Source organism: Streptococcus parasanguinis (genome assembly GCF_019929185.1).
Lineage (GTDB): Bacteria > Bacillota > Bacilli > Lactobacillales > Streptococcaceae > Streptococcus > Streptococcus parasanguinis_O.
In genome coordinates this window covers 1-57,671 of the sequence record NZ_JAHZPC010000006.1, presented here as the reverse complement: position 1 = coordinate 57,671, position 57,671 = coordinate 1, and the positions used below count along the sequence as shown (strand labels likewise).

The window sequence follows — 57,671 nt, the reverse complement described above, 5'->3', positions numbered from 1 at the left end:
CAACTTATAGTCGCTCAGGCAAGCACAGAAGCAAGCCTCTCTCTCAGCACCCCTTCCGTCGTTTTTGGCGCCGATTCCATTTGACCAAGATTCTCCTGATCATTGGACTAGGCTTTAGTCTCTTGACAGGGGGCTATCTCTTCTATCTCGCAAAGACGACCAACGTCAAGGATTTGCAGAATGCACTCAAGGCCACGACCATTATCTATGATAAGAATGGGGACCAGGCTGGAAGTTTGACCGGACAAAAAGGAACCTACGTCGAACTCGATGCCATTAGTGAGAATCTGCAAAATGCCGTGGTCGCAACAGAGGACCGGAGCTTTTACAAGAATAGTGGGATCAACTATGGTCGCTTCTTCTTAGCCATTTTGACTTTGGGTCGCTCAGGTGGTGGATCGACCATCACCCAGCAGCTAGCTAAAAATGCTTATCTGTCCCAGGACCAGACGGTGGAGCGCAAGGCCAAGGAATTCTTCCTGGCACTTGAAATCAATAAGAAATACAGTAAAAAAGAGATCCTCACCATGTACCTCAACAATGCCTATTTTGGAAATGGGGTTTGGGGAATTGAGGATGCTTCCAAGAAGTATTTTGGGGTTTCAGCCAGTCAATTAAGCCTAGATCAGTCAGCGGTTCTCGCAGGCATGCTCAAGGGACCGGAGATCTATAACCCGCTCTATTCAGTAGAGAATGCGACCAACCGCCGCAATACGGTCCTTCAAAATATGGTAGCGGCCGGCTATATTGACCAGGCAACAGCCGATCAATCTGCTGCTGTTGATATCCATGGCCAGCTTGTCGATGCTTATGAAGGCAAGTCAGAGGACTACCGCTACCCATCTTATTTTGATGCGGTCATCAATGAAGCGGTCAACGAATACGGTCTCACCGAAGAAGATATTGTCAAAAATGGCTACCGGATCTACACTGAGCTGGATCAAAATTACCAAGCAAGCATGCAGGTGATCTATGACAATACAGCTCTCTTCCCAGTAGCGGAAGACGGCACGCGCGCGGAATCTGGTAGTGTAGCGCTTGATCCTAAGACCGGAGGGGTTCGGGCTCTCGTAGGGCGTGTCGGAAGCGATCAAAATCCAGGTTTCCGTACCTACAACTACGCTACCCAGGCTGCCCGTAGTCCAGGCTCAACCATCAAACCTTTGGTTGTCTATAGCCCAGCTGTTGCTGAAGGTTGGTCGACCAATAAGGAATTGGACAATAGTACCACCCAATATGGAAGCTATGAGGTTAATAACTATGCGGGAATCCAGTCGAGCCCAACGGTACCAATGTACCAGGCCTTAGCAGAATCCCTTAACCTTCCAGCCGTAGCGACCGCTAATGATTTGGGTCTCGATACGGTCTTTGAATACGGGAAAAAATTCGGACTCAACATGGACAAGGTGGACAAGTCGCTTGCCGTTGCCTTGGGAGCTGGTGTGACAACCAATCCGATGCAGATGGCTCAGGCCTATGGCACCTTTGCTAACGGCGGGGTCATGAATGATGCTCACCTCATTACCAAGATCGAAAATGCAAGTGGCCAAGTGGTCAAGAGCCATAGCCAGAAATCAACCCGAGTGCTCAGTGGTTCAACGACAGATAAGATGACCAATATGATGCTTGGTACCTTCAGTAATGGTACAGGGGTGAACGCTGCGCCTTATGGCTATACCATGGCAGGGAAAACCGGTACGACAGAGACCAGCTTTAACAAGGACCTCTCTGGAGACCAATGGGTGATCGGCTACACGCCAGATGTGGTCATCAGTCAATGGCTTGGTTTCCCAACGACCGATGAAAATCACTACCTGACGGACAGTAGTGCTGGGACGGCATCCGAGATCTTCCGCAATGTTGCCAACAGTGTCCTGCCTTATACAGACGGTACTCAGTTTGACTCGGTGAAGAACTCTTATGCTGAAAATGGCATTGCGCCAGTCGGAGAAGAAACGACAGAAACAGATAGCAAAGAAGACAAAGGTTTCTTTGAGGATGTCAAAGAAAAGGCGTCGAATATGGTCGATGATGCGAAAAAAGCAATCGACGAAGCCGATATCCCAGGAAAAGCGAAAAACGCTTGGGATACCTTCAAAGGCTGGCTTGGTTTCTAATCAAAAAAACGATTCAGAAGGATTTCTGAATCGTTTTTTGCAGATTGAAGACAAAGTCTTCTTAGAAACTTTCCTTAGGTGAGTACGGACGTCAGCGAACTTCGAAGAAGTTCCATGACTTAGTTTTGGACCTAAGGTTCCAAAACTCCCGAGTGCTAGAAACACTAGTGTTTCTAGCACTTTTCTCACGGCGGAAAGTTTCTGTTGAAATGATCCTAATAGTATTAATTATTTTAATTTTTCAACATCACTTAAGTTGTTTTATGTAAAATGCAATTTGTCTATATTCTAAAAGATCTATTCAGAAGGATTTCTGAATAGACCTTTGTTTAAAGTTCACTATCTGACAAGCTAAAGGTATCGCCGTGTTGGAGATCCCCGTACTGGTAGCCTCGTTTGAACCAGCGCATGCGTTGCTCTGAAGTTCCGTGGGTAAAGCTATCTGGTACCGAGTAGCCGTAGGCTTGCTCTTGGAGAGTGTCATCCCCGACTGCATGGGCTGCATTCATGGCTTCTTCGATATCGCCGATATCTAGAAGGTTTCGGTCTTGAATGGAGCGGGCCCAGACACCGGCTAGATAATCAGCTTGTAGCTCAATGCGGACACTGATGGCATTTCGTTCCTTTTCAGAAAGACCTTGTTGCATCCGATGGTATTTACCAAGGATTCCCAGCTCATTTTGCACGTGGTGGCCGACTTCGTGAGCGATCACGTAGGCCATGGCGAAGTCCCCGCTAGCCTTGTATTTGGTTGTTAATTCCTTGTAGAAGCTCATATCCAAATAAATCTTTTTGTCGGTTGGACAGTAGAAGGGACCAGCCGATGCTTGCCCAACTCCACAGCCTGTCTTTGTCCGTCCGGTATAGAAGACTAGTTTGGGCTCCTGGTAGGTCCGTCCTTCGGCTTGAAAGACCTTGTGCCAATGATCTTCTGTTGTGGCAAGGACCTTGCTGACGAACTCAGCATCTGCATCGTCGACATGGGTCTTGTTGGTGCGCGTGATCTGGCTAGACTGGTAAGAATGAGAAGTCTCGTTTCCAAAGAGTCCACCAAGACTAGCGCCACCACCTCCTAGAAGAACCAGAAGAAGGATGAGGACGATCTTACTCTTGAAGCTTCCGGGCGATAGTAAGATCTGTAAAATGCCCCCGCCAAGGTTACTGTTTCCTGAAGATTGGGAGTAGCTTTGCCCTCGACGGTCTTCGATATTTCTACTTTCTTTTAGGTTATCACTTTTCATATTCGTCTCCTTTTGTTTTATTTTACCAAAAATGAGGAAAAAACCAGAGTGATAACGCTTTAGATTTGCTTTTTTCTTGACAGGAGATTTTCTGTTCTTGTCAAAACGTGGAAAACTTGCTATAATGGGGTGAACGGAGGCGTTATGGCATTAAAAAAAGCAAGTCTAGCGTGTACGGTTTGTGGGTCACGCAATTACTCCATTAAGTTGAGTGGGACGCCAAAACCAACACGTCTAGAAGTCAATAAATTCTGCAAACATTGCAGCAAGTATACCATCCATAAAGAAACACGATAGGAGAGAGTTGTGAAATTCATTAAAGATATTTTCGTCTTACTAAAAGATACAACTTGGCCAAATCGCAAGGAAAGATGGAAAAACTTTATCTCAGTGATTGAGTACACCGCTTTCTTTGTTGCATTGATTTATTTGTTCGACAAAGTCATTGCACGTGGCCTATTGCACATGATCAATTTCTTTTAAGAAAAGAAGCCAGGAGGCTGGGCAACAACTGTCCAGCCTTTGATTTTTGATAGGAATAACTGCAAGACGCAGTGGTTGATTGGCATCTTTGTTCGCTTTTTAAGCTTCAAAGATTGCCTAATCAACTGTGCGGGGGTGGGAAAACGAACTCTTTTTAACCAGTCGGAGTTCTTTCCCACTCCCACTTTTTGTAGTCTTTTCTTAAAAATAAATCAGCAAACCTCTTTGCATTCCTGCAAAATGTGGTATAATGAAGCTAGGAAAAGGAAAGCCAAGAGGCTTTTTTTAGTATGTTCACAAAAGCTCGAGCAGGCTAAACAGAAAGAAAGGATACCCAAATGGACAGTTTTGATAAAGGCTGGTTTGTACTACAAACCTACTCAGGATATGAAAATAAGGTAAAAGAGAATCTTTTGCAACGTGCGCAAACTTACAATATGTTAGAAAACATCTTGCGCGTAGAGATTCCAACTCAAACCGTACAAGTTGAGAAAAACGGTAAAACCAAAGAAATCGAAGAAAATCGCTTCCCAGGTTATGTCTTGGTAGAAATGGTCATGACAGATGAAGCTTGGTTTGTCGTTCGGAATACACCGAACGTTACAGGTTTCGTCGGATCACACGGGAACCGTTCAAAACCAACTCCATTGTTGGAAGAAGAAATCCGCAGCATCTTGCTCTCTATGGGTCAAACCGTTCAAGAGTTTGATTTGGATGTCAAGGTGGGCGATACGGTTCGTATCATCGACGGTGCCTTCACAGACTATACTGGTAAGATCACTGAAATTGATAACAACAAGGTGAAAATGGTCATTTCTATGTTCGGTAACGATACGGTTGCAGAAGTGAATTTGAACCAAATTGCTGAATTGTAAGAAAAATAGAACCCTCCAAGAAAAACTTGGAGGGTTCTTTGTATGGATCGTTATTGATTTTTATCTAGGCCGGTGATCTTTTTTAACTGCTTGGTTTCTGCAGCAGATGTAACATTGAAGATCTTATTTCCTTGTGTAGAGAAGCTAGATTCATCTCCGTTGCTATCTTTATAGACATAGCTGGTCCCATTTTCTGAACGCATAATGGCATAGGGTTTTCCGAGACGTTCGAGGGCCGTTTTTGGTGTATCGGATTTGGAAATGCTGCCAGTAGACTGGTGGTTAGCATCGCCCCCTCTTAGTCGGAAGGTGATATCTGTTAACACATTATTGCGGAAGAAAGCCATGATATCGCCATTGTCTGTTGCCCAAACATTGACTCCATCACCAGGATTCGCACTGTCTGTGCTACTTACGGGTTGACCAAAGGCTGCAACTACGTCATCGTAACTGCTTCTTTCTTTTGGCCCACCAACCTCTTGTCCATCTTCAGTTCTTAATACAAAACCGGTGGTAGGGTGGAGGTTCTTGAGCTTTTCGATCTCAGGAATGGATGCAGCTCCTGGCACATATTGGAGAGATGCGCCATCATCTGGATCCAAGCTGAAGCGACCTGAAAAATCATCTGAGCTACTGCTGTCTGAAGAAGTGCTCGACGATTTACTAGATGATTTTTTTGTTGAGGATTGTTTGATCGGTTTTCTAGAACTAGAAGCTGTTTTTGCTGGTTGCGCAGAATTGGCAGGTGAGCAGGCTGCTAGTGTTACTAGTGAAAGAAGGCCGATCGTAAAGAAACGAATGTTTTTCATAATGACCCTTTCTAATGTGCTTCGCCGATCAGGCGAGATTTTATTATATCAATAATCAAGGAATGGAGCAAATGGAAACAAAAAATCCCCTATTGCTAGGGGAATTTTTAAAAGATAAAAGATGATAAAAAATTTTATTATCAAGGCGGTAGACGGATTTGAACCGACGATCAAGCTTTTGCAGAGCCGTGCCTTACCACTTGGCTATACCGCCGTAACATATAATATTGTAACCTAAAAAACAAGATAGGTCAAGAAAAACTTTTTCCTTCAAATCATTACAGATGAAGAATGCTGAAAAAATCTCTCAAATAGCTTGCGAATTCTAGGGATTTCTGCTATACTTATAGAGTTGTCTAAGACAGCAAATACTCATCTCGGATCCATTGTGGCACCGTTGCCCTTGTGGTCGTGCTGCAAGTTGACGTCTGAGAGAGGAGAAAAAAACAAAAAAGGAGAAACTACTCATGGCAGTAATTTCAATGAAACAACTTCTTGAGGCTGGTGTACACTTCGGTCACCAAACTCGTCGCTGGAACCCTAAGATGGCTAAGTACATCTTCACTGAACGTAACGGAATCCACGTGATCGACTTGCAACAAACTGTAAAATATGCAGACCAAGCATACGACTTCATGCGTGATGCAGCTGCAAACGATGCAGTGATCTTGTTCGTAGGTACTAAGAAACAAGCTGCTGATGCTGTTGCTGAAGAAGCGGTTCGTTCAGGTCAATACTTCATCAACCACCGTTGGTTAGGTGGAACTCTTACTAACTGGGGAACAATCCAAAAACGTATCGCTCGTTTGAAAGAAATCAAACGCATGGAAGAAGATGGAACTTTCGAAGTTCTTCCTAAGAAAGAAGTTGCATTGTTGAACAAACAACGCGCTCGTCTTGAAAAATTCTTGGGCGGTATCGAAGACATGCCTCGTATCCCAGACGTAATGTACGTTGTGGATCCACATAAAGAACAAATCGCTGTTAAAGAAGCTAAGAAATTGGGTATCCCAGTTGTAGCGATGGTCGACACAAACACTGACCCAGATGATATCGATGTTATCATCCCAGCGAACGATGACGCTATCCGCGCTGTTAAATTGATCACTGCGAAAATGGCTGACGCTGTTATCGAAGGACGTCAAGGTGAAGACAGTGTTGCTACAGTAGAAGCTGAATTGGCAGCTACTGAAGGTCAAGCTGATTCAATCGAAGAAATCGTTGAAGTTGTAGAAGGCGACAACGCTTAATTTCATTCAATAAGTAACGAACCTAAGAGGGCAGGGCTCAGCCCGACCCTCTTCTTTTATTAAAAAAATATAGGAGAACAAAAATGGCAGAAATTACAGCTAAGCTTGTAAAAGAATTGCGTGAAAAATCTGGTGCTGGTGTCATGGACGCTAAAAAAGCATTGGTTGAAGTGGAAGGCGATATCGAAAAAGCGATCGAATTGCTTCGCGAAAAAGGTATGGCTAAAGCAGCTAAGAAAGCTGACCGTGTTGCCGCTGAAGGTTTGACTGGTGTTTATGTAGACGGTAACGTTGCAGCAGTTGTTGAAGTGAACGCTGAAACTGACTTTGTTGCGAAAAACGCTCAATTCGTTGAATTGGTAAACGCAACAGCGAAAGTGATCGCTGAAGGTAAACCAGCTAGCAATGAAGAAGCTCTTGCTTTGACAATGCCTTCAGGTGAAACTCTTGAAGCTGCATATGTATCTGCAACAGCTACAATCGGTGAAAAGATTTCATTCCGTCGTTTTGCTTTGCTTGAAAAAACAGATGCACAACACTTCGGTGCTTACCAACACAACGGTGGACGTATCGGTGTTATCTCTGTGATCGAAGGTGGAGACGAAGCACTTGCTAAACAAATCTCAATGCACATCGCTGCAATGAAACCAACTGTTCTTTCATACAAAGAATTGGATGAGCAATTCGTGAAAGACGAATTAGCACAATTGAACCACGTCATCGACCAAGATAACGAAAGCCGTGCAATGGTTGGTAAACCAGCTCTTCCACACTTGAAGTATGGTTCTAAAGCTCAATTGACTGACGAAGTTGTCGCTCAAGCTGAAGAAGATATCAAAGCTGAATTGGCAGCTGAAGGTAAACCAGAAAAAATCTGGGACAAAATCATCCCTGGTAAAATGGATCGTTTCATGCTTGACAACACTAAAGTTGACCAAGCCTACACTCTTCTTGCACAAGTTTACATCATGGATGACAGCAAGACAGTGGAAGCTTACCTTGAATCAGTAAATGCTTCAGTAGTTGAGTTTGCTCGCTTTGAAGTTGGTGAAGGTATCGAAAAAGCAGCTAACGACTTTGAATCAGAAGTTGCAGCTACAATGGCAGCGGCTCTTAACAACTAAGAATACAAAAAAAGAGGTTTCGATGGGAACCTCTTTTTTTGTAAGATAAAGTCATCTAAATAACTTTCCTTAGGTGAGTACGGACGTCAGCGAACTTCAAAGAAGTTCCATGACTAATTAAGATACAAAGGGCGTCTGCGGATAAAGTCAAAATAGGAAGTTTAACGAAGAATCTTTAGATTCTAGGAAAACTTATCTTTTTGACACAATCCGCCGCCCGTGTTCAATTAGTTTTGGACCCATTCGCTTTTCAAATTTTAGGCTCATGCTAAAACAGTTCCCCGAACTGTTTTACTTCCAAAACTCCCGAGTGCTAGAAACATGATTGTTTCTAGCACTTTTCTCACAGCGGAAAGTTTTAGTAGATGACTGAGTAATTCTAATAAATAAATTTTTTTGTTTTATAGAATTTATTAGATTTGTAAAAAAACAGTTTGTCTATACTCTTAGAGGAACGGGAACCTCTTTTTTGTAAGTAAAAACTGAAGCCGATGCTTCAGTCTTTTGCTTAATGTGCGAAGGTATCGATTCCTAAGATCAGGGACAGGGTTCCCATGATGAGGCCGGCTAGGATCACTCCGAGGATGACTGCGAGGCTACTGCGTTTGAAGTCCCAGTCAAGGATAGAAGCTGCAAGGGCACCAGTCCAGGCACCAGTTCCCGGAAGAGGAATTCCCACAAAGAGCAATAAGGCCCAGAAGATTCCCTTGTCTCCTGCAGCTTTTTCTAATTTCTGTCCGCCTCTATGGCCCTTATTGAGACACCAGCTAAAAAAGCCTCCGATAATTGGTTTTTTTGCCCCCCAAGTAAGAATATGGCGGGCGAAAAAGAAGATCAGAGGGACAGGGAGAAGATTTCCGATCACTCCGATCAAGAGCGCTGTCCATAAGGGAATGCCATTTGCAATGGCAAAAGGGATGGCCCCGCGCAATTCAACAAGGGGAACCATGGAGATCAGGAAGGTAAAGATATATTTCATTGGTCAAGCCTTTCGATTAGTCTTCTTCATTCTATCGTATCTTTTCTCAATTGACAACTATGATATTTTTAAATCTTTTATCTTGACTTTCTGAATGAGGAAGCATATAATAAAGATATAGTTAATTAGAATCATTATAAAAAAGGAGAAACGATATGACAACTATGAAACATGAAGCAGCTACTGATGTAGCAACTTTTGCACCTTCTAATAAAGAAACTCTTCCAGAAACAAAAGCCCTCTTGAACCAAGTCGTAGCAGATCTCTACGTCGCTCACATTGCCCTTCACCAAGTACACTGGTACATGCGTGGACGTGGCTTTATGGTCTGGCATCCAAAAATGGACGAATACATGGACAGCTTGGATGCAACCTTGGATGAAGTGAGTGAACGCTTGATCACTCTTGGTGGTGCGCCATATTCTAGCATGACTGAATTTTTGGAACACAGCAATATTGAAGAACGCCGTGGAACATTTACGAAAAATGTAGAAGAAAGCTTGACACGTGTTCTTGAAATCTTCCATTACCTCGATGGCCTTTACCAAAAAGCTTTGGATGTTACAGATGCTGAAGGGGACGATGTAACCAACGATATCTTTGTTGGGGCTAAAGCAGAACTTGAAAAGAACATTTGGATGGTGGCTGCTGAACTTGGTCAAGAACCAGGATTATAAGATCAAAAAAAATAATAGAAGCCAACGGCTTCTATTTCAGACTGAAGACAAAGTCTTCTTAGAAACTTTCCTTAGGTGAGTACGGACGTCAGCGAACTTCTACGAAGTTCCATGACTAATTATTGAGCCTAAGGTCTCAATAATTCCGAGTGCCTGAAACTATTCAGTTTCAGGCACTTTTCTCACGGCGGAAAGTTTCAGTAGATGATTGAATAATTCTAACGAATAAATTTTTTTATATTATAGAATTTATTAGATTTGTAAAAAAGAACAGTTTGTCTATGCTCTCAATAGAAGCCATTGGCTTCTATTTTTTTGGTTCGTAGGAGATTTCCACTAATTAAAGGAATTCTTAATCTAACTATAGTTGGAGCGAAATCGAGGCCTATCGCTCCTATTTTTTTGGTATAGTTAATATGTGATTTTCTATAAGCGTTCGCAGGCATAAGAAAGCGCTTACAATTTTAATAGTTAATCCTAAGAGGAGGTTTTTATGGGAAAGTCTTTTTTTGAAAAGCGTCCTGTTTTTAGTATTCGTAAGCTCTCAGTTGGAGCTTGTTCTGTTGTGATTGGGATTTCTGCCTTGGGTCTTTCAAGGGTCCATGCGGAAGAAAAGCCAGCCCTCGAAAGTGAACCGACTTCGATTGAGACACCAAGTGTTGTGACGGAAAATTCAGAAGCGGAAGTTCCTGAAGCTGGTGCAAGGGTTTCAGAAGCTCCAGCTGTCATCACCCCTACCAGAGTTGAGGAAAAGCCAGCGCCTCAAGGCGAAGGCCAGCCCGTTTCAGCTTCATCTGAGCGTGCTACAGGAACGGAAGAAACAGCAGCTCCAGATCAAAATCGTGTAGCGGAGGATATTGTGCAAGATCGAGAACGTGATTTTAATAAAGATTGGTATTTTAAATTAAATGCGGCTCCTGGTGCAGAAGGGCGTCAAGTGGATGTCAAGGATTGGAAAAAATTAGATCTTCCTCATGACTGGTCTATTTTCTTTGATTTTGATCACAACTCTCCTGCTCAAAATGAAGGGGGGCAATTAAACGGTGGGGATGCTTGGTATCGTAAGACCTTCCGTTTGGACGACAAGGATCTAGATAAGAAGGTCCGCTTGGAATTTGGCGGGGTTTATATGGATTCCAAAGTCTATGTAAACGGACAATTCGTCGGTCATTATCCAAATGGCTACAATGCCTTTTCTTATGATATTACTCCTTATTTGAATGCGGATGGAAGTGAAAATACCATCGCCGTTCATGTGGTCAATCAACAACCAAGTAGCCGTTGGTATTCTGGAAGCGGGATTTACCGGGATGTTAAGCTGAGTGTGACGGACAAGGTTCATTTAGCGCAGTATGGGACTACGATTACGACCCCTCAGTTGGAAAAACAGCAAAATGGGGCAGTAGATACAGTGGTGAAGAGCCGCATTGTCAACCAGGATGATCAAGCCCATAGTATTTATGCGGAATATGAAATTGTCGATCAAAATGGCCAAGTGGTGAGCGAAAAAACGCGCAGTGAAGCACAAGCTGTTCTAGCAGGTCAAGCGATCAACCTTTCTCAAACCTTGCATGTTGAAAAACCAACCCTCTGGGATGTGAAAACGGATCATCCAGCTCTCTATACCTTGTATACGCGGGTTTATCGGGATTCGCAGTTGGTCGATGTGCAAAAGGAACGCTTTGGTTATCGCTATCTGAACTGGACGCCAGAAGGTGGCTTCTTCCTCAATGGGGTGGCGACGAAATTCCACGGGGTATCTCTTCACCATGACCACGGGGCTCTTGGAACTGAGGAAAATTACAAGGCTGAATACCGCCGTCTCAAACAGATGAAGGACATGGGAGTCAATGCGATTCGGACGACCCACAACCCAGCCAGTGAACAAACCTTAAACATTGCGGCTGAGTTGGGCTTGATGGTCCAAGAAGAAGCTTTTGATACCTGGTATGGTGGCAAGAAGCAATACGATTACGGTCGTTTCTTTGAAAAAGATGCCACTCACCCAGAAGCTCGTAAGGGGGATACTTGGTCCGATTACGATCTACGGACCATGGTAGAGCGGGACAAGAACAATCCAGCCATTGTCATGTGGTCAATCGGTAACGAAGTCGGTGAAGCAGATGGTTCAGACAAATCTGTCGCAACTGTTCGTCGGTTAGTCAAGACCATCAAGGACGTGGATGCAACCCGCTATGTCACCATGGGAGCTGATAAATTCCGCTTTGGTGATGGATCAGGAGGCCATGAAAAGGTAGCAGCAGAGCTTGATGCGGTTGGTTTCAACTATTCAGAGGCCAACTATGAAAGCTTATGGGCGAAACATCCAAACTGGCTCATTTATGGCTCAGAAACCTCTTCTGCAACGCGGACACGGGGCTCTTACTACCACCCTGAAAGAGAATGGGTCGGCAGCAACCAAGAAGACCGCCATTATGAACAATCAGACTACGGCAATGACCGGGTTGGTTGGGGTCGGACAGCGACTGCCTCTTGGACCTTTGACCGTGATCATGCCGGCTATGCAGGACAATTTATCTGGACAGGTACGGACTATATCGGTGAGCCAACACCATGGCACAACCAAAATGATACACCTGTGAAAAGTTCTTATTTCGGTATTGTCGATACGGCAGGTCTTCCAAAGAATGATTTTTACCTCTACCAAAGCCAATGGGTATCGGCTGAGAAACATCCGATGGTCCATCTCTTGCCGCATTGGAACTGGGACAATCCAGAATTAGCCAATCGTGTCATGGATGAAGAAGGACGGATTCCTGTTCGGACCTTCTCCAATGCCCACAGTGTGGAATTGATTGTCAATGGGGAATCACAAGGAGTGAAGACCTTTACCAAGAAGACCACAGCTGATGGCCGGACTTACCAAGAAGGGGCAAATCCGGATGAACTTTATCTAGAGTGGTTGGTCCCTTATGTACCAGGTAAAGTGGAAGCTATTGCGCGCAACGAAGCAGGAGAAGTGATCGCGAAAGATCAAGTCGAAACAGCCGGCAAGCCTGCGGGTGTCCGTTTGTTGAAAGAAGAACACGCGATCGCAGCGGACGGTAAGGATTTGACCTATATTACCTATGAAATCGTCGATGAAGCAGGTCGTGTGGTCCCAACTGCCAATAATTTGGTGCATTTCCATTTGCATGGACAAGGCCAAATTGTCGGTGTCGATAATGGGGAGCAAGCCAGCCGTGAACGCTACAAAGCGCAGGAAGATGGCACATGGCAACGCAGAGCCTTCAATGGCAAAGGGGTTGTCATTGTCAAATCAACGGAGCAAGCAGGTGCCTTTACTCTGTATGCAGACTCAGATCGCTTGCAATCAGACCAAGTCAGCCTCTTTACAGGTAAGAAGGACCAAGCAGAACGCACTGTATTAGGTGTGGAACCTGTTCGACAAAGTGCTTATCTAGGAGAAAAACCAACCTTACCAAGTAAGGTCAATGTGGTCTATAGTGATGGCAAGGCCCAAGAAGAAGCCGTTGAATGGGACGCGGCAGACTATAGTCGTGCTGGCCAAGTCCGTGTGACAGGTCATGTTCAAGGACGCACGGTCGAAGCTCTGGTCGATGTGATCGGCGTGGAACAAGTCCTTCCAGTCATCAAACAAATCCCACAGGGAGCAGATCTAGCAGCAGTGGATAAGGCTGTGCAATTAGTCTTCACCGATGGGACCACTGCCCACTATGAGGTCGATCAATGGACCTTGGAAGCTGGTCAAGAAAATCAGTTGTCCACACCAGGAGCACGCTTGAAAGCGACAGGACTCCTAGGCAATGGGGAAACCGTCCAAGCGACACTAGTGGTTGCAGGAGGAGATGTAGCCAAGGCTAAGAAACCAACGGTTCAGCTAGATGGAGTAGTTCTTCCAAAATTTGGTAGTGGCAACCATACCATTTTCCGTTCCCTCGCTTATGGTCAAGAGCCAGGTCAAGTCACAGCAAGTGCAGAAAATGCCCAAGTGACGGTCCTCCAAGCTAACCGTGAAAATGGTTTGAAAGCTCAAATCTTTGTAACTGCTCAGGATACGGGAGCTGTACAGACCTATGTGGTCCAATTCCAAGAAGAAAGTCCACAGATTGAGCGCCTAGAATTGCGTCTGCCAGAAGGACAGGAACTCAAGGAAGACCAAACGGTACCACTTGAAGTCATTGCCCATTACCAAGATGGTAGCCAGGCAAGTCTCAAAGCAGATCAAATCGATGTGAAGACAAGATCTGGTAGCCAAGGAAAAGCCGTCGCAACCAATAAAGGTTTGGAATTGCGGGAAGCAGGATTGGTTCATTTAGAAGCTAGCTTCCAAGGAAAAACAGGGGAATTAACCTTTACCATCACGCCAAATCCAGAAGAAAAAACGGTTGTGAAGGTGCGTCCTGTACGAATCAGCACCGATCGAAATGTTTTGCCAGCTCTTCCAGAGACCGTCTTGGTCGAGTATGACAAGGGATTCCCTAAAGAAAAACGCGTGACCTGGGATGCTGTGACCGCAGATCAAGTCAAGGATTACCATAGCTTTACAGTCACAGGTCATGTAGAGGGTGTGGAAAAAGAAGCCCAAGCTCAAGTGACGGTTGAAGGCATTATCGCTGTAGAAGAAGTCAGCACCACCACTCCAGTCGGAGAAAAACCAGCTCTTCCAGAAAGCGTGCGGACCTATCACTCTAATGGTAAGACCTATACAGCTAAGGTGGCCTGGGATGCGATCGATCCGCAACTCTTGGCCAAAGAAGGAGAAGTTGTCCTAGCCGGTCGTGTAGAAGGAACGGATCTTCCAACACGTCTTCATATTCGTGTTTCCGCAAACACAGTCAAGGGGGCCAATGTAGCAGAGCAATGGACAGGATCAGTCTTGCCACTCGCTTTTGCAAGTGACTCTAACGATGCGGATCCAGTTGCTAAGGTCAATGATAAGGTCATCTCCTTTACCGATGCTCCAGCTAACCGTTGGACCAACTGGGGCCGTGACAATGCGGAAGATTCTGTTGGTATCTTGTTTGGGGATTCTGGTATCTTGACCAAGCGAGCAGTGGACAACCTCCATGTTGGTTTCCATGAAGACCACGGCGTTGGGGCTCCAAGTGAGTATGTGATTGAGTACTATACAGGGGAACAAATCCCAACTGTTCCAAGCAATCCAAATCGCGTCAAAGACGAAACAGACCATCCATTTAACAATCCAGCCAACTGGAAAGAAGTCAGCAACCTAACCGTTGAAGAACCGGTAGCAGCTGGCAAGATGAATCATTTCAGTTTTGATAAAGTCGACACCTATGCTGTTCGTATTCGCATGAAGACACCAGAAGGCAAACGTGGAAGCTCTATTTCAGAGATTCAGGTATTTGCCAATAAGGTTGCGGCAGAAGAAAAGAGCCAGTTGACCATTCGCGTCAATGGCGATGTATTGCCAGGTGTCAACCCAAGTGTGACCGATTACTACATCGATGCGCGTGATCGAGCTTATCCACAGGTGGAAGCGACAGCTAGCCATCACGGTCTTGCAACGGTTGTGCCAAGCGTCCATGAAGGTGAGCCAATCCGTGTCATCCATAAAGCGGAAGATGGTACCATCTTACAAGAATACCATCTCCATCTCACAAGCGATGCAGAAAAACTGAAACAAGCTGTTCCAGTAGCAGTAGAAGCAGGCAGACGTTTTGTGAAAGCCGGTCAAGATCTAGTTCTACCATCTACAGTAGGTGTCTACTTTAAAGGGGACACAGGTTATGAACGCAAGGAACTGACGGTGGACTGGCAGGCTATCCCAGCTGATGCACTTTCTCATGAAGGCAGCTTCACGTTAGAAGGAAAAGTCCTCGGCTATGATCTGACAGCTCAGCTGACCGTTCGGGTGTCAGAAAAGACAGGAGAAATCCTCTCTGTGAACCGTGACTACAATGCAGAGGATAGCAGGGCATTTGCCAGTGAAACCAATGATCTCGATCCAAACCAAATCGACTATATCGATTACATCAACGATGGTGGCTACAACGAGTACTATCGCTGGACCAACTGGAAGAGAGAACCGGATCAAACTGAAGTATTTGCTGGTCTTATCTTCAAGAAAAATGGTCAAGTAACAGAGCGTTTGGTCAATAAAGTAGCGGTCGACTTCTTTGCAGATCAGGAAACAGGTCTGCCAACGAAAACTGTTCTTGAACGCTACATTGGTCCAGACTTTGATGTTCCGGATGATTATGGCAATCTGAAGAATCTTCCAGATCATCCATTTAACCAGGCCTCTAACTGGGAAGAAATTCCTTATAGCTTGGATTATGACTTTGAACCGGGCTATATCTCCAACCTTAGCTTCAATGAAACAAGAACCAAAGCGATCCGCTTAAGAATGGTTCGAAATGAGAATCTAAAAGGGATTGGAATTATTGAACTGAGTGCCTATGCACCAACGGAAGAAGCTCGGGCAACAACTGATGTCACCATCCAAGTGAATGGTAAAGACCTAGAAGGTTTTAAACCAGATGTGACAGATTATCATCTAGAGTATGAGGGAGACCGTCCAATCGTTTCCGCACAAGGCAAGAATGGAACAGCCGTTACGGTCGTGGATGCTAAAAGCGCCAATGCTCCTGTTCTTGTCAAGGTTGTCTCAGAAGATGGCAAGGTCGAAAAAGTATATCAACTTTCTCTCTCCGCAAAAGCACCTACAGGCTCAGCCATTCCTGAAGAAGGAGTTAAGAATCTGGTTCATACCAAGCCAGAGTTGGTGATTGAGCCAGAAGAGATGGACTTTGAACGCTTAGAACGTCCAAATGCGGATCTTCCAAAAGGTGAGAAACGTGTGGTTCAAGAAGGTCAAAAAGGCCGCAAATTGCGCTTGGTGGAAGTTTCTCAAGAAAATGGTGTGGAAAGCCGGAAGGAACTAGATGCCTTTGTAGAACTAGATCCAGTGGCAGAAATCACAGAGGTGGGCACGAAAGAAGTACTTCCAGATACTCCACAACCAGAGCCACAGCCGCAACCGCAACCAGAGCCACAACCACAACCACAACCACAACCAGAACCACAACCGCTTCCGAACCTAGAGCGCCCTCATGTTTCAGAAGGACCAGTAGCTATCGCAACTCCTCAAGCATCTCTTGAGGTCAAAGCGGTGCGCCAGGAAGGGATAGATGCAGCAGGGAAGGAAGTCGAGAAAGAAACTCAAACACCAGCAGTTTCAGCTGCTCCAGTTTCCGAAGGTAGATTACCAAATACAGGAACGGAAGAAAGCGTCGCAAGCCTCGTTGCTGGAATCCTAGCGGCAGGCCTTGCCAGTGCTGTGCTGGACGATCAGAAAAAAAGAGCCAATAAGGCCAAGTAAAACAGCTAGAGAAACTAGCAAAAAACGGTGAAAAGTTCACAGGTAAAAAGAAGGAGGATGGGGAAGCCCCACCCTCTTTACCTGGTGACATAAAGGAATGGAATATGGGAAAAAGATTAGTTGATCAGAGAAATCGATTTGGCATTCGTAAACTCTCGGTAGGCGTCTGCTCGGTAGTCGTAGCGACTTGTTTTTTAGGAGCTACTACCAGTTACGCAGAGGAACAAGCTGAGAATAGTGAACCGCGTGAAGAACGGGTTGAAACGAGCGATGCAGGAGATCAAGGAAAGGAGGAGAAAACTGTGAACGAGCACCAAGAAGAATCAGAACAGCCCTCAGCAGTTACTAGCGAGAAAGAAAATCGCACAGCCAGCCAAGGGACAGAAGCCACTCAACCAGCCACTTCTCTAGATGAGGAGACTGAGATTGCGGATTACGGACCACTTCCAAGCAAGGCTCAGATGCAATACCACCGCGAAGAACTAGCGGCTTTCATCCACTTTGGGATGAATACTTACTACGATCGTGAGTGGGGAGATGGGCAAGAAGATCCTTATTATTTCTATCCAGAGCATCTGGATACCGATCAGTGGATCAAAACCCTGAAGGATGCAGGCTTTAAACGGACGATCATGGTCGTCAAGCACCACGATGGCTTCCTCTTGTACCCATCCAAATACACTGACCATACCATTGCCAAAAGTGGTTGGAAAGATGGAAAAGGCGATGTTCTAGCCGAGGTTTCTGCTTCTGCCAGCAAGTATGACATGGACATGGGGGTCTATCTCTCACCTTGGGATGCTCACAGCCCTCTCTACCATATGGATACAGAGGACCAATACAATGAATACTACCTCAACCAGCTCAAAGAAATCCTTGAAGATCCTAAATATGGAAACAAAGGCAAGTTCGTAGAAGTCTGGATGGATGGTGCGCGTGGCGATGGGGCTCAAAAGGTCACCTATACCTTTGACAAGTGGTTTGAAGCCATTCGCAAGGCCCAAGGGGATATAGCTATCTTCTCAGCTGAGCCGACCAATGTTCGTTGGATTGGAAATGAAAAGGGGATTGCCGGAGATCCGGTTTGGCAAAAGGTTAATCCAGATAAGATCCGCAACAATCCATCTAATAGCTACCTCAATCACGGGGATCCGGAAGGGAAGCAATACTCAGTGGGAGAAGCCGATGTTTCTATTCGCTCAGGCTGGTTCTACCATGACAACCAAGAGCCTAAGTCCTTGCGCGAATTGATGGACATTTACTTCAAATCGGTCGGCCGTGGCACCCCGCTTCTGCTTAATATTCCACCCAATCAAGACGGAAAATTTGCGGAGGCCGATGTGGCCCGTTTGAAAGAATTCCGCCAGACCTTGGACCAACTCTACAGTGTGAACTATGCGGCAGGAGCTTTGGTAGAAGCTGACTCGACACGGCGCAATCCTCTCTACAAGGCCAGCCATTTGACAGATGGCGATGAAAAGACCAGTTGGGCACCTGCAGATGATGCCAAAACCGGCTCTTTTGTCCTTGATCTTGGAAAAGAGCAACACTTTGATGTGGTAGAGCTCAAAGAAACCATCGAGAAAGGCCAACGGATTTCTGGCTTCACCATTGATGTGGCAGTGAATGGGCAATGGGTTCCTTATGGAGCTGGCTCAACTGTGGGATACCGCCGATTAATCAAAGGGCAACCAGTTGATAGTCGCTATATTCGGGTGTCCATCACTGATGCCCAAGCCACTCCAATCTTGAACGGTGTCTCTGTCTATAAGACACCAGCCAGCATTGAAGAAACCGATGGCTATCCGCTTGGTTTGACTTATCATTCCGACCGGACAGCAGAGCGGTCCAATGGCCAGTGGAATGAAGAGGGAGAAGGCGTTCGAGGCACCTCTATGTGGACCAAAGAAAAGGGAGCTTCGGTGACCTATCAATTTGAAGGCACCAAGGCCTATGTCGTCGCAACTGTCGACCCTGGTCATGGGGAAATGGATGTCTATGTCGATGGCCAAAAGCTAGCGACCGTCAATACCCAAAGTCCAAGCCGCAAACGCAGCCAAAAGGTCTATGAAACATCGGATTTGGCAGCAGGATCTCACACCTTGACCTTGGTCAATAGCAAGGGAGATGCGATCGCAACGGAAGGGATTTATGCCCTCAATAACCAAGAAAAGGGTCTCTTTGAGTTTGCTCAGCCAACCCTAGCTGTTAAAAAAGGCGACCCAGCGCAAGTCGTCGTCAAGAGAAAAGGTGGCTCTAAAGGAAGTGCCAGTCTGAAATTGATCACAGAGCCGGGAACAGGGGTTCATGGTAAGGTCTACAAAGATACCAACGTCACCCTTGAGTTCGCAGATGGAGAGACGGAAAAAACAGTCCAAGTTCCAACCCTTGATTTTGCAGGGAAAGCGACCGATGTCTATGACTTTAAGGTCAAATTGTTGCATCCGGATCAAGGAAGCCTGGTCGGCTTTATTCCAGAACTGACAGTCCAAGTGATGAATGAAGACCAGTTGCCAGAAAATCGCAAAGAAGTGGATGACCAAGATCCAAAACTGCACTATAGCCAAGGCTGGCATCATGAGACAGACAACAAAGACTTCTCAAATGGCACAGAATCTTGGTCCAGCTTTAACCAAGTGACCGATGAGGAAGGCAAGAAACACATTGAAGTGACCATTACCTTTAAGGGCACAGGCGTGGAGGTCCGAGGAGTGGTTGATCCAAGTCATGGTCTCTACAGCGTCACTTTGGATGGGAAAGAAATGGCCTTCGAAGAAGGGCGTGGCCATGATTATGAGATCGACGGCGATCATTATTTCAGTGGCTACGGAGATCAACGCAAGCTCGACCAGAGTTTGGTCAATCTGCAAGGCCTAGCAAAAGGCTACCACCAGCTACGCTTGCATCTGGATCCAGCCCTCAATGACCCTCAGTCATCCAGAGCCATCCAGGTAGATCAATTTATCCTATCAGGGAAAGATAGCCAGTTGCTCAGTCAAGAAGAGCTGCAACAGATCATCAGAGAAGGAGTAGAAAAGATCAAGGCTACTTCTCTCGATCGCTTGAAAGCAGATCTCAAACCGACGGTTCAAGGACAATTGACGGACTTGACTCAGTTGTTGGATCAAGAGCGGCCAGATTTGGTTGCTGCAGCTAATCAAGTCGAAGCCCTTGAAACCATCTTAGAAGATGCTCACAATTATGAACCCCTGACGCAGACACGGCCAGAAGAAGGTATTCGGGATTTGATTCTTGAAAAGCCAGAACTTCTCATCGAAGCGGAGGAGATTCCATTTGAGAGTCAAACACGTGAGAACAAGGACTTGGCCAAGGGCGAAAGCCGGATCCTTCAAGCAGGAAAGGTCGGACGCCGGTTGAAATTGATCGAGGTTCGACAAGAAGAAGGCAAAGAAATTCGGACAGAAGTCGATGCCTTTGTCGAAGTGGAGGCCCAGGACCAGATCACAGAAGTCGGAACGAAGGAAGCGGAAAAAAGTCCGTTGATAGCTGATATGCCGACTCCAACCACTCCTGTCACCCCAAGTAAGGTGCAACCAGAAGTTATGACTCTTTCTCAAGCTGAAGACAAAAAAGAAAAAGGAAGACCTGTTCTCTTGCAACCGAAAACCCCAGAAGCAGTTTCTGTTTTGACTTCAGACCATCCGGAAAAAGAAGTGGTTGAAAGTCCTTCTCTACAATCGGAAGGAAAACTACCTCAAACCGGTACAAAAGAAGGTGGTTTCTTTGCTTGGTTAGGCCTTCTTGGTCTAGGTTTCTTGGGCGGAGGCGCCAAATTCGCTCGTCGCAAAGAGTAGCTCCTTCTTCGCATAAGAGGTTAGTTCTCACTAGCCTCTTTTTTTTGCCTTCTTAAGAGATTCCTATTTCCATAGAGTCTTTGCTTTATTTACAGCCGTAAAAATTGTATAATAGTCAAATAAGGTCAATGATGAGAAGGAACACTCCAAGGCCATTTTTTATGGGCCAAAGAGCAGAGCATCCATCTAGAAAAAAACAAGCCAGAAAGGAGCATCATGGCAAATAAGAACACATCTGATAGCATCGAAGCTTATATTAAGGCCTTGCTGGCTCAAGCTGGCATGGCAGAGCTCAAAAGAAGTGAGTTAGCCGATGTCTTTCAGGTCGTACCCAGTCAGATTAACTATGTCATTAAGACCCGTTTTACCGAGAGTCGAGGCTATATTGTAGAGAGCAAACGCGGTGGGGGTGGCTATATCCGCATTGGCAAGGTCCAGTTTTCAGATCACCATCAGATGCTCCAAGACTTGGCAGCCAATATTGGAGAAACCATCAGCCAGCAGGTCTTCAATGATATCCTCCAGATGCTCTATGAAGAAAAATTATTGACAAGACGTGAAACGCAGCTCTTGCTTGCGACGACCTCCGATGAGGTCCTAGGTCGAGATGTTCTCATCCTACGAGCAACGATGCTGAAAAAAATCATTCAACAAGTAGATAGAAAAGGAAATACCGACTAGATGAACTATTCAACAGCACTGTTAGAAAGTATAGAAGCGGCCCAAATACTAGCAGGCCACTATCAGGGACATACCTTAGATACTTGGCATCTCCTGACGGCTATGGCCAATAATCCCTATAGCGTGGCAGGTTCTGTACTTAACGATTATCCTATGCAGATCGATGAGTTTCAGGATGCGGCGGAGCATATTACAGGCCAAGCTTTTCAAAGCGACAATCGGTATGAAATCTTCCCATTTTCTTATCGGATGGAAGCCATTATGAAGCACGCAAGAGAGATTGCCCAGGTCCTTCATGCCAAGACCTTGGGAACAGAGCATGTGCTCCTCTCTCTTCTAGCAGACCGTGGGACCTTGGCGAGCCAAGTCATGGAGTTTGCCGGCTTTGCCTTTACAGAGCAAGACAAGGGAGTTCCTATTGCCTCCCTTCGCAAGAATTTAGAAGACAAGGCAGGCTGGGACAAGAATGATATCAAAGCCATCCGGAGCCTCTACCGGGCCCAAAACCCTAACCGCCAAACCATGGGAAATATGATGGGCATGCCCCCAAGCACCAGTGGAGGTCTTGAAGATTATACCCGTGATTTGACAGAAATGGCGCGTGCAGGCCAGCTTGAGCCTGTGATCGGCCGGGATGCAGAGATTTCACGCATGATCCAAATCCTCAGCCGCAAGACCAAGAACAATCCTGTATTGGTGGGAGAAGCAGGGGTCGGAAAAACCGCTCTTGCATTAGGTCTGGCTCAGCGTGTCGCTAGTGGCAATGTTCCAGCTGAAATCGCGCAAATGCGTGTTCTTGAATTGGATCTCATGAATGTCGTTGCAGGGACGCGCTTCCGTGGGGACTTCGAAGAACGGATGAACAATATCATCCAGGACATCGAAGAAGACGGTCACGTGATTCTCTTTATCGATGAACTGCATACCATTATGGGGTCAGGATCCGGTATTGATTCGACCTTAGACGCAGCCAATATTCTAAAACCAGCCCTGGCACGGGGAACCTTGCGTACAGTTGGGGCCACGACTCAAGATGAGTACCAAAAGCATATCGAAAAAGATGCAGCCCTTTCTCGGCGTTTTGCGAAAGTCACCATTGAAGAGCCAAGTGTTGCAGATAGCATCCAAATTCTCCAAGGCTTGAAAGAAACTTACCAGGACCACCATCATGTGACCATTACCGATGAAGCGATCGAAACAGCTGTCAAATATGCCCACCGCTATTTGACTAGCCGTCAATTGCCAGATTCAGCCATTGATCTCTTGGATGAAGCGGCAGCTACCGTACAAAACCGCGATTCCAACGGTCACGTAAAAGAAGAGTTGACCGCCTTGGATCGGGCCTTGATGGATGGCAAGTGGAAGAAAGCAGCCCAACTCCTAGAAGTAGAGGCCGCTCCCATTGTCTACAAAAAAGAAGTCACTGACCAAGATGTCTTGGTGACTTTGAGCCAATTATCTGGTATTCCAACTCAAAAACTGACTCAAACCGATGCCAAGAAGTACCTCAACTTAGAAACAGAATTGCACAAGCGCGTGATTGGTCAAGACCAAGCCGTTTCGAGTATCAGTCGGGCTATTCGACGCAATCAATCGGGGATCCGTAGCAATAAACGTCCGATCGGTTCTTTCATGTTCCTAGGACCTACCGGTGTCGGAAAAACAGAGCTAGCCAAAGCTTTGGCAGAAGTTCTGTTTGATGATGAATCGGCCCTCATCCGTTTTGATATGAGTGAGTACATGGAAAAATTCGCGGCCAGCCGCCTCAACGGTGCCCCTCCAGGCTATGTGGGCTACGAAGAAGGAGGCGAGTTGACCGAAAAGGTCCGCAACAAACCTTATTCCGTTCTCTTATTTGATGAGGTGGAAAAAGCCCACCCAGATATTTTCAATGTCCTTTTGCAGGTCTTGGATGACGGAGTCTTAACCGATAGCAAAGGCCGGAAGATTGATTTCTCCAATACCATTATCATCATGACCTCAAATCTGGGAGCAACAGCCCTTCGGGATGATAAGACAGTTGGCTTTGGTGCCAAAGATATTCGCTTTGACCAGGCCAATATGGAAAAACGCATGTTTGAAGAGTTGAAGAAGACCTATCGTCCAGAGTTTATCAACCGGATTGATGAAAAGGTGGTCTTCCATAGTCTCTCAAGCGAGGACATGCAGCAGGTGGTGAAAGTCATGGTCAAACCGCTCATCGCGACCTTGGCCGAACAAGGCATGACCCTCAAATTCCAGCCTTCAGCGCTCAAGTTGCTAGCAACCAAAGGCTACGATCCAGAAATGGGAGCTCGCCCACTGCGTCGTGTCTTGCAGACCGAAGTGGAAGATCAACTAGCAGAGCTATTGCTGAAAGGTCAAGCCCAAGAAGGGCAAACCATCAAGGTTGGAACGACAGCCGGAACGATCAAGTTCGAGATTGTCTAGGAGGACGTCATGACGCTTCAGCGATTAACCCGTATTTCGCTTTTGGCGGCCCTTTGTGTCGCTCTACGTCAGGCTTTTGCCCCTTTCCCAAATGTCCAACCTATTTCTGCTATCTTTTTTCTCTTGGTGATATTTGAAGGGTATAGCTTTGCTTTTCTTGTGATGATGATCACCATGTTTGTCTCTGCCTTTTTCCTGGGGATGAGCTTGATTGTGTTCTTTCAGATTGTCGCCTTTGGCTGTTTGATGCTCATTTGGCGCATCAGTTACAAGTGGTTGCCCTTTGTCCTTCAGATCCTTTTTGTGGGCCTACTGTCCTTTGCTTATGGGGTCTTGATCGATAGTGTTTATGCCTTGATATACCATATTCCTTGGTGGACCTATGCTTTGGTCAATGGTTTTAGTTTTAACCTTGCCCATGCTCTGTCGACGATCATTTTCTATCCCATTATTTATCAAATCTTTAGGAGATTTTATGTTGAAAAAAACCATTTCTAGCTTAATGACCTTACTTGCAGCTCTTCTTTTAGCGAGTTGCGCTTCGTCTCATAGCACAAACCATCAACCAACAGCTTCTAGCACAGAAGTTGCCAAGAAAAACGAAATTTCGATTACAATTAGCGTGACGCCAGAAGGTCAAAAAGCGCAATTGAAAACCTTGAAAGTAGCAGAAGAGAGCAACCTTATGAAAGTGCTCAAAGCCAACTACAAGATTGAAGAAAAAAATGGCATGATCACCTCGATTGACGGTCACAGCCAAGACGAAGCCAAAGGTCTTTACTGGATGTACAAGATCAATGGCGAGATGGCTCCAAAAGGTGCTGCTGAAACCACCGTTAAAAAAGGGGATAAGATCGAATTCTATCAAGAAGTGTATAAATAAGAAAAGCTGGACAGTTTGTCCGGCTTCAGATTATAGATAAAGTTATCTTAGAAACTTTCCTTAGGTGAGTACGGACGTCAGCGAACTTCGAAGAAGTTCCATGACTTAGTTTTGGACCTAAGGTTCCAAAACTACCGAGTGCTAGAAACAATAGTGTTTCTAGCACTTTTCTCACATCGGAAAGTTTCAGTAGATAATTGAGTAACCCTAACGAATAAAATAATTTTATCTTTATAGAAAGTATTAGATTTGTATAAAAGAACAGTGTGTCCGGCTTTTTTCTACTATGGCTTAGTAACTTATTTAAAACTTCTTTCAAATTAGAAAAATATTTGAGAAACTATTGACACCCTCATATAACAGTGTTACAATAATGTTACAAAATATTACAAATGTTACAAAAGAGGTTCTGTTATGAAAAACAAAAAAATCATTTCCCTAGCAGCGCTAGCTCTTACAGCTAGTCTTTTCCTAGGAGCTTGTGGTGGGAATAAAGAAGAAAAAACTTCAGAAGCAAGTAGTTCAAAGACCAGTCAGGTTAAACAAACAAGTTCTTCTTCTAAGAAAAAAGTGATCACTAGTAAAGATCCGATTGTCTCTTCATCCTCTGATAGCAAATCAGAAGAAAGTCATACCGTTGGTAGCAAAAATAACCAAGCTGCAGCTAGTCAAACACCAGCTCCAGCTAAAGAAGCGACACCAGCAGCACCCGTAACAAAAGAAACAAAAGAAGTAGCCACTCCAGCAACACCAGCAAAAGCAAAATTGCCAAGTCTAGAAGACGGTCATGCCCATGCTAAGAAGCAAGCTTCTGCTACTGAGAATGCCCAATACAAGGGAGTCTATTCTGTAGCAGCAGGGGATTTCTCTGCAGCAGCTGGGAATTGGTCTGACAAACGCGACACTGGAGTCACTATTGGCCAAGGTGGTCAAGTGACCATCCAACTTCCTGGGGGCCAACCCGTAGCCTATGGTATCAGCGCTTATAACTATACCTTGGATGATGGTCATTACCATGCTAATCTCTCAGCAGGCGATGGGTCTGCGGCGACTCTAGATATCGTAGTTGGAAAAGATGGCTCTGTATCTAGTGTGACGGTTCTTAAAGACGGTGTCAGCCACTCCCTCACTCGTGAATAAAATTCGAAAGATTTGAAAAGAAAATCTTATCTTTTCAAATCTTTTTTTGCTGTTTTGAAGAAAAATATATTTTTTTATAAAAAGGTGTTGACATCCAGAAAATATAGTTTATAATAAAAACATAAAGAAAATCTATTTATAAAAAAATATAAAAAGGAGTTCATATGAAAAAAGAAAGAATTGCCCTGGTATTTGGAACCTTTGCTCCTCTTCATCAAGGGCATATTGACCTGATCCAACGGGCCAAGCGTCAGTGTGATCGTGTTCGTGTCATCGTATCTGGTTATGAAGGGGACCGTGGCGAAGAAGTGGGCTTGACCTTACAAAAACGCTTCCGCTATATCCGTGAAGCCTTCTCAGATGATGAATTGACCCAAGTCTATAAGCTAGATGAGACAGAACTTCCTCGTTATCCCTTGGGTTGGGAACCTTGGTTACAAACAGCCCTTGATACCATCCAGTATCGAACAGAGACAGAAGAGTTGATCTTTTATGTGGGGGAGAAAGCCTACAAGGAAGAGTTGGAAGCGAGAGGGTTTGAAGTCCACTTAGAGGAACGTCGCTTTGGAATCTCTGCTACCATGATCCGGGAAAATCCAAGCAAATACTGGAAATACATCGCCCAGCCCTTCCGTCGTCAGTTCACAAAAAAAGTCTTGATCATGGGGAGCGCCAGCAACGGGAAAACGACCCTTGCAAAGGATTTAGCCCGCTTTTACGATGCACCTGTTAGTCTTGAGTATGCCCGTGAATACCAGATCAAGAACAATGTTCGGGATGATGAACTCACACCAAAAGATTACTATTACCTCCTCTTAGGACAGTATGATCAAACCTCTAAGCTCATCGATAGTAGTGCCAATCGAGGCCTGGTCATCGCAGATACCAATTCCCTGGTGACCAAAGGTTACTACGACTATTACATGGAAGTCGAAGGCCAGGATACCAGCATGACCGATACCTTTGACAACCTATTTGTTAGTATTTTGTCTAAAGAAAAATGGGATTTGATCCTCTTTGTTCAGCCGATCGGCTCTTATGTCAATGATGGTTTCCGAGACATGACCATGGCTGATGAAGAGATCCGCACCAGCTTTTCAAATTACCTAGACCAATTGCGCCAGCAATACCTAGGAAACATTCCGACCACTTTCCTCGCATCAGACTACCTCGGCAACTATGAAGAAGCCAAGAAGGTTATTGATGCCATCTACCAAGCCGACTAAGGAGCAGCTTATGAATCATCTAATGAAGAACCTCACTGAAAAATTCACAACCTTTATCCAAGACTTTACAAATGTCCACCGAGAAGCGAAAAAGCAAGGCTTTGTCAATATTATGAAACTCCTCTGGAAGGACCTTTTTATGGGACGGACAGCTTTTCAATGGATCTATCTCCTTCTTCTTTCTAGCGTTCCTTTTGTATTAGAGTTCATGACTCAAATACAATATTTCATCAAGGTCCTTTTCCATTCTAATGGTTCTTTTTCTATAGATTGGACAAATTTAATAGGACAACATGATTGGCTGGGATTGTTTGCCTCTTGGACAGGAATTGTCTGTGTCATTCTTGTTGCAGAAGGGCGAGCTAGCAACTACCTTTTTGGAGCAGTAAATTCAGCCATCTACCTCGTTTTAGCCCTCAATAAAAACTTCTATGGGGAAGTCCTGACAACTCTTTATTTCTTCATCATGCAACCGATCGGTCTCTATGTCTGGCTCTCCAATCGGATCAACGATCAAGGAAAGGTCGAAGAATCTCATTTTGAAGCCAAGAAATTGACCTTGATCGAGTGGATGCGCTACTTGGCCTTGAGTGCCGTGATCTGGATTGGTATGGGCTTTGCTTATCAGAGCATCCATAGTGCTCGTCCTTTCCGTGATAGTATCACCGATGCGACCAATGGGGTCGGCCAGCTCCTCATGACCCGCCTTTATCGGGAACAATGGATCTTCTGGATTGCGACCAACGTCTTTAGTATCTACCTCTGGTGGGATCAGAGTATTCAAATTCAAGGGATGTACTGGGTCTACACGCTGAATAGTCTAGTGGGCTGGTACCAATGGACCAAAGCCCTCAAGAAGGAGGTGGCCTAAATGACCAATCTCTTGATTCCAGCAGGAATGACGGAGAAAGAGTATTTTGAGACGGTCGCAAGTGAAGCAGACTTTCTCAAGTGGTACAAGGAGCAAGACCTGCCAACTTATGAAACTCCAAGTGTCACAGCGGACATGGTGGCTTATTGTTTTGTTGAAGGCCAGCTCAAGCTTTTAGCCATTCGCCGCAAGGCCCACCCGTATCAACACCGCCTAGCCTTGGTGGGGGGCTTTGTGAACAAGGATGAAGATGCAACCCATGCTTGTATCCGAGAGGTCAAAGAAGAAGTCGGGCTTGATCTTCCAGTTAATAAGGTGGAGCAGCTCATGACGGTTTCCACCCCTGGGCGGGACCCCAGGGGCTGGGTCATTACCATCGCTCATCTGGTCTATCTGCCAGCAGAAGCAGTGGAGCTAGCCCATGCAGGAGATGATGCCAAGGAAGTTGTTTTTCTCGATGTCGATTTCAAGAAGTCCCAGTGTTTGTTAGAGGGGAAAGCCTTAGTTGCTTCTGATTTTGCCTTTGACCACTATCAAATCGTCCAAGAGTCGATCAAGCGGATTCAGGGGCGTTTGGACTGGAACCCAACCTTCCTCTATCTGTTAGAGGAGCCCTTTACCGTTTATGAAGCAACCGAATTGGTCAATCTGATCAATCCAGGACGCCCCATCGTTAGCAATAACTTCCTCGTGAAGTTCGGAGAATTCGTGGAAGAAGTGGGTGTCAAGCGGGTTCCTAAGAAAAAACCACGGAAGACCTATCGCCTAAAACAGTAGATCGAGCGAGATGAATTCTATCAGCCCTTAGTTACGATTAGTAACTAAGGGCTTTTTTGATTTTTCCTGCTCCACTTGTGTGCAAAGTGGTATAATAAAAATAATTGAAATCAAAAGGGATACGACTATGGAAGAAAAAATCATCTTACCACAAAATACACGACTGATGGGGGCTCTGCTTGGTTTTATCGGCGGGGGCCTTGATGTTTTTTGCCACATGCACTACCGGAGTTTGGTCGCGACCCAAACTGGGAACCTCCTGCTTCTCATCGCTGATTGGCACGATCCCCGCGTCGAAAATACCATCATGCGTTTTTCATCTATTTTATTCTTTTCCATCGGCTTTGTGGTTGCCCTCCATATCAAAGAATATCGCAAGACAGCCTTTTGGCGAACCAAGATGTTGATTCCTTTGTTTGTGGTGACACTCCTGATTCCCTTAGTGTCTGTCATACCACCTGTAGAAGTTCCCTTTATAGCTTTTGGGACGGGAATGATGATGTTGACCTTTACAGGGAGCTTGATCGAAAATCACCCTTATGTGATCTTTATGACTTCCGGAAATTATCGCAAGATGCTGACGGCCTTGTACCGAATCGCTCGAGGTGAAGGAGATTTGGTCGAGTATCGGCGTCAGGCCATGAACTACGGGATTGTCGTTGGAAGTTTTGTCGCGGGAGCTATTAGCGTGGCCATCCTCATGCATTTCATCCACCAATGGTCCATCTGGCTGATCACAGCTAACCTCTTTTTGATCATGACTTACTACACCGCTAGAGTCAAACAACTCGGCTTACAGACAGATAATCTATAATAGGACCTCACATGAGATCCTATATAGATTGTAGACAAATTGTTTTTAATATTAAGCAATCTAGGTGATGCAAAAAAATTAAACTGATATATACTATTAGGATTGTTCAAATATACACTGAAACTTTCCGCCGTGAGAAAAGTGTCTGAAACACAATTGTTTCAGACACTCGGGAGTTTTGAGACCTTAGGCTCAAAACTAAGTCATGGAACTTCTTCGAAGTTCGCTGACGTCCGTACTCACCTGAGGAAAGTTTCTAAGATGACTTTGTCATAATTCTAAACAGGACCTCATGTGAGGTCCTGCTTTTATTATTTCTATGCGTTTAATTGTAAGAGTTCTTCAATCTCTGCCAGGGTGCTTGCTTGGGAGATGGCTCCACGGAGTTTTGCTGCACCTGAGGTACCACGAAGGTAGTGAGGGGCAAGGCCACGGAATTCACGAACGGCAATGTGCTCACCTTTGAGATCGATCAAGCGTTTCAAATGTTCGTAAGCAATCTTCATCTTGTCTTCAAAGGTCAAATCAGGCAGGATTTCTCCTGTTTCAAAGTAGTGATTGATTTGGTTGAAGAGATAAGGATTGCCCATAGCAGCGCGACCAATCATGACCGCATCAGCACCGACTTCTTCGATCCGTTGTTTGGCGTCTTGAACCGTACGGATATCTCCGTTTGCGATAAATGGAATCTTAGTTAGGGCCTGTGCAACCTTGTGAAGGGTCTCAAGATCCGCATGCCCCGTATACATTTGCTCCCGAGTCCGTCCATGCATGGCAAGGGCAGAGACACCTGCAGCTTCAGCAGCGAGCGCATTTTCAACTGCTAGAGAAGGATCTGACCAACCCGTCCGCATTTTTACAGTGAGGGGGATATCAAGGACGGATTGAACCTTATTGATGATGGAGTAAATCTTGTCTGGGTCCTTGAGCCACATGGCACCAGCCTCGTTCTTGACGATTTTATTCACCGGGCAACCCATGTTGATATCGACGATATCAGTCTTGGTATTTTCTTGGATAAATTCAGCTGCGCGTGCGAGGCTATCTTCGTCACTTCCAAAGAGTTGGATCGATACAGGATTTTCTCCTTCATCGATATGGAGCATGTGAAGCGTCTTTTCATTGTTGTATTGGATTCCCTTGTCAGAGACCATTTCCATCACAACGAGCCCTGCCCCCAGTTCTTTGGCAATGGTCCGGAAAGCTGAGTTGGTCACTCCGGCCATTGGGGCTAGGACGGTACGGTTAGGGATTTCGACATTCCCGATCATAAATGGCGTATTAAGATTTGTCACGAATGAGTTCCTCCAAGTCATTTTCGTCAAAGTGGTAGTGTGTTTGGCAGAATTGGCAGGTAATCTCTGCACCGTGATCTTCATCTTTCATCTCTTTTAGATCACTAGCTGGCAGACTTGCTAAAGCATTCAAGAAACGCTCACGGCTGCAGTCGCACTGGAAGCGAAGTTCTTCTTCAGAGAGGCGTTTGAAAGGTTCATCTCCATAGATAGCGGCAAGAAGAGCTTCAATATGGTCTTCAGATTCCAAAAGTGTGGAGATAGCAGGCATTTCTTGGATGCGTTTTTCAAAGCGCGCGATTTCTTCTTCCTTGGCATTTGGCAAGACTTGAAGCAAGAAGCCACCCGCCACTTTAACCTTGTCTTCGTCATCCAAAAGGACATTGAGTCCAACTGCAGAAGGTGTTTGTTGGCTTTCCGTCAGATAAAAGGCCAGGTCTTCTCCGATTTCACCGGTGACAAGAGGGGTCATGGAGTTATAAGGATTTCCCGTACCATAGTCAGTGATGACCAGGAATTCTCCGTTTCCGACAAATGGTCCCACCAGGACTTCACCAGTTGCCGTCTTCTTGATATCCACTCCAGGATTTTGCACGTAGCCTTTAACATTTCCCTTGGTATCTGCCACGGTGATGATGGCTCCGAGTGAGCTAGTTCCAAGGACTTTGACCGTGATTTTAGTATCTCCTTTCTCGTTTGCCGCCAAGATTTGACTGGCAATGAGGGTATGGCCAAGTGCGACCGTGGAGCTAGCTTGTGTATGATGTTTTTCTTGGGCTTTTCGTACGGTTTCTGTACTGTCTAGTACATAGGCACGAAAAGCGCCACTTTCTGAGATAGTTTTAATAATTTTGTCCATACCTACTATTTTAGCACAAATCAAGCAAAGTGGGGACAAGGAGAATTCTGAAAATCAGTCGTTTAAGAAGAAGGGCAAGAAGAAAAGAAAATTCCGAACGTTATTTCTAGAAAGAAGCAATTTCCAAGTAAAAGACGAGTTTCATAGAGAAGTTGGTTTAAAAAAGAAGGAGAAAAATAAACGATAGCCGAGTGGTTCTTGAAAAAACATCAAAAATTTCTTATAATAGAGTGTAAGACAAACTTGCAGGTGAGACTCCTGCCCCTAGTTTGAAGAAAGGCATAGATAGGGAACTATCTATGGTATATGAAAAAGAATTATGACATCAGTTGTTGTAGTAGGAACCCAATGGGGTGATGAAGGAAAAGGGAAGATTACAGACTTCCTATCAGCCAATGCAGAAGTCATTGCTCGCTATCAAGGTGGGGACAATGCCGGACACACCATCGTAATCGACGGCAAAAAGTTCAAGTTGCACTTGATTCCTTCTGGTATCTTCTTCCCTGAAAAGATCTCTGTCATCGGAAACGGCGTGGTGGTCAATCCTAAATCATTGGTCAAAGAGTTGGCTTATCTCCATGAAGAAGGTGTGACAACGGACAGTTTGCGCATTTCAGACCGTGCCCATGTCATCCTTCCTTACCATATCGAATTGGACCGTCTCCAAGAAGAGTCTAAAGGCGACAACAAAATCGGAACGACCATCAAAGGGATTGGACCAGCCTACATGGACAAGGCTGCGCGTGTGGGAATCCGGATCGCGGACCTTTTGGACCGCGACGTCTTTGCGGAACGTCTTCGTATCAACTTGGAAGAAAAGAACCGTCAATTTACCAAACTCTATGATGCAGAGGCTCTGTCATTTGACGATATCTTCGAAGAATACTATGAATATGGTCAACAAATCAAGCAATATGTAACCGATACTTCTGTTATCTTGAACGATGCTTTGGATAACGGCAAGCGCGTGCTCTTTGAAGGAGCCCAAGGGGTTATGTTGGATATCGACCAAGGAACCTATCCATTTGTAACCTCTTCAAACCCAGTCGCAGGTGGGGTGACCATCGGATCAGGTGTCGGCCCAAGCAAGATCGACAAGGTTGTCGGTGTATGTAAAGCCTACACTAGCCGTGTTGGTGATGGCCCATTCCCTACGGAACTCTTCGATGAAGTGGGTGATCGGATCCGTGAAGTCGGCCATGAGTATGGGACAACAACCGGTCGTCCTCGTCGTGTTGGTTGGTTTGACTCAGTTGTCATGCGCCATAGCCGTCGCGTGTCAGGAATTACCAACCTTAGCTTGAACTCGATCGACGTTCTGTCCGGCTTGGATACAGTGAAAATCTGTGTAGCCTACGACTTGGATGGGGAACGCATCGACCACTACCCAGCAAGCTTGGAGCAACTCAAACGTTGCAAACCAATCTATGAAGAATTACCAGGCTGGTCAGAAGACATCACAGGTGTCCGCCACTTGGATGAGCTTCCAGAAAATGCCCGCAACTATGTCCGCCGTGTCGGTGAATTAGTTGGTGTGCGCATTTCAACCTTCTCAGTCGGACCAGATCGTGACCAAACCAATATCCTTGAAAGTGTGTGGTCTAGTTTATAAGCAAATGAAGATAAGAGAGTGGGACAGAAATCGGTCATTCGTTAGAATTCGATTTCATCGTCCCACCTCCGCACAGTTGAGTAGGGCTGTAAAAGCTGATGAAATCAGCGTAGTAGAGCCCACTCAACCACTGCGTCTTGCTCGACAATCCAAAGACAATTGAGAGGCTAGGACTTTTGTCCCAGCCTCTTTTTGAAAGCAGAAAGAGGAAAAAATGTATCAAACGATTTTATTTGACCTAGACGGCACCTTGACCAATTCAGAACTAGGGATTACCAACTCGGTGGCCTATGCCTTAGGAAAATATGGGATTCAAGTGCCAGACAAGAAAGCATTGAGAGTTTTCATCGGTCCGCCCTTGCAGGAGTCTTTTGAGCGCTTTTATGGATTTTCTAAGGAAGAATGTTTAAAGGCCATTGACTACTATCATGAGTATTTTTCCGAAAAAGGCCTTTATGAAAATGAGGTCTATCTAGGCGTTCCTGACTTGCTGGCTTCTCTCAAGCAGGCTGGCAAACAGTTGATTGTAGCTACGTCAAAGCCTGAAGAATTTTCCATTCAAATTCTCAAACACTTTGGTTTGTATGATTATTTTGACTTTGTCGCTGGTGCGACCATGGATAGAAAACGTAGTAAAAAAAGCGATGTTATCCAGTATGCCTTGGAGCAAAATGGGATTACAGATTTGGCGCATACCATCATGATTGGAGACAGGGAGCACGATGTGCTTGGCGCTCAAGCGCAAAAGCTTGATTCTATCGGTGTCCTTTATGGCTTTGGAAGCAGGGAAGAATTGGAAGAAGCCGGCGCCACCTATATTGCTCAAGAAGTTGGCGAAATTGCAGCTTTTATAGGATAACCTTTTCCAAAATATTAAAAGTTGGAACTTTTCTAATCTGCTGAATATTGCTTGATTCAATATTTCTATCGGTGTATACTTACTGTAGGTTAAGTCACACAGATTAAGAGGTGATAATATGAATTTGTCACGATATATATTAAAATATAGTACTGATGATGGTACGTTGTATTTTAATACTAAAACCAATCATTCATTTTTTCTTACGAATGAATTGAATAGAGTAGTCGACAGCAATGATGTGATTAGGAAAGAGTTTCATGCTTATCTTGATAAAAATAAATATTTAAGTGAGGGTGAGTATGAGGTCGAAAAGTATCTATCTAAAATAAGCGATACAGATGCTGAATTATTGGAACTAACAATTTTGACACATGGAGATTGTAATTTTCGGTGAAGGTTAAAGTGAATAACAAATTCGATGACAAAATGAATGCTAAACCTAGAGTATTTAACTATAATTGTGATTGTAAATAATCACGATTTTAAATAAATTAGAGAAGAGGGTTGTGCTAGCCCTCTATTTTGATGGATGATAATTATGAGAAATATTTATAAGTACATTGATAAGAAGTATCTTTTTCCTATTTTTTTAGGGCGTATTGTGAATAGTGGTTTGGTGTTGGCGCAACCTCTGATTTTAACGAAGGCCTTGAAGTTAGATCAAGACGGCCTTTCTTATGGAAAAATTCTCAATTTTGTTTTATTTGGTTTGTCTGTCTATCTTGTTATTTATAGTCTGATGCTGTTTTCAAACTATTCGCACAATATATTCCGAAGAGAAATCAACAAAAGTGTCCGTGCCCTTTTATTTAAGAAAGTCATATTGAATCCTAAATTTTCCAATGATGAAAAAGTTAGTCTGCTAACTCAAGATATGGAATATGTGGGCGATAATTATTTGGAAAATATAAATGTTATGGTGAGTTGGGGATTTGTCGCCCTTGTTACAGCCATTTATATTGTTTCACAAAATTTTCTCTTAGGACTTATTTTTGTCATTTTTACGATTATGAGACCTATTCCTCAGTTCATCATGAATCGTCGTTTACAAGATTCGGGAGACAGCTGGTCCAAGCTTAGAACGAAATTACATGGGCTTGTCTCGGATAGTATGCAAGGCAGCCAAACCTTACGGATTAATCAGGCCATGAGGCTGAATGAAGAGCGCGTGAATGATTTAAACGGAGAATATCAAAAAGCCATCCAAAGATTTTGTTTCACACATAATATTATTTTTTTCTTTAATGGATTTATGGTCTTTTTTAGTCAGGTTGTTCCTCTTGCTTTAGGCTTTTATTTGAGTTTACAGGGAAATTCTATTTCTATTACAAGCCTCATCTCTATGTATGTTGCTGCGGGGATGCTGGTAGAACCGATCCAAACTCTGATGTACAGTGCAGCCAATCTCCAAGGTGCCTTGCCGACTGCAAACCGCCTGTTTAAGATTATCGAGGAAGAACCTGATTTCGAAGAGACAAAGGATCAATTTGTTGAAAATCTCGAATCGTTGCGCTTAAATCATATTTCAAAAAGTTTTGCTGAACGTCAGCTTTTTTCTGATTTGACGGCGACGATTTCAGTAGGTCAGAAGGTCTTAATCAAAGGACCGAGCGGGTCTGGAAAGACGACTCTTTTTCGCTTGATTTTAGGAGAAGAAGTATGTGATGAGGGTGACATTTTCGTTCAGTATGATGGAAATCAAATAACGAGTCATTTCCAAGGGAATATCGGTTTAATTAGCCAGCATCCCTTCCTGTTTAACGATACTATCCGCTATAATCTAACTTTTGGTCAGCCTTTTCAGGACCATGAATTATTGGAGGTATTGGACCGAGTTGGCTTAATAGATGAATTTCAGGATATTTTGAATGTAGAAATTCATAATAATGGTGAAAACATTTCAGGAGGTCAGCGTGTCAGATTAGAGTTGGCTCGTTTTCTCTTACGCGAGAAGGATATTTTATTAGCGGACGAAGTGACATCAGCTTTGGACGAAAAAAATAGTCGTCTGGTTAGAGACCTAATCTTTTCTTTGCCGATCACGGTACTAGAAATAGCCCATCATATTGATGAAGAAGAGCGCTATGACCAAATCCTTGAGTTACGTAAAGGATGAGCGATGCCACAATAGTTGGTTCTGCGACAAAGCGGATAGTAGTAAGCCAGCAATTTGTCAGATATTTTTGAGATTCTAAGTGGTGATATTTCCAAAATCATCAATACTCAGAGAACTTAAGCTTTATTTAAGATAGGCCAGCTATACTAGAAGCATAAACAAAGACCTCCTAACTTTGTTTAAACCTCCTAAACTTTTTCATAATAATCTCCCATAAGAGTCGCCCAATCGGCGGCTTTTTTTGTGAGTCGTAAGCTGCCTATGGTATAATGAACAAAGAAACTAAAAGGAAGAAGGAAGAGATGGACTACACGATAGAGGAAAAAGCGATGTTTATGAGGGAAGCCCTGAAGGAGGCGGAGATTGCCCTCGCCAATGATGAAATACCGATTGGCTGTGTCTTGGTCAAGGATGGTCAGATTATCGGGCGTGGACATAATGCGCGTGAGGAGCTGCAGCGGGCGGTCATGCATGCGGAAATCATGGCGATCGAGGAGGCCAATCAGCGTGAAAATAGCTGGCGCCTGCTGGATACGACGCTTTTTGTCACGATTGAGCCCTGTGTCATGTGTAGTGGTGCCATTGGTCTAGCTCGGATTCCCCAGGTGATTTACGGGGCGACCAATCAGAAGTTCGGTGGAGCAGGTAGTCTCTACGACATTTTGGCAGATGAACGCCTCAATCACCGAGTCGAAGTAGAAACAGGAATCTTGGAAGCAGAATGTGCAGCCATCATGCAGACCTTCTTCCGCCAAGGTCGAGAACGAAAAAAACAAGCCAAACTCGCAGCCAAGGCCGAAACACAAGAATAAAAACCGGACCTTTGCAAATCGAACAAATTATGATATAATACCTATCGGAGCAACAGTTCTGCGTGAAGCGGGTCAGGGGAGGAATCCAGCAGCCCTAAGCGAAGTGAACTGTGTGCTCTTTTCTATTGCTCTTGATGAGTCAAGTCCAAGGGACGCAGACGAATCTTAGAGCAATGGATGCAGTTTTTCCCGTTAGGGAAAAAGCTGTAAACCGATAAAAGCTCTTAACGAATCAAGACTGGAAGTCGCAGATGAGTTTAGAGATATTGATCCTGAGGAGCGAAGCGACGTGAGGGCTATAGCGTAAAATGAAAAAAGCCTGTAAGGCGTAACCGAACTTAGAGATATTGATCCTGAGGAGTGAAGCGACGTGAGGGCTATCACTCACTAGAGTCATCTTGAAATTCATTAGCGGATTCAAAGAATAATAGCGTGAAAATAGAGCTTCGGAAGAAGCCTCTTTTTTTTGATTTTCTAGTCAAAAATAGTACAAATATGCAAACGATTGCTATTGCGTCGTTGCTTGATTTGTGAAAATAAAAAAATTAGCAAATGAAAACGTTTTACAGGATGGTTTCCCTTGATTAAATCCCTGTAAAGCGATATCATAGAGGAGAAGAAATATTGGAGGAATAACATGTCTCATATTAAATTTGACTACTCAAAAGTTTTGGGTAAATTTGTTGCCCCACACGAAGTGGAATATATGCAACCACAAGTGACTGCAGCTGATGAATTGATCCGTAAAGGAACAGGTGCTGGTAGTGACTTCCTAGGTTGGTTGGACCTTCCTGAAAATTATGACCGTGAAGAATTTGACCGCATCTTGAAAGCTGCTGAACAAATCAAATCAGACAGCGATGTTTTGGTCGTGATCGGTATCGGTGGATCATACCTTGGAGCGAAAGCTGCCATTGACTTCTTGAACCACCACTTTGCAAACTTGCAAACAAAAGAAGAACGCAAAGCGCCACAAATCCTTTATGCTGGAAACTCCATCTCATCTACTTACCTTGCTGACTTGGTAGAGTATGTTTCAGATAAAGATTTCTCAGTCAACGTGATTTCTAAATCAGGTACAACAACTGAACCAGCGATCGCTTTCCGTGTCTTCAAAGAACTCTTGGTGAAGAAATATGGTCAAGAAGAAGCTAACAAACGGATCTACGCAACAACTGACCGTGCCAAAGGTGCTGTAAAAGTGGAAGCAGATGCCAATGGTTGGGAAACATTTGTAGTTCCAGATGATATCGGTGGACGCTTCTCAGTCTTGACACCAGTTGGATTGCTTCCAATTGCTGCATCAGGTGCTGATATCAAAGCCCTTATGGAAGGTGCGAATGCAGCCCGTAAAGAATACACTTCAGACAAACTTTCTGAAAACGAAGCTTACCAATACGCAGCTGTTCGTAACATCCTTTACCGTAAAGGATATGCAACTGAAATCTTGGTTAACTACGAGCCATCACTTCAATACTTCTCAGAATGGTGGAAACAATTGGCTGGTGAGTCAGAAGGAAAAGACCAAAAAGGTATTTATCCAACTTCAGCAAACTTCTCAACAGACTTGCACTCATTGGGTCAATTTATCCAAGAAGGAACTCGTATCATGTTTGAAACAGTTGTCCGTGTGGATAAACCACGTAAGAACGTGATCATCCCTACATTGGAAGAAGACCTTGATGGACTTGGTTACCTCCAAGGAAAAGACGTTGACTTCGTAAACAAAAAAGCAACTGACGGTGTTCTTCTTGCCCACACAGACGGTGACGTGCCAAACATGTACGTAACTCTTCCTGAGCAAGATGCCTTCACTCTTGGTTATGCCATCTACTTCTTCGAGTTGGCCATCGCCCTTTCAGGTTACTTGAACGCGATCAACCCATTTGACCAACCAGGTGTTGAAGCCTACAAGAAAAATATGTTTGCCCTTCTTGGTAAACCAGGATTTGAAGAACTTGGAGCAGAACTCAACGCTCGCCTTTAATCGACAGACAAAACGATCTCGAAAGAGGTCGTTTTTTTGTGTCTATTTCCCCATTTAGTGATGAATTGGCGCCTTCAGGTGATTTATGCTATAGTAGGGTAAGATAATAAAGTTAAGGAGTACGACATGTCAAGAGGAAGAAAAGTACAACGTGAATGGTCTAAGAATCATGGGAATCTGTACTCTTTTCCGAGTGCATTTTCGGATGAAGGACCTCAAGGAGCGATTTTTGAAGATCAAAAGAAACAAATAGGATTTCGGATTTCACGTAACATAATCCGAGTACTCTTTTCAGTGATCGTTGTATTCGTATTTTTTCTGATAGGAGTCTGGTATTATAAAAAAACAGTCGTTCATAAACCCGTAAATAAGATCATAAGATCTTCGGAAAGATATCAAAATAAGAAATCTTCTACCAGCCCTTCAAATACTCAAGCAAGCAAAAGTGAGAATAAAAAAATTGGATATATATTAAAAAAAGAAAATTCTGAGTGGGTTGATCCATCTCAAGTAAGAGCTTTTTCAGTTGATGAAGTTTTTGAGTTAATGGATGCTACAAAGAAGCCAACGATAACATCTTCAGAAGTAATTGAGAAATATGGAAAGGCGTTTGCAGGTTTACTTGATTATAATTCCTCGGGGAAAGAACGAGTAACCTTTTATTATAAGCTTTCTGACCAACAGGGTTTTTTCAAAATTGTTATTAATGAGTTTGAAGGAAAAAGTCGTGTTGAGCGTGTCTATCTTGAAGTGACTAAAGCTCAAGCGGGCATGGCGAATAAAACTTTAGAAGAATATCGTTCTTATTTACCTAAAAGTGGCCAGGAAGGGATTGGGTTAATGGAGGCTATAAGTCAGTTTGGAATTCCTAAGAATAGTTACAGTAACAACCTGTATGAAGGGGAAAATAGTTATATATATATTCTATACTTTACAACAGATCAAAGAAAAATAACCTTATCATTTAAAAAGAATCAGCAAGGGGAATACCGACTTGAAAATGTAGCAACATCTGGATAAAACGATCTCTCAAGAGGTCGTTTTTTTACTTGTAAAATAATTTCATAATTTTTCCCTTAAGATTCAATTATATAAACACTAACTAGTTATTATTCTTGATCATTTGCTAAACTCATTTCTAAAATACTGATGATACAGGGTTTCTAGCTAGACAATAGCTACAGGCACGGATTTTATACTCAAATCCTTTAATATAAAAAGTTGTTTGAATATAAAAGTTGTCATTTGTTGTTTCATATTATAAAATGAAAGACGAATGAAAATGATTGAAAAAGGAATGAAAATCATGAAAAAGAAATTGGCTAAATTCTTGTTACTTTCATCTATGCTTGGTGGAATGGCTGTTGCTCACCCAGTTTCTGCGAATACAAAAGCTGCGGTTTATGAGTACAAAAATGGTCAGCTAGACCTTGTTCAAAAACCAACATATGAAGGTTTCGAATCGAATCAGCTTTCTTTGAAATTGAAAACAGGTCGTGTCGATGTAGTGGGAGCGCGTGAAGGCAAGAAAGAAAGTGCGCATGATGCAGGAGCCTACCAATTTGCATTGATCTACAAATCTGAAGGTGGCGAAGAAGAGACCGTTGCTAAAGGGCAAAATACAGCAGATGGGACCATCGCATTTGATGATGTGGATCTCTCTGGACTAAATTCTGGGACTGTTAAACTCTACATTCGTCAAACCACAAAGGATGATGGTCGTTTTAAACAGTTGGATAATGGAGAAGGGGAAGTAACAGTGTCCCTTGCTTACGATGGATCAGGACGCTTGATGGTGGATTCACTTGAAAGTTCAAACCCAATTTATCGTAATTTCATTGCAGGCTATAACGGTTCTGAGACAGGAGGATCCACTTCACCAAGTACAACAAGCCCATCTTCAAGCTCAAGTAGCTCATCTTCTAGTTCAAGTAGCTCAAGTAGTTTGTCTTCAAGCTCAAGTAGCTCATCGAGCTCATCTTCAAGCAGCTCATCTTCAAGTTCCTCAAGTTCAACTTCTTCATCGAGCTCAAGCTCTTCTTCTAGTTCTTCCTCAAATTCAAGCGACTCAAGCAAATCTGTAGTTGGCCGTTTATTGCCAAAAACAGGTCAAGAAACAGGTGTCGTTTTGGCAACATTGGGCTTGCTCTCACTTGCAGGAATTGCTATTGTCTCCCTTCGCAAGAAATTTTAAGATAAGCATCTAAAAGGTCGGATATCTCTCCGATCTTTTTTAGTCCATCCAGACAGGAGTTGGTCCTTGCTTGGTTTTATGTTATAGTAGAAGAGAAGAATAAAAAGGAGAATTCGAAATGTCCGAGAAAGATCAAGAACAATTTATGAAACATACTCCCGTAGAGGGTGCGCCTCAATTTGATGTGGCTGCGCCAGCCTTTGTCCCAAAAGAAGAAGCCGAAGACTTGGTCGTTCCAGAAGCTAGTGGCCTTTCAGTGACGGAGTCGAAAGCAATGAAAGAAGAGGCAGACGAGCCAGCTGTTTCAGAAACAGTGGAGCCTCCAAAGGTGGATGAAGCAACTGTTGGAGAACATCCGGATGTAGTTGCTACTCCCCAACCGACTCCTCCATTCCAACCTGCACCACAAGCTCCTCAAAATATGGCAACTGAACCAATTGGTCCGCAAACAGTGCCTGTTCCTGAGACACCTATTCCACAAGCTCCTCTTTCTCCTGTTGGAAGACCGATGGATACTGCAGACAAGAAGGCTATTCGTTTTGCCCTTGGGATTTTAGTTGGGCTTCTTATCGGTGGAGTCAGTGGTTATTTGATTGGTCATGCTAGCCCTAGCACGTCATCATCTAGAAAGCAGACTTCTTGGTCAGGTAACCAGTCTGGTTCGTCTTCCAATATCGATTTGGATCAATTGACTTCTGAAGACGCGGAAGCCAATTTTAGCTGGGAACAATCTGATATCGAGCAACTTCAGTTTTTGACGGGAAAGGATTCTGGGGAGACTCCTGAGGAAATGGTCGACGCTTATGGAAAGGCTAGTTCCGTTCAATTTGATAGTGGGGAATTGAAATTATTCTGGGATGATAACTCTTATAATAAAGAGGTAAAAGCGACCTACTCTAAGAGAGGAAAAGAATTACAGCTTGTCAAATTTGAATTTAATCAATTTGGGAAAAATCTTACGGTTGAGGACAACTTTGCAGATGGATTCAAAGTTGGAAATAGTGAGACCGGTGCTGGAGGAACCTCTTACAAAGAGCTTTTAGAAAAATACGGTGATGCGGTCAATCTTACGGTGAGTTCATCTGATGATTCAGACGAGATAGAGTTGGTCATGGACTTCCAAAAGAAAAATGGGGACTACGTGGATTTGACCTTTATTCGCCAAGAAAATGGAGATTTCCTCTTGAGCAGTAAAGACAGCTACTAAACGGATCAGACAAGAAAGAGGCAAGCGCCTCTTTTTTGGGATAAGACGAGACAAATACGCTAATTTTCTATACAATAGAAGGAGTTTGAATAGAAAGAGCATGAAGGATGGAAGAAATGAAACAGTGGATAGAACATCATAAGCGGATCCTCCAAAAAGCTGCAAGTGCTTTGCTGGCTTTTATGGTTGGTGTTTGCTTGGTGTTTATGATTCATCCAGTGAAAACCTTGCCAAAAGACCGTTTGCTGAGCCTATCTCGAATGCAAGAAGCTAGCCAACAATTTGTCGCTCCTTCTTCAAAAGAACCGGCTCTAGAAGACTTGTTGTCATTAGAGCTTGCAAAGGGAGAAGGAAAGACACAAAAAAATTGGGTGACTTTGTCTGCCTTCATCAAAAAATTTGGAAAAGCAGCGAGTTTTACACAAGAAGATACGAGTTTTGGAGCGCAAGTCCAGCTAGGCTATGGGATTCCTGTGCAGGGGATTCATCCTTATACCATAGAATTTCAAAGGCAGGATGATACCTTTTATTTGAGCTCGATTCAAGGATTTGCGCCCAAGTCGGCTCACTATCAGAGCAAAAAGAACTTAAAACTGGCAGATTTTACAGGCTATCAGACGCTAGATGGAAAAAAGGAAAAGGGGATAGCAGTAGAAGATGTCTTGAAAAAATCAGGTCTTCCCAATTCTCTTAGTTTGACCTCTGAAAAGGACAAGCAAGTCCTAGCCCTGTCTTATCAGGTGACAGATGGACTGGTCTCTTTGACCTTTGAACGCGACCAGACTGGTCAGTATTGTTTGACGAAGAAGGGGTGAAGCAGATGATCGAGTGGATGAAAAAGAATCGAAAAGAACTCTTGTTGCCGTTTTTGTGTTTTGTTTTAGGGCTCTTACTTGCGATTGCAAGCATCCAGGTGCAAGAGCAAGGAACCGATACCAAGGAGGACCAAACACTGACTCATTTCCAGCCAAAGGATCACAAGAATTTGGTCAGCAAGGAACAAGAAATCAAACAGTTTAAATGGACCATCGAAGCTGTGGCGAATTTGAAAGTTCGTCTCAAGCAGAGTCAGCAACCAGGAACCCGCTTGGAAACAGTTGTGACGGAATGGGGAAAAGCCCAAAAAGTTCGCTACACAAAGACAGCTCAAGGAGATAAAATGGTTCTCGTCTTGACTTATGCAGCTAAGCAAACCGATCAGGGTAAGAAAAGTGTGACCTTGTGGTTTGAACAGGAAAAAGACCAGGGGTATCGCTTGATGATGGTGGATGCGACGAATTTGTTGGACGCAAAAGAGAAGACAAGCAGTGAGAAAGAAATCACTACTGAAAAAGAGAAAAAAGGTACAGAATTCGCCCAGCTCATTAAGCAACTTGGAAATCCTCAGCGCTTGGTCTGGGGGGAAATGCCAGATGGCGGAATGGGCTATCGCGCGACTTACCAGGTGCCAGGGCAGCCAGAAGTGGTGATGGAATTCAAGAAAAAAGCCAAGAAATTGGTGTTGGTATAAGAAAGGAGACATCATTGGACGATCAACGGACAGACATCAAGGCAGCTTCCTCTCACCAGGGTGGGAGCCGCTTGATTTCAGAAGCCGATCTGGCTTCAATAGGGATGGACAATCATCAGGATACTAGAAGCCATTCAGATACGATGGAGTCTTCCCCTTCTTCCTCAAAAGAGGGGATTGGTTCGCTTTTGCGATTTTTTGGGTGGTTCGCCTTGTTAATGGCTTTTGTGTTTGTGCTTCAAAACGAAGTTAATAAAAGCTCTTCTTCATCTTCTTCGAGTGAGGGGATCAATGGTTTATCACGTGATGGTATCAGAACGGAATATCTGACCAGTGAAAATAGTTCTTATATCGCCTCAACTAATGAATTTCAATTTCAGCCAACCTATGAAAAGGCCATGTCTCTCATTCCTAATTTTGCAGTGGAAGAAAAAAAGACCTCTTTTGGGACGGTAGACCCACAAGATGTCGTTGCAGCATTAGGTAAAGCAAGGAGTGGGGAAGCAACGTATAGTGATAGCAGTTCCAGTCCCTTTTTGCTGACATTAGATTACCAATCAAAGGATGCAGATGGGAAGGTTCTTCTTGAAAAAACAGGTGCCTTTTACAGGATCTCTCTTTTAAGTTTGAAACACTTAAAAAGTGACCGATTTGCGAATAAGAATGGGAGCTTGACGAAGGACGATTTTGCCACTATCAAGGTCGGAATGCCTTATTTAGACCTACTCAATACGGTAGGGATTCCGGATGAAATATATGTATCTGGGCTTTTAGGTTACGGGGAAGCGCCTTCCTTTACCTATCGATTATCGGATTCTCAAACGGTTCAAATCCATTTTGATAGCCGGCAAACCATCAAGGATATCAAATCGAAAGAGGTAGCGACCACACCAGCTTCCTCTACATCTACAGCACAGTAAAAAAATCAGCCGAAGCATTTTAAATAAAAGGAGAGGACAATGGGAAATAAAGACTGGTCGCATCTACGAAATGAGCACCAGAGTCGGTTTTCGAAAGGCCAGCCGAAAGAAGCACCCTTAGAAAAAGGAAGTCCTGAGAAGCTAGAAGATACGCTCACAAAAGAGCCAGAAGTGGTAGAAGTCCCTGCTTTTCAGGAAGAGGTGAAACAAGAAGAGGAACGAAAAGACGAACCAGCGATTGGTGTGAAGAAGGAATCGTATGATCCAAAGGAAGGCTCATTTGCTACACCTGAAGACGAATCAGCTCAGGTCGTTCTTGCTACACCACTAACAGAAGAAGCAAGGTCAGAAACACCAGCACAAGATACAATAGGGCAGTCTCCTTCAGCTGAGAAAAAAGTAGAGCACCAGGGTGGGAGTCGCTTGATTTCAGAAGCCGATCTGGCTTCAATAGGGGGAAGCAGGCATTCAGAACCAAGGCAAACGGTGCTAGACTCCCAATCGGATAGGACGAAAACCTACTCTCCTTCCTCTAATAGTGGAGGGTCTTCGCTAGCAGCCTTTTTTGGATTATTGGCCATGCTGGGATTATTTGCCTATCTGGCTTCAGGAGGTATCCATAGTGAGGAAGCTCCTTCTTCTACTACTAGTGAATATGGAAGCACTGGTCGGTCTTATGGAACCAGAAAGGAAACCTTGAAGAGTGGCACGAGTACCTTGATTGCTCCGGAGGGGGAATTTCAGTTTCAAGTGACCTATGAGAAGGCGATTTCCCTGATTCCTGGTTTAAGTGAGGGGGATCAAGGCCGTACCTCTTCAACTTATCTGTCTCCGCAGGATGTGGTAGCTGTACTGGGGAAGGCTAGTGGTGGGGAAGAAACCTACCAAGAGGGTAGTGTCGGTCCTTTCATGACAAGCTTGGATTATGAGGCTGAAGGATCCCCTTCTTCTGTATCTGTTTTGCTTTCAAATATAATTGGTAGCCGTCTATCTTCTCTTAATTTTGAGAACTTAAACAGTGAGCGATTAGCCAATAAAAATGGCAGTTTGAACAGAGAGGATTTTGCCAATATTAAAATAGGAACCAGCTATTCAGAGCTTGTGAATACCGTAGGAATTCCTAGCCGTGTTTCTTGGTCGAGTATGATGAGTTCAGAGTCCTTCTTAATCTTTTACTATAAACTGTCTGATTCGCGATCAGTCATTATTCGTTTTGGAAGTAATCGAACTATTAGTGAAATCAAGGGTCTCGAAGATCCGGCTACAACCACGTCGCCTTAGGTGTTCATCTCACTAGGATTGTGGTATAATATGGATACCTTTAATTGAAATGAATGGAGAATCTTATGACAGCACAAAAAATGTCTGCTCAAGAAATTATCGCTTTTATCGGAAATGCAGAAAAGAAAACAAATGTGAAAGTAACCTTTGAAGGGGAATTGGCAACAGCTGTTCCTGCTTCTGTTACCAAGCTTGGCAATGTTTTGTTCGGTGATTGGAAAGATATCGAGCCGCTTCTTGCCAACTTAACAGAGAATAAGGATTATGTGGTCGAACAAGATGGCCGTAATTCAGCTGTTCCCTTGCTGGATAAGCGCTATCTAAATGCGCGTATCGAACCAGGCGCTATCATCCGTGACCAAGTGACCATCGAAGATAATGCTGTCGTGATGATGGGGGCTGTCATCAATATCGGTGCTGAAATCGGTGCAGGTACTATGATTGATATGGGGGCTATCCTTGGAGGTCGTGCAACAGTTGGTAAAAACAGCCACATCGGTGCAGGTGCCGTTCTTGCGGGTGTCATTGAGCCAGCTTCTGCTGAGCCGGTTCGGATCGGTGACAATGTCTTGGTCGGTGCTAACGCTGTTGTGATTGAAGGGGTTCAAGTAGGGGACGGATCAGTTGTTGCCGCTGGAGCTATCGTTACTCAAGATGTCCCTGAAAATGTGGTCGTAGCTGGTGTCCCAGCTCGCATCATCAAGGAAATTGACGAAAAAACACAACAAAAAACAGCCTTGGAAGACGCTTTGCGCAATTTGTAAGATAGAAATGAGAGTGGGACAGAAATCGGTAATTCGTTAGAATTTGATTTCGTCGTCCTACCTCCGCACAGTTGAGTAGGGCTGTAAAAGCTGATGAAATCAGCGCACTCAACCACTGCGTCTTGCTCGACAATTCAAAGACAATTGAGAGGCTAGGACTTTTGTCCCAGCCTCTTCTAATAGAAAGAAGATAACGATGACATTGGACTTAATCAAAATCAGACGGGATTTGCACCAAATCCCTGAAATTGGATTAGAAGAATTTGAAACCCAAGCCTACCTCTTAGAGCGAATCGCAGAGATCACAGAAGGCAAAGACTTTGTAGAGCAACGGACCTGGCGGACCGGGATTCTGGTGTATCTCCATGGGTTTGCACCTGAAAAAACTATTGGTTGGCGGACAGATATCGATGGCTTACCGATCGTGGAACAAACGGGCCTTGATTTTGCCTCCAAGCACGAAGGACGGATGCATGCTTGTGGTCATGATATGCACATGACGACAGCCCTTGGACTTTTGGATCAACTGGTCCAAGTACAACCAAAAAATAACCTGCTCTTTCTCTTCCAACCAGCTGAAGAAAATGAAGCTGGTGGGATGCTCATGTATAAGGACAATGCTTTTGGCGACTGGCTCCCTGATGAATTTTATGGTCTGCATGTGCGTCCTGATTTGAAGGTGGGGGACATTGCGACCAATACGGGTACCCTTTTTGCGGGGACCTGTGAAGTCAAGATCACCTTTACAGGAAAGGGAGGGCATGCCGCCTTTCCACATGAGGCCAATGACGCTCTTGTAGCAGCCTCTTACTTCATTACCCAAGTCCAATCGGTCGTGAGTCGAAATGTCGATCCGATTGAAGGGGCTGTGGTGACCTTTGGTTCCATGCATGCAGGGACAACCAATAATGTGATTGCTGAGACAGCCTTCCTTCATGGGACCATTCGGACCTTGACCATGGAGATGAATCTTTTGACTCAAAAACGGGTCAAAGCCATTGCAGAAGGAGTTGCAGCAGCCTTTGATGTGAAATTGGACCTGGAACTCAAGCAAGGGGGCTACCTGCCTGTGGAAAACCAACCAGAATTGGCCAAAGAACTCATGGACTTTTTCACAGCTGAGGAAGACGTGAACCTGATTGATATCTTGCCAGCGATGACAGGAGAAGACTTTGGCTTTCTCTTGAGCAAGGTCCCTGGTGTCATGTTCTGGCTGGGAATTGATACCCCTTATGCCCTGCACCATCCGAAGATGAGCCCAAATGAGGCTGCCCTTCCCTTTGCTGTGGAAAACATTGGCAAATTTTTGAAAATGAAAGCCAACCAATAAGGGATTGATTCAACTCCGTCTGGAGTTGGATTTTTATTTTCTCGTGTGCAAACTGTTCGGATGTTTCATAAAAAATGATACAATTAAAGCTATACAAAAGGAGTAGGGAATGAAGAAAACACTACGAAAAGAAACCATAGCAGCCATGAAAGAGCTGCCAGAATCCGTGAAAATTCAAGCAGATGAACAGCTCACTCAACATCTCTTGGAGCTTCCAGCCTTTCAGGAGGCAAAGACCTTGGCAACCTATCTGTCCTTTGACCATGAATTTTCCACAGCTAGCTTGATTCAGGTTGCTCTTCAACTTGGAAAACGCGTCTGTGTTCCTCGTACCTATCCACAAGGTCGGATGGAATTTGTGGAATACGATCCTGACATTTTGGAAAAAACGCGCTTTGGTTTGCTGGAGCCCAATGAAAAAGGAAAGGTTGTGGATAAAGCAGAGATTGATCTGATCCATGTCCCTGGCTTGGTCTTCCAATCTAAAGGCTATCGGATCGGCTATGGTGGTGGCTATTATGATCGTTATTTAGCAGATTTTACTGGAAAAACGGTCAGCACCATTTATTCTATCCAGCAAGGGGAGTTCCAACCAAATGCATTTGATATAGCAGTTCAGGAGGTGCTAGTCTATGAAGTTACTCTTTGATCGTCGTTATCCTGTGACTAGTATCTTGTTGCTCGTCACAACGGCAGTTTTTCTTTCCATGTTTATCCGATTTGGAGGCGACTACCAAACGGGTGCTGCTATTTACTATAGCGGTGGTATTATTGGAGAGGTTGTGAAAGTCGATCCTAGCCAGTTATGGCGAATAGTGACAGCTACTTTTGTTCATATCGGCCTAGAACATTTTGTGCTCAATATGATCACCCTCTATTACTTGGGACGTTTGGCAGAAGATCTCTTTGGTTCCAAGGCTTTCTTAGCTCTTTATCTCTTATCAGGCATGATGGGGAATGTCTTTGTTGCTATTTTTACACCAGATGTGATTGCGGCAGGCGCTTCTACAGCTCTCTTTGGACTGTTTGGGACCATTGGCGCTCTGCGCTTTATTGTCCAAAGTCCCTATATTCGCCACTTGAGTCAGTCCTATACCAGCTTGATTGTGGTCAATCTGATCTTTAGTTTTATGCCAGACATCAGTATGGCGGGCCACATTGGTGGCTTAGTAGCCGGGGTCATGTTGGCTTATGTCTTTCCAGTAAGAGGAGAGGCTCGCTTTATGAACCGAACCTATCAGATTAGTGCAGCCTTATCTTATCTCCTACTTTTCCTTTATTTCTTAGGTAAAATCTTGAATCTATTTTAAGAGAGAGTGGGACAGAAATCGGTAATTCGTTAGAATTCGATTTCGTTGTCCCACCTCCGCACAGTTGAGTAGGGCTGTAAAAGCTGATGAAATCAGCGTAGAGCCCACTCAACCACTGCGTCTTGCTCGACAATCCAAAAATAATTGAGAGGCCAGGACTTTTGTCCCAGCCTCTTTTTTTCTAAAAAATGTAGCAAAATCGTAAACTAACAGAAAATTGTTTGAAATGCAAAGAATTGTATATATTTATCATAATATACTTGCAGGAGCCGAGTGAACCCACTATTGGTAGGCCCATAGAGAAGGTAATCATGGGTAAAAAGGTATAAAAACGCAAATTAGAAAGCGCTTGCAAAAGAGTTGAGAAAGGTGTAAACTGGAGATATAAAAATCAAAAATAGTGCTATTTTGTCAAAAGTAGTGCAAAAACAAAGGAGATTTGCCATGAAAAAATGGTTGTTAAAACTCTCATTGGTAGCGATGACACTTTTGCTCCTACCGATTCAAGCTGTTCAAGCCTGTTGTGGTTTTATCATTGGTCGCCAATTGACCAAGGATGGTACCACTCTCTTTGGTCGGACAGAAGACTACCCTTACTATCCAAATGGTGGAAAGCACAACAAAAACTTTGTGGTTGTTGATGCGAAGAACTATAAGGAAGGGGATCAATTGGAAGACGAATCCAATGGTTTTACCTATCCACATGCTGCTAGTGAAATGAAATACACAGCGACTTATGACTCTGCTCGTGGAGATGGTAGTAACGGTGCTTTTGGGGAACATGGATTTAACGAAGCCGGCGTTTCTATGACCTCAACTGTTACAGCCATTCCAAACAAAAAAGTCTTGAAGACTGACCCATTGACAGAAAACGGTCTCCCAGAAGCTGCCATGCTTGATGTAATTTTACCTCGTGCAAAATCTGCTCGCGAAGGAATCGAATTACTTGCGAAAGTCATTGAAGAAAAAGGTTCAGCTGAGGGGAATACAGTTGTTATTGCGGACCAAAAAGAAACTTGGTATATGGAAATTCTTTCTGGTCACCAATATGTAGCTGTTAAAGTCCCAGAAGACAAATATGCAGTCTTTGCCAATACCTACTACCTTGGTCATGTGGATTTGAATGACAAGGAAAATGTGATCGCTTCGAAAGATGTCGAAAAAGTAGCTAAAGAATCTGGTAACTACAAGACAGATAAAGATGGTAACTTCCATATCGCTAAATCTTACGGACCTGAAAAATATGCAGAAGGGGACCGTTCTCGGACTTATGCAGGGATCACTCTTTTGGATCCAAAATCAAAAGTGACTTATGAAGATGATGAATATGAACTTTTCCGCTCACCAACAGATCCAAACAAGAAATTTACATTGGAAGATGCCTTTGCTATGCAACGGAATCGCTTTGAACACTTAAATGGTCGCTTCGTACCGGACGATCAAATTGGTGTCAAGAAACAAGGGGATAACGGTAGCAACGATGCTGTCCGTAAAGACCAATACAAGTATGCTTTAGGAAATGAAAACGTCATTGATGCCCATGTCTACCAAATCAATCCAAAACTACCAAAATCTTTCGGTGGTACAGTTTGGTTAGGAATGGGTCCTTCACGGAATACTCCGTATGTTCCATTCTATGGAAATGTGAAAGACACCCATGAAGTCTTTAAACCACAAACAGCAACTTATGATCCAAATTCTTGGTATTGGACTGTTTGGCATATTGACAACATGGCAATCAACAATCAAGATATCTTCGGAAAAACAGTTCAAGATCACTGGAAAGCTCTGGAAAAAGAATTTATTGCTGATCAAGAGAAGAAGGATATTGAATATTATTCACTAAAAGATCAACCAGAAGCTGCAAAAGCTGCTGAAGATAAGGTGACAAAAGATGCCCTTGACTTGTCTGATCGTCTTTTCCAACACTTCAAAGATTATGAAAAATTAATGGAAAAACAATTAGAGGCAGCTGGACGCAAGTCAGATCCTTATCGTGCTTCTAAACCAGATAATTATAAAGATCCTGAAGAGCCTAAGAAACCAGATACACCAACAGTTCCAGAAAAACCACAAATCCGTGAAGATGCGAACAAAGTTTACATCCCAGCGCCAAATTATGTAGCAACACCTTATACACGTGATATTCCTGCTAATGCAGAAGGAAATCCAAACAATCGCTTTGGCTATGCTGCTAACAAGGAGAAACAACCAGTTGTATCTCCTAAAGTAGAGACTCCTGTGAAGCCAGAAGAAAAAGTTCAAGCTTCAACTGAAGCTCCTGTAGCAGGAAATAGTGTAAACAACAATAATCGCTTCGGATCTAATTTCAATCCAGGTGAAATTGAAACTTACTCAAATACAAACTATTCTTACAATGTTCATCCTTAAAATATAAATGAGATGGACGAGGTTCTAATATATGAAAGAGGCCGGATTTTTATCCAGCTTCTTTTTTATAAAAAAAGACTGACCATTGTAAGGCAGCAAAGTCCTTACATGATATGGCCAGTCTTTTTGTATTCTTTGATTTGTGAATGATTAGTCTGCAGTTTGTTCAGATTCTTCTAATTGTTTTCCAAGATCAATGATATACTGTTTGAGATCCTCTTTAACCTGTGGATGCTTCAAAGCATAATCAATCGATGTTTTCATGAAACCAAACTTGTCACCTACATCGTAGCGCTGGCCTTTAAATTCACGGGCAAAGACTCGTTGGGTCTTGTTGAGGGTGTCGATCGCATCCGTCAATTGAATTTCATTGCCAGCACCTGGTTCTTGATTTGCAAGAATGTCAAAGATCTCTGGAGTCAAAAGATAGCGGCCAATGATGGCGAGATCACTTGGTGCATCTTCTGGAGCTGGTTTTTCGACAAAAGTTTCAACGCTATAAAGACCATTGATGCCCTCACCTTGAGGTGCGATCACACCGTAAGAAGAAACCTCTTCGTGAGGGACTTCCATCACAGCGATAGTGGATGCATGGGTTTCATCGTAGTCGTTCATCAATTGTTTGGTCAATGGCAAGGCATCATCATTGGTGATGTCCATCAGGTCATCTCCCAACATGACAACAAAAGGCTCATTCCCAACAAAAGCTTTCGCCTGAAGAACAGCGTCTCCTAAACCTCGAGGGTGACTTTGGCGGATGAAATGAAGATTGATCGCTGTTGTATCATTGACCAACTTGAGTAAGTCAGTCTTACCTTTTTGCTCGAGGTTGTATTCCAATTCAAAGTTAGAATCGAAATGGTCTTCGATCGAACGTTTGGCCTTCCCTGTTACGACAAGAATTTCCTCAATTCCAGATTTCAGAGCCTCTTCTACGATGAATTGGATCGTAGGTTTGTCAACGATTGGCAACATTTCCTTTGCCAAAGCTTTGGTAGCTGGGAGGAAGCGTGTCCCCAAACCAGCCGCAGGAATGACTGCTTTTCTAACTTTAGTCATATAGTTTCCTTTCTAAAAGGTAGGATTGATGTTAGAGTGGTTGACTTATTTCCACTCGTTTTCTTCTTTAAATTCATTGCTCATCATGTGGTGGATGGCTTCACGGATATCTTTTCCTTCGTAGATGACTTGGTAAATGGCCTGTGTAATCGGCATGTAGACATCCAATTCTTGCGCCAGTTCATGGGCTACTTTGGTCGTAGAGATCCCTTCAATGATCATGCCCATGTTGGCTTCGATGTCTTCCAATTTTTCGCCACGTCCGAGAGCATCCCCAGCTCGCCAGTTGCGGGAATGAACAGAAGTACCGGTAACGATCAAGTCACCAACCCCAGACAAACCGCTATAGGTCAAGGGGCTAGCTCCTAGCTTAACGCCAAGGCGCGTGATTTCAGCGAGACCGCGCGTGATGATAGCTGCTTTGGCGTTGTCACCGTAACCAAGACCATGCAGGGCCCCAGCTCCGACCGCGATGATATTCTTCAAGGCTCCAGCAGTTTCCACTCCGATAACATCTGTATTGGTATACAGGCGGAAGTAGTGATTGCTAAAGAGTTCTTGAACATAACGTGCAGCTTCTAAATCTACTGAGGCAGCTGTAATGAGGGTGATGTCCCGTACGATAGTTTCTTCGGCGTGACTAGGTCCAGAAACGACCACTACCTCGCTGCGAAGAGAAGCAGGAATTTCTTCTTCAAGGATTTGAGAAATTCGATCGTGTGTACCAGGTTCTAGTCCCTTGGAAGCGTGCATGACTGTTACAGGGTGATCCAGTGTTTCAGCGACTTGTTTCGCCACCAAACGGGTCACCTTTGTAGGAACGACAAAGAGGATAGCGTCCACACCGTCCAAAGCTGCTTTCAAATCAGTCGTAGCAGTGATGTCTTCGCTAATAACGATATCTTTGAAATAGCGTTGATTGGTATGAGTGGCATTGATTTCATCGATTTGTTCTTGGATATTTCCCCAGAGACGGACTTCATGGCCGTTATCATTGAGGACTTGTGAAAGGGCTGTTCCCCATGAACCAGGACCCAATACTGCAACGGTTTGTTTTTCCATTGTATCTTCCATTTCTATGTCTATTTTTCAACAAGGCTAGAAATCTAGCGCTTGCGCCTTCGAAACAGCCTAATGTGTGCCTTGAAGGACGATTCTATTTTCCTCTCTATTTTAACATAATATAGGTAAAAAAACTTGTATAACTATCAATTGTTTTGTGAGGACATTTCATTTTGACAAGATGCTAAATAAAAAAATGCCACCTTTTACTTGTATTACTACTAATTTGTGATATAATATTTTTTGCCTATTATTATGAATATAAGGGGAGATAAAATGAAAAAATTGGCAATATATCTATTGATGATGCTTTCATTATTGATGGTATGCTTTACGCTTTTTTCTAAAATTGTAAATGCAGAAACGTCAAAAAAAGTGGATGTCATCACAGATGTAAAAGTTCAAAACAATGATGGCGGGGATTTAACAGCTCCGCTTGGAAGATACGATACTTTCCGTCTTAATGCAAAGTTTGCTTTGGAAGGAAAAAACGTTAAAGCAGGAGATACGACGGAAGTAGTTATTGCTTCTCCAATTGACATCAAATCTCAGGATTTTGAAATTACTGACTCAATTACTGGTAAAGTAATTGCCAAGGCAAAAGTTGATGCAACTACTGGTAAAATTGTATTGACATTCACAAAGTTTGTTGAAGAGAAAAATGATATTTCAGGTTCGTTCTTCTTCTATGCTGGTGTTAATAAAGATAAGTTTCCAAATGATGGTAATGCGCCAGTTAAGGTCTCTGTTGATAACAAAGTGAAATTCGATGGTACAGTAAAAAGTGGGACTGTCGGAGAAGGTAAACGGTATACTATTATCAAATCTGGTTGGGATAATGGAGATCACAAAAGACTAGGTTTTCGTATTTCTGTAAATAGGACCAACGAGGCAATCACCAATGCAGTTCTTTCAGATTCTTTGGAATCACCAGGTGTCACCTACAAGGCAGGTAGCTTTAAGATCTACAAAGGTACTTGGGATTACAGCACTGGAACATGGCAACTTAAAAACAAAACAGATGTCACCTCTCAATACACTGTAAATGCAACAGATACTACGTTTACGATTAATCTAGGGAACATTTCTGCTAACGATCACTTTGCAGTTGAATATGAAGCAGTTGTTAACTATGATGCGGTTGACCGTGAGGTTATCAAAAATAAGGCGACTATCGTAGGGGATAATAAAAAACCGTACTCCTCACAAAGTAAAGTAAACATCCAAATCGCTGGTGGTGAAGGTGTTGGTTATGCCTTCAGCATTCAAGTTCATAAAGTTGACGAAAGTAATGAACCGCTGAAAGGTGCGAAATTCCAGGTTATCCGCCAAGCGACTGGCCAAGTATTAGGTGAGTTTGAATCAGATGCTAAAGGTGAATTTAGCCTCAAAGAACTCTTGAGAGATAAATACATCATCAAGGAAATTCAAGCTCCAGAAGGGTATGGGTTGGCAGAAGATACAATTGTTGAAGCTAGTGAATTTACGACACCAACTAAAGCTGTTAGCAAAACGATTGTAAACAAGAAAGAGAAGCCAGCCAAAACCCAAGCTACTATCGAGCTGGATAAAATTCTAACAGGTCGTGACTTGGTGGACGGTGAGTTTAGCTTTGAATTGTACGAAGGTGCAAACAAGCTTCAAACAACGACTAACCAAAGCGGGAAAATTACATTCGAGCCGATTGAGTTCACAGCAGAAGGTGAACACACTTATACTGTGAAAGAGGTCAAAGGGGATAATGCTACGATTGCTTACGATGCTTCCGAAAAACAAGTGACTATTAAAGTTACTCGTGTTGGAAATGCCTTGCAGGCGGAAGTTGTTTATCCAGAAAACAAAATATTTACCAATGCCTTCACACCAAAGGCTGCGAATGCAACAATTGAATTAGAGAAAGAGTTGACAGGCCGTGACTTGGTAGACGGTGAGTTTAGTTTTGAATTGTACGAAGGTACAAACAAACTTCAAACTGTTACCAACAAATCTGGCAAAGTAACCTTTGATGCTATTTCTTACACAGCAGAAGGTGAACATACTTATACTGTGAAAGAGGTCAAAGGGGATAATGCTACGATTGCTTACGATGCATCTGAAAAACAAGTGACTGTTAAAGTCACTCGTGATGGAGATGCCTTGCAGGCAGAAGTCGTCTATCCAGAAAGCAAAACATTTACCAATGCCTTCACACCAAACGCAACGACTGCAACAATTGAGTTGACAAAAGAGTTGACAGGTCGTGACTTGGTAGATGGCGAATTCAGCTTTGAATTGTACGAGGGTGCTAACAAGCTTCAAACTGTTACAAACAAAAACGGAAAAGTAACATTTGCACCAATTGAGTACACCGAAGAAGGTGAACACACATACACTGTTAAGGAAGTAGCTGGAAATACCCCAGGTATTACCTATGACAAGACTGATAAACAAGTAACTGTTAAGGTGAAAAAAGATGGCGACAACCTGAAAGCAGATGTGGCTTATCCAGATAATAAAACCTTCTCAAATACTTATACGGCTCCTCAACCAGCAAAAGCTAAAATTTCAGCGAGCAAGATTTTAGAAGGTGCTGAATTGAAGAATGGCGAATTCAATTTCCAATTGTTGGATGAAACCGGAAAAGTTCTTCAAACAAAACAAAATGCTGCAGATGGTACAGTAACCTTTGATGACATTTCATATTCATCAGAGGACGCAGGAAAAACCTTCCACTACACGATTAAAGAAGTTATTCCTGAAAGCAAAGCAAAAGGAATGACCTACGATGAAGGAAGCATTGACGTGACTGTAACTGTCACAAAAGATGATGCAAGCAATACACTCAAAGCTGCTGTGGCATATGGTGATAAGACATCCTTCACCAACAAATTAGTAACAACTTCAATTCCACCAACTCCTCCAACTGTTGACAAACCTGAATTGAAACTCTACAACATTCAATTGCACAAAGCTAACGCAGATGGAAATGCTCTTGCGGGAGCTGTCTTTGGACTCTTTGAAGCCGATGGTACTACTCCTGTAGCGAATCCTTATGGAGAAGGACAAGCGACAGCAACTTCTGATGCAAATGGTCTTGTAACTTTTACAGGATTTGAAGCAAAAGATTATGTAGTGAAAGAATTGACTGCTCCAGAAGGTTATCAACTATCAACAGATGTGATTAAAGTTTCTGCTAGCGAGTTGAAAGCTGCGACTAACCTCGTCGTAGACAAAGGAACAGTGGTCAACAAACCATTCACTTCAATTCCACCAACTCCTCCGACTGTTGAAAAACCTGAGTTGAAACTGTACAACATTCAATTACATAAAGTCAACAATGAAGGGAAACCACTTGTTGGAGCTGTCTTTGGACTCTTTGAGGCAGATGGTACAACTCCAGTTGCCAACCCATATGGAGAAGGTCAAGCGACTGCGACCTCAGATGCCAATGGCCTCGTTACCTTTACAGGACTTGTAGCTAAGGATTATGTTATTAAAGAATTGACTGCTCCAGAAGGCTACCAACTTTCAAACGTTTCAATCACTGTTTCTGCAGCAGAGTTAACTGCTGCGACAGATTTGGTAGTTGATAAGGGTAG

Annotated in this window: 44 protein-coding genes, 1 tRNA gene and 1 other RNA gene (1 of these 46 running past the window's edge); 38 read left to right on the top strand and 8 right to left on the bottom strand. The window is 43.8% G+C overall.

Annotated elements, in window-relative coordinates:
• Positions 1–2,117, top strand: partial view of a penicillin-binding protein PBP2A gene (gene pbp2a / locus K1I56_RS05505; RefSeq protein WP_223325480.1) — the 3' portion only. 118 nt of this gene lie to the left of the window's left edge; only the last 2,117 of its 2,235 coding nucleotides appear in the window; its start codon lies beyond the left edge, outside the window; the stop codon is at positions 2,115–2,117.
• 329 nt (positions 2,118–2,446) lie between these two features.
• Here the strand turns inward: pbp2a and ypfJ are convergent, their stop codons facing one another.
• Complete coding sequence (gene ypfJ / locus K1I56_RS05500; protein WP_049492562.1) at positions 2,447–3,358, bottom strand: KPN_02809 family neutral zinc metallopeptidase; 912 nt, start codon at positions 3,356–3,358, stop codon at positions 2,447–2,449.
• Between the two features lie 144 nt (positions 3,359–3,502).
• On the opposite strand from ypfJ, the gene rpmG reads away from it, so the two are divergent.
• The 3 genes from rpmG to nusG all read left to right on the top strand — a co-directional run bounded on the left by rpmG (position 3,503) and on the right by nusG (position 4,716).
• Entirely contained in the window at positions 3,503–3,655 is a 153-nt protein-coding gene (rpmG, locus tag K1I56_RS05495) for a 50S ribosomal protein L33 (RefSeq protein WP_003009043.1), read from the top strand.
• Positions 3,656–3,664: 9 nt separating this feature from the next.
• Positions 3,665–3,841, top strand: coding sequence for a preprotein translocase subunit SecE (gene secE / locus K1I56_RS05490; RefSeq protein WP_003002261.1), 177 nt, complete (start codon positions 3,665–3,667; stop codon positions 3,839–3,841).
• A gap of 338 nt (positions 3,842–4,179) precedes the next feature.
• Positions 4,180–4,716 (top strand): transcription termination/antitermination protein NusG, encoded by a 537-nt coding sequence (nusG, locus tag K1I56_RS05485; protein ID WP_003002077.1) that lies wholly within the window; start codon positions 4,180–4,182, stop codon positions 4,714–4,716.
• A gap of 50 nt (positions 4,717–4,766) precedes the next feature.
• On the opposite strand, the gene K1I56_RS05480 is transcribed toward nusG, so the two are convergent.
• Together K1I56_RS05480 and K1I56_RS05475 are read right to left on the bottom strand one after the other, a co-directional pair.
• A complete protein-coding gene (locus tag K1I56_RS05480; RefSeq protein ID WP_223325479.1) occupies positions 4,767–5,525 on the bottom strand; it encodes a hypothetical protein in 759 nt (252 codons plus the stop codon).
• Between the two features lie 143 nt (positions 5,526–5,668).
• Positions 5,669–5,739: transfer RNA gene (locus K1I56_RS05475), tRNA-Cys, on the bottom strand.
• Positions 5,740–5,992: 253 nt separating this feature from the next.
• Between K1I56_RS05475 and rpsB the strand changes: the two genes are divergently transcribed.
• Both rpsB and tsf read left to right on the top strand, forming a co-directional pair.
• Entirely contained in the window at positions 5,993–6,775 is a 783-nt protein-coding gene (gene rpsB / locus K1I56_RS05470) for a 30S ribosomal protein S2 (protein WP_003016971.1), read from the top strand.
• Between the two features lie 83 nt (positions 6,776–6,858).
• Positions 6,859–7,899, top strand: coding sequence for a translation elongation factor Ts (gene tsf / locus K1I56_RS05465; RefSeq protein WP_049492557.1), 1,041 nt, complete (start codon positions 6,859–6,861; stop codon positions 7,897–7,899).
• A 508-nt stretch (positions 7,900–8,407) separates the two neighbouring features.
• On the opposite strand, the gene K1I56_RS05460 is transcribed toward tsf, so the two are convergent.
• Entirely contained in the window at positions 8,408–8,878 is a 471-nt protein-coding gene (locus tag K1I56_RS05460; RefSeq protein ID WP_223325478.1) for a COG2426 family protein, read from the bottom strand.
• A 155-nt stretch (positions 8,879–9,033) separates the two neighbouring features.
• On the opposite strand from K1I56_RS05460, the gene K1I56_RS05455 reads away from it, so the two are divergent.
• The 12 genes from K1I56_RS05455 (at position 9,034) to K1I56_RS05400 (ending at position 29,522) form a co-directional block, all read left to right on the top strand.
• On the top strand, positions 9,034–9,555 hold the full coding sequence (locus K1I56_RS05455) for a Dps family protein (protein ID WP_003001978.1): 522 nt from the start codon (positions 9,034–9,036) through the stop codon (positions 9,553–9,555).
• 493 nt (positions 9,556–10,048) lie between these two features.
• Positions 10,049–16,885, top strand: coding sequence for an Ig-like domain-containing protein (locus K1I56_RS05450; protein ID WP_223325477.1), 6,837 nt, complete (start codon positions 10,049–10,051; stop codon positions 16,883–16,885).
• A 104-nt stretch (positions 16,886–16,989) separates the two neighbouring features.
• Positions 16,990–20,700 (top strand): alpha-L-fucosidase, encoded by a 3,711-nt coding sequence (locus K1I56_RS05445; protein ID WP_223325476.1) that lies wholly within the window; start codon positions 16,990–16,992, stop codon positions 20,698–20,700.
• Positions 20,701–20,916: 216 nt separating this feature from the next.
• Positions 20,917–21,381: a CtsR family transcriptional regulator gene (locus tag K1I56_RS05440; protein WP_021154058.1), complete on the top strand. Its 465-nt coding sequence runs from the start codon at positions 20,917–20,919 to the stop codon at positions 21,379–21,381.
• On the top strand, positions 21,382–23,811 hold the full coding sequence (locus K1I56_RS05435) for an ATP-dependent Clp protease ATP-binding subunit (RefSeq protein WP_031576752.1): 2,430 nt from the start codon (positions 21,382–21,384) through the stop codon (positions 23,809–23,811).
• 9 nt (positions 23,812–23,820) lie between these two features.
• Complete coding sequence (locus K1I56_RS05430) at positions 23,821–24,309, top strand: hypothetical protein (protein ID WP_003002175.1); 489 nt, start codon at positions 23,821–23,823, stop codon at positions 24,307–24,309.
• A complete protein-coding gene (locus K1I56_RS05425) occupies positions 24,287–24,694 on the top strand; it encodes a DUF4430 domain-containing protein (RefSeq protein ID WP_049472685.1) in 408 nt (135 codons plus the stop codon). Before K1I56_RS05430 ends, K1I56_RS05425 begins: the two co-directional genes overlap by 23 nt.
• Positions 24,695–25,108: 414 nt before the next feature.
• Positions 25,109–25,834, top strand: a complete 726-nt coding sequence (locus K1I56_RS05420; RefSeq protein ID WP_049472684.1) for a hypothetical protein — start codon at positions 25,109–25,111, stop codon at positions 25,832–25,834.
• Positions 25,835–25,998: 164 nt separating this feature from the next.
• Entirely contained in the window at positions 25,999–27,060 is a 1,062-nt protein-coding gene (locus K1I56_RS05415; protein ID WP_223325475.1) for an AAA family ATPase, read from the top strand.
• Positions 27,061–27,082: 22 nt separating this feature from the next.
• Positions 27,083–27,931 carry a nicotinamide riboside transporter PnuC gene (gene pnuC, locus K1I56_RS05410; RefSeq protein ID WP_223325489.1) on the top strand — a complete coding sequence of 283 codons (849 nt, stop codon included), beginning with the start codon at positions 27,083–27,085 and terminating at the stop codon, positions 27,929–27,931.
• Positions 27,932–28,708: an NUDIX domain-containing protein gene (locus K1I56_RS05405; protein ID WP_223325474.1), complete on the top strand. Its 777-nt coding sequence runs from the start codon at positions 27,932–27,934 to the stop codon at positions 28,706–28,708.
• Between the two features lie 127 nt (positions 28,709–28,835).
• The gene (locus K1I56_RS05400; RefSeq protein ID WP_223325473.1) at positions 28,836–29,522 is read left to right on the top strand and encodes a YoaK family protein; all 687 of its coding nucleotides are present in this window, start codon (positions 28,836–28,838) and stop codon (positions 29,520–29,522) included.
• A gap of 317 nt (positions 29,523–29,839) precedes the next feature.
• Here the strand turns inward: K1I56_RS05400 and dusB are convergent, their stop codons facing one another.
• On the bottom strand, positions 29,840–30,817 hold the full coding sequence (gene dusB, locus K1I56_RS05395) for a tRNA dihydrouridine synthase DusB (RefSeq protein WP_223325472.1): 978 nt from the start codon (positions 30,815–30,817) through the stop codon (positions 29,840–29,842).
• Entirely contained in the window at positions 30,804–31,676 is an 873-nt protein-coding gene (hslO, locus tag K1I56_RS05390) for an Hsp33 family molecular chaperone HslO (RefSeq protein WP_223325471.1), read from the bottom strand. Before hslO ends, dusB begins: the two co-directional genes overlap by 14 nt.
• 319 nt (positions 31,677–31,995) lie before the next feature.
• Between hslO and K1I56_RS05385 the strand changes: the two genes are divergently transcribed.
• The 19 genes from K1I56_RS05385 (at position 31,996) to K1I56_RS05295 (ending at position 51,972) form a co-directional block, all read left to right on the top strand.
• Positions 31,996–33,288, top strand: coding sequence for an adenylosuccinate synthase (locus K1I56_RS05385; RefSeq protein ID WP_003014816.1), 1,293 nt, complete (start codon positions 31,996–31,998; stop codon positions 33,286–33,288).
• 214 nt (positions 33,289–33,502) lie between these two features.
• Complete coding sequence (locus tag K1I56_RS05380; RefSeq protein WP_003002091.1) at positions 33,503–34,147, top strand: HAD family hydrolase; 645 nt, start codon at positions 33,503–33,505, stop codon at positions 34,145–34,147.
• Between the two features lie 118 nt (positions 34,148–34,265).
• Entirely contained in the window at positions 34,266–34,544 is a 279-nt protein-coding gene (locus K1I56_RS05375) for a hypothetical protein (RefSeq protein WP_003009004.1), read from the top strand.
• A gap of 144 nt (positions 34,545–34,688) precedes the next feature.
• Complete coding sequence (locus tag K1I56_RS05370; RefSeq protein WP_003016812.1) at positions 34,689–36,266, top strand: ATP-binding cassette domain-containing protein; 1,578 nt, start codon at positions 34,689–34,691, stop codon at positions 36,264–36,266.
• Positions 36,267–36,568: 302 nt separating this feature from the next.
• Positions 36,569–37,078, top strand: a complete 510-nt coding sequence (gene tadA, locus K1I56_RS05365; protein ID WP_003016809.1) for a tRNA adenosine(34) deaminase TadA — start codon at positions 36,569–36,571, stop codon at positions 37,076–37,078.
• Between the two features lie 38 nt (positions 37,079–37,116).
• Positions 37,117–37,212, top strand: an RNA gene (gene ffs / locus K1I56_RS05360) — signal recognition particle sRNA small type.
• Positions 37,213–37,715: 503 nt separating this feature from the next.
• Complete coding sequence (locus K1I56_RS05355; RefSeq protein WP_003008998.1) at positions 37,716–39,065, top strand: glucose-6-phosphate isomerase; 1,350 nt, start codon at positions 37,716–37,718, stop codon at positions 39,063–39,065.
• Between the two features lie 126 nt (positions 39,066–39,191).
• On the top strand, positions 39,192–40,085 hold the full coding sequence (locus K1I56_RS05350) for a hypothetical protein (protein ID WP_049471947.1): 894 nt from the start codon (positions 39,192–39,194) through the stop codon (positions 40,083–40,085).
• Positions 40,086–40,371: 286 nt separating this feature from the next.
• Positions 40,372–41,259: an LPXTG cell wall anchor domain-containing protein gene (locus K1I56_RS05345; protein WP_223325470.1), complete on the top strand. Its 888-nt coding sequence runs from the start codon at positions 40,372–40,374 to the stop codon at positions 41,257–41,259.
• Positions 41,260–41,377: 118 nt separating this feature from the next.
• Positions 41,378–42,466, top strand: a complete 1,089-nt coding sequence (locus K1I56_RS05340; RefSeq protein ID WP_223325469.1) for a hypothetical protein — start codon at positions 41,378–41,380, stop codon at positions 42,464–42,466.
• A gap of 107 nt (positions 42,467–42,573) precedes the next feature.
• Positions 42,574–43,281 carry a hypothetical protein gene (locus K1I56_RS05335; protein WP_317627948.1) on the top strand — a complete coding sequence of 236 codons (708 nt, stop codon included), beginning with the start codon at positions 42,574–42,576 and terminating at the stop codon, positions 43,279–43,281.
• Positions 43,282–43,286: 5 nt separating this feature from the next.
• Positions 43,287–43,976 (top strand): hypothetical protein, encoded by a 690-nt coding sequence (locus K1I56_RS05330; protein WP_223325467.1) that lies wholly within the window; start codon positions 43,287–43,289, stop codon positions 43,974–43,976.
• Positions 43,977–43,990: 14 nt separating this feature from the next.
• On the top strand, positions 43,991–44,896 hold the full coding sequence (locus K1I56_RS05325; RefSeq protein ID WP_223325466.1) for a hypothetical protein: 906 nt from the start codon (positions 43,991–43,993) through the stop codon (positions 44,894–44,896).
• Between the two features lie 39 nt (positions 44,897–44,935).
• Positions 44,936–46,177 carry a hypothetical protein gene (locus K1I56_RS05320; protein WP_223325465.1) on the top strand — a complete coding sequence of 414 codons (1,242 nt, stop codon included), beginning with the start codon at positions 44,936–44,938 and terminating at the stop codon, positions 46,175–46,177.
• Positions 46,178–46,242: 65 nt separating this feature from the next.
• Positions 46,243–46,941: a 2,3,4,5-tetrahydropyridine-2,6-dicarboxylate N-acetyltransferase gene (gene dapD / locus K1I56_RS05315; RefSeq protein ID WP_223325464.1), complete on the top strand. Its 699-nt coding sequence runs from the start codon at positions 46,243–46,245 to the stop codon at positions 46,939–46,941.
• A gap of 196 nt (positions 46,942–47,137) precedes the next feature.
• On the top strand, positions 47,138–48,271 hold the full coding sequence (locus tag K1I56_RS05310) for an N-acetyldiaminopimelate deacetylase (RefSeq protein ID WP_223325463.1): 1,134 nt from the start codon (positions 47,138–47,140) through the stop codon (positions 48,269–48,271).
• 109 nt (positions 48,272–48,380) lie between these two features.
• Complete coding sequence (locus K1I56_RS05305) at positions 48,381–48,920, top strand: 5-formyltetrahydrofolate cyclo-ligase (protein WP_223325462.1); 540 nt, start codon at positions 48,381–48,383, stop codon at positions 48,918–48,920.
• On the top strand, positions 48,904–49,581 hold the full coding sequence (locus tag K1I56_RS05300; protein ID WP_223325461.1) for a rhomboid family intramembrane serine protease: 678 nt from the start codon (positions 48,904–48,906) through the stop codon (positions 49,579–49,581). Before K1I56_RS05305 ends, K1I56_RS05300 begins: the two co-directional genes overlap by 17 nt.
• A 444-nt stretch (positions 49,582–50,025) precedes the next feature.
• On the top strand, positions 50,026–51,972 hold the full coding sequence (locus K1I56_RS05295; RefSeq protein WP_223325460.1) for a C69 family dipeptidase: 1,947 nt from the start codon (positions 50,026–50,028) through the stop codon (positions 51,970–51,972).
• A gap of 150 nt (positions 51,973–52,122) precedes the next feature.
• Here the strand turns inward: K1I56_RS05295 and galU are convergent, their stop codons facing one another.
• Both galU and K1I56_RS05285 read right to left on the bottom strand, forming a co-directional pair.
• Complete coding sequence (galU, locus tag K1I56_RS05290; RefSeq protein WP_023919781.1) at positions 52,123–53,031, bottom strand: UTP--glucose-1-phosphate uridylyltransferase GalU; 909 nt, start codon at positions 53,029–53,031, stop codon at positions 52,123–52,125.
• A 45-nt stretch (positions 53,032–53,076) separates the two neighbouring features.
• Entirely contained in the window at positions 53,077–54,093 is a 1,017-nt protein-coding gene (locus K1I56_RS05285) for an NAD(P)H-dependent glycerol-3-phosphate dehydrogenase (protein WP_223325459.1), read from the bottom strand.
• 276 nt (positions 54,094–54,369) lie between these two features.
• On the opposite strand from K1I56_RS05285, the gene K1I56_RS05280 reads away from it, so the two are divergent.
• The coding region (locus K1I56_RS05280; protein WP_263280690.1) for a Spy0128 family protein at positions 54,370–57,671 on the top strand (3,302 nt) is incomplete at its 3' end.

What these genes read in the sequence shown, in the direction of transcription:
- rpsB (WP_003016971.1), top strand. Translation starts at nt 5,993, where the DNA reads ATGGCAGTAATTTCAATGAAACAACTTCTTGAGGCTGGTGTACACTTC.
- K1I56_RS05335 (WP_317627948.1), top strand. Translation starts at nt 42,574, where the DNA reads ATGGAAGAAATGAAACAGTGGATAGAACATCATAAGCGGATCCTCCAA.
- K1I56_RS05385 (WP_003014816.1), top strand. Translation starts at nt 31,996, where the DNA reads ATGACATCAGTTGTTGTAGTAGGAACCCAATGGGGTGATGAAGGAAAA.
- K1I56_RS05405 (WP_223325474.1), top strand. Translation starts at nt 27,932, where the DNA reads ATGACCAATCTCTTGATTCCAGCAGGAATGACGGAGAAAGAGTATTTT.
- K1I56_RS05450 (WP_223325477.1), top strand. Translation starts at nt 10,049, where the DNA reads ATGGGAAAGTCTTTTTTTGAAAAGCGTCCTGTTTTTAGTATTCGTAAG.
- K1I56_RS05400 (WP_223325473.1), top strand. Translation starts at nt 28,836, where the DNA reads ATGGAAGAAAAAATCATCTTACCACAAAATACACGACTGATGGGGGCT.
- K1I56_RS05285 (WP_223325459.1), bottom strand. Translation starts at nt 54,093, where the DNA reads ATGGAAAAACAAACCGTTGCAGTATTGGGTCCTGGTTCATGGGGAACA.
- K1I56_RS05305 (WP_223325462.1), top strand. Translation starts at nt 48,381, where the DNA reads ATGAAGAAAACACTACGAAAAGAAACCATAGCAGCCATGAAAGAGCTG.
- K1I56_RS05330 (WP_223325467.1), top strand. Translation starts at nt 43,287, where the DNA reads ATGATCGAGTGGATGAAAAAGAATCGAAAAGAACTCTTGTTGCCGTTT.
- K1I56_RS05340 (WP_223325469.1), top strand. Translation starts at nt 41,378, where the DNA reads ATGTCCGAGAAAGATCAAGAACAATTTATGAAACATACTCCCGTAGAG.
- tsf (WP_049492557.1), top strand. Translation starts at nt 6,859, where the DNA reads ATGGCAGAAATTACAGCTAAGCTTGTAAAAGAATTGCGTGAAAAATCT.
- K1I56_RS05445 (WP_223325476.1), top strand. Translation starts at nt 16,990, where the DNA reads ATGGGAAAAAGATTAGTTGATCAGAGAAATCGATTTGGCATTCGTAAA.
- galU (WP_023919781.1), bottom strand. Translation starts at nt 53,031, where the DNA reads ATGACTAAAGTTAGAAAAGCAGTCATTCCTGCGGCTGGTTTGGGGACA.
- K1I56_RS05370 (WP_003016812.1), top strand. Translation starts at nt 34,689, where the DNA reads ATGAGAAATATTTATAAGTACATTGATAAGAAGTATCTTTTTCCTATT.
- K1I56_RS05435 (WP_031576752.1), top strand. Translation starts at nt 21,382, where the DNA reads ATGAACTATTCAACAGCACTGTTAGAAAGTATAGAAGCGGCCCAAATA.
- K1I56_RS05460 (WP_223325478.1), bottom strand. Translation starts at nt 8,878, where the DNA reads ATGAAATATATCTTTACCTTCCTGATCTCCATGGTTCCCCTTGTTGAA.
- K1I56_RS05295 (WP_223325460.1), top strand. Translation starts at nt 50,026, where the DNA reads ATGAAAAAATGGTTGTTAAAACTCTCATTGGTAGCGATGACACTTTTG.
- tadA (WP_003016809.1), top strand. Translation starts at nt 36,569, where the DNA reads ATGGACTACACGATAGAGGAAAAAGCGATGTTTATGAGGGAAGCCCTG.
- K1I56_RS05440 (WP_021154058.1), top strand. Translation starts at nt 20,917, where the DNA reads ATGGCAAATAAGAACACATCTGATAGCATCGAAGCTTATATTAAGGCC.
- K1I56_RS05420 (WP_049472684.1), top strand. Translation starts at nt 25,109, where the DNA reads ATGAAAAACAAAAAAATCATTTCCCTAGCAGCGCTAGCTCTTACAGCT.
- K1I56_RS05320 (WP_223325465.1), top strand. Translation starts at nt 44,936, where the DNA reads ATGGGAAATAAAGACTGGTCGCATCTACGAAATGAGCACCAGAGTCGG.
- K1I56_RS05480 (WP_223325479.1), bottom strand. Translation starts at nt 5,525, where the DNA reads ATGAAAAACATTCGTTTCTTTACGATCGGCCTTCTTTCACTAGTAACA.
- K1I56_RS05375 (WP_003009004.1), top strand. Translation starts at nt 34,266, where the DNA reads ATGAATTTGTCACGATATATATTAAAATATAGTACTGATGATGGTACG.
- K1I56_RS05345 (WP_223325470.1), top strand. Translation starts at nt 40,372, where the DNA reads ATGAAAAAGAAATTGGCTAAATTCTTGTTACTTTCATCTATGCTTGGT.
- K1I56_RS05300 (WP_223325461.1), top strand. Translation starts at nt 48,904, where the DNA reads ATGAAGTTACTCTTTGATCGTCGTTATCCTGTGACTAGTATCTTGTTG.
- K1I56_RS05380 (WP_003002091.1), top strand. Translation starts at nt 33,503, where the DNA reads ATGTATCAAACGATTTTATTTGACCTAGACGGCACCTTGACCAATTCA.
- K1I56_RS05430 (WP_003002175.1), top strand. Translation starts at nt 23,821, where the DNA reads ATGACGCTTCAGCGATTAACCCGTATTTCGCTTTTGGCGGCCCTTTGT.
- K1I56_RS05415 (WP_223325475.1), top strand. Translation starts at nt 25,999, where the DNA reads ATGAAAAAAGAAAGAATTGCCCTGGTATTTGGAACCTTTGCTCCTCTT.
- pnuC (WP_223325489.1), top strand. Translation starts at nt 27,083, where the DNA reads ATGAAGAACCTCACTGAAAAATTCACAACCTTTATCCAAGACTTTACA.
- nusG (WP_003002077.1), top strand. Translation starts at nt 4,180, where the DNA reads ATGGACAGTTTTGATAAAGGCTGGTTTGTACTACAAACCTACTCAGGA.
- ypfJ (WP_049492562.1), bottom strand. Translation starts at nt 3,358, where the DNA reads ATGAAAAGTGATAACCTAAAAGAAAGTAGAAATATCGAAGACCGTCGA.
- dapD (WP_223325464.1), top strand. Translation starts at nt 46,243, where the DNA reads ATGACAGCACAAAAAATGTCTGCTCAAGAAATTATCGCTTTTATCGGA.
- K1I56_RS05310 (WP_223325463.1), top strand. Translation starts at nt 47,138, where the DNA reads ATGACATTGGACTTAATCAAAATCAGACGGGATTTGCACCAAATCCCT.
- K1I56_RS05425 (WP_049472685.1), top strand. Translation starts at nt 24,287, where the DNA reads ATGTTGAAAAAAACCATTTCTAGCTTAATGACCTTACTTGCAGCTCTT.
- K1I56_RS05350 (WP_049471947.1), top strand. Translation starts at nt 39,192, where the DNA reads ATGTCAAGAGGAAGAAAAGTACAACGTGAATGGTCTAAGAATCATGGG.
- rpmG (WP_003009043.1), top strand. Translation starts at nt 3,503, where the DNA reads ATGGCATTAAAAAAAGCAAGTCTAGCGTGTACGGTTTGTGGGTCACGC.
- K1I56_RS05355 (WP_003008998.1), top strand. Translation starts at nt 37,716, where the DNA reads ATGTCTCATATTAAATTTGACTACTCAAAAGTTTTGGGTAAATTTGTT.
- K1I56_RS05455 (WP_003001978.1), top strand. Translation starts at nt 9,034, where the DNA reads ATGACAACTATGAAACATGAAGCAGCTACTGATGTAGCAACTTTTGCA.
- hslO (WP_223325471.1), bottom strand. Translation starts at nt 31,676, where the DNA reads ATGGACAAAATTATTAAAACTATCTCAGAAAGTGGCGCTTTTCGTGCC.